The organism is Actinokineospora spheciospongiae, from assembly GCF_003182415.1.
Lineage (GTDB): Bacteria > Actinomycetota > Actinomycetes > Mycobacteriales > Pseudonocardiaceae > Actinokineospora > Actinokineospora spheciospongiae.
Map to the genome: position 1 here is coordinate 1 of NZ_QHCP01000011.1, position 55,377 is coordinate 55,377.

General features: G+C 73.1%; 63 protein-coding genes, 1 pseudogene and 1 riboswitch (1 of these 65 only partly in view). Of the genes and pseudogenes, 29 read left to right on the top strand and 35 right to left on the bottom strand.

Features of this window, described 5'->3' with window-relative positions; translation table 11 throughout:
- The 18 genes and pseudogenes from DFQ13_RS35280 to hrcA all read right to left on the bottom strand — a co-directional run.
- Positions 1-387 (bottom strand): annotated as a pseudogene (locus DFQ13_RS35280) (DUF1980 domain-containing protein); the annotation flags it as partial.
- The gene (locus DFQ13_RS24990; protein ID WP_035288864.1) at positions 384-1,394 is read right to left on the bottom strand and encodes a permease; all 1,011 of its coding nucleotides are present in this window, start codon (positions 1,392-1,394) and stop codon (positions 384-386) included. The gene DFQ13_RS24990 and the pseudogene DFQ13_RS35280, both read right to left, overlap by 4 nt.
- A gap of 684 nt (positions 1,395-2,078) precedes the next feature.
- Positions 2,079-2,498, bottom strand: coding sequence for a hypothetical protein (locus DFQ13_RS24995; protein WP_035288814.1), 420 nt, complete (start codon positions 2,496-2,498; stop codon positions 2,079-2,081).
- Positions 2,495-3,340, bottom strand: a complete 846-nt coding sequence (locus DFQ13_RS25000) for an isoprenyl transferase (RefSeq protein WP_035288866.1) — start codon at positions 3,338-3,340, stop codon at positions 2,495-2,497. Before DFQ13_RS25000 ends, DFQ13_RS24995 begins: the two co-directional genes overlap by 4 nt.
- Positions 3,341-3,446: 106 nt before the next feature.
- Positions 3,447-4,184, bottom strand: a complete 738-nt coding sequence (recO, locus tag DFQ13_RS25005) for a DNA repair protein RecO (RefSeq protein ID WP_035288816.1) — start codon at positions 4,182-4,184, stop codon at positions 3,447-3,449.
- 94 nt (positions 4,185-4,278) lie between these two features.
- Positions 4,279-4,749, bottom strand: a complete 471-nt coding sequence (locus DFQ13_RS25010) for a CD225/dispanin family protein (protein WP_035288818.1) — start codon at positions 4,747-4,749, stop codon at positions 4,279-4,281.
- A gap of 104 nt (positions 4,750-4,853) precedes the next feature.
- On the bottom strand, positions 4,854-5,294 hold the full coding sequence (locus tag DFQ13_RS25015; RefSeq protein WP_110081583.1) for a DUF2752 domain-containing protein: 441 nt from the start codon (positions 5,292-5,294) through the stop codon (positions 4,854-4,856).
- 1 nt (position 5,295) lies between these two features.
- Positions 5,296-6,204, bottom strand: a complete 909-nt coding sequence (gene era, locus DFQ13_RS25020) for a GTPase Era (RefSeq protein WP_035288820.1) — start codon at positions 6,202-6,204, stop codon at positions 5,296-5,298.
- Positions 6,205-6,208: 4 nt separating this feature from the next.
- Complete coding sequence (locus DFQ13_RS25025; RefSeq protein ID WP_035288822.1) at positions 6,209-6,562, bottom strand: hypothetical protein; 354 nt, start codon at positions 6,560-6,562, stop codon at positions 6,209-6,211.
- Entirely contained in the window at positions 6,559-6,900 is a 342-nt protein-coding gene (locus DFQ13_RS25030; protein ID WP_035288824.1) for a hypothetical protein, read from the bottom strand. Before DFQ13_RS25030 ends, DFQ13_RS25025 begins: the two co-directional genes overlap by 4 nt.
- Complete coding sequence (locus DFQ13_RS25035) at positions 6,893-8,230, bottom strand: hemolysin family protein (RefSeq protein ID WP_035288826.1); 1,338 nt, start codon at positions 8,228-8,230, stop codon at positions 6,893-6,895. Before DFQ13_RS25035 ends, DFQ13_RS25030 begins: the two co-directional genes overlap by 8 nt.
- Before the next feature lie 13 nt (positions 8,231-8,243).
- Positions 8,244-8,798: an rRNA maturation RNase YbeY gene (gene ybeY, locus DFQ13_RS25040; RefSeq protein ID WP_110081584.1), complete on the bottom strand. Its 555-nt coding sequence runs from the start codon at positions 8,796-8,798 to the stop codon at positions 8,244-8,246.
- A gap of 209 nt (positions 8,799-9,007) precedes the next feature.
- The gene (locus DFQ13_RS25045) at positions 9,008-10,081 is read right to left on the bottom strand and encodes a PhoH family protein (RefSeq protein WP_110081585.1); all 1,074 of its coding nucleotides are present in this window, start codon (positions 10,079-10,081) and stop codon (positions 9,008-9,010) included.
- A 106-nt stretch (positions 10,082-10,187) separates the two neighbouring features.
- Positions 10,188-10,535: a histidine triad nucleotide-binding protein gene (locus DFQ13_RS25050; protein WP_110081586.1), complete on the bottom strand. Its 348-nt coding sequence runs from the start codon at positions 10,533-10,535 to the stop codon at positions 10,188-10,190.
- 17 nt (positions 10,536-10,552) lie between these two features.
- On the bottom strand, positions 10,553-11,521 hold the full coding sequence (locus DFQ13_RS25055) for a hypothetical protein (protein WP_110081587.1): 969 nt from the start codon (positions 11,519-11,521) through the stop codon (positions 10,553-10,555).
- 99 nt (positions 11,522-11,620) lie between these two features.
- Positions 11,621-12,355: a 16S rRNA (uracil(1498)-N(3))-methyltransferase gene (locus DFQ13_RS25060; protein ID WP_110081588.1), complete on the bottom strand. Its 735-nt coding sequence runs from the start codon at positions 12,353-12,355 to the stop codon at positions 11,621-11,623.
- The gene (gene dnaJ, locus DFQ13_RS25065; protein WP_110081589.1) at positions 12,352-13,509 is read right to left on the bottom strand and encodes a molecular chaperone DnaJ; all 1,158 of its coding nucleotides are present in this window, start codon (positions 13,507-13,509) and stop codon (positions 12,352-12,354) included. The genes DFQ13_RS25060 and dnaJ overlap by 4 nt, the downstream gene beginning before the upstream one ends.
- 83 nt (positions 13,510-13,592) lie before the next feature.
- Entirely contained in the window at positions 13,593-14,615 is a 1,023-nt protein-coding gene (gene hrcA / locus DFQ13_RS25070; RefSeq protein ID WP_035285974.1) for a heat-inducible transcriptional repressor HrcA, read from the bottom strand.
- Positions 14,616-14,764: 149 nt separating this feature from the next.
- Here hrcA and DFQ13_RS25075 point away from each other — a divergent pair, with 149 nt between their 5' ends.
- Positions 14,765-15,661: a bile acid:sodium symporter family protein gene (locus tag DFQ13_RS25075; RefSeq protein WP_110081590.1), complete on the top strand. Its 897-nt coding sequence runs from the start codon at positions 14,765-14,767 to the stop codon at positions 15,659-15,661.
- An 83-nt stretch (positions 15,662-15,744) separates the two neighbouring features.
- On the opposite strand, the gene DFQ13_RS25080 is transcribed toward DFQ13_RS25075, so the two are convergent.
- Positions 15,745-16,470 carry an SDR family oxidoreductase gene (locus DFQ13_RS25080; RefSeq protein ID WP_110081709.1) on the bottom strand — a complete coding sequence of 242 codons (726 nt, stop codon included), beginning with the start codon at positions 16,468-16,470 and terminating at the stop codon, positions 15,745-15,747.
- Positions 16,471-16,552: 82 nt separating this feature from the next.
- Between DFQ13_RS25080 and DFQ13_RS25085 the strand changes: the two genes are divergently transcribed.
- Positions 16,553-17,443, top strand: a complete 891-nt coding sequence (locus DFQ13_RS25085) for a LysR family transcriptional regulator (RefSeq protein ID WP_035286056.1) — start codon at positions 16,553-16,555, stop codon at positions 17,441-17,443.
- 40 nt (positions 17,444-17,483) lie between these two features.
- On the opposite strand, the gene DFQ13_RS25090 is transcribed toward DFQ13_RS25085, so the two are convergent.
- Positions 17,484-18,689, bottom strand: a complete 1,206-nt coding sequence (locus DFQ13_RS25090; RefSeq protein ID WP_233438573.1) for a cytochrome P450 — start codon at positions 18,687-18,689, stop codon at positions 17,484-17,486.
- Positions 18,690-18,747: 58 nt separating this feature from the next.
- Here DFQ13_RS25090 and DFQ13_RS25095 point away from each other — a divergent pair, with 58 nt between their 5' ends.
- Both DFQ13_RS25095 and DFQ13_RS25100 read left to right on the top strand, forming a co-directional pair.
- Positions 18,748-19,365, top strand: coding sequence for a TetR/AcrR family transcriptional regulator (locus DFQ13_RS25095; RefSeq protein ID WP_110081591.1), 618 nt, complete (start codon positions 18,748-18,750; stop codon positions 19,363-19,365).
- An 82-nt stretch (positions 19,366-19,447) separates the two neighbouring features.
- Entirely contained in the window at positions 19,448-19,849 is a 402-nt protein-coding gene (locus tag DFQ13_RS25100) for a DUF3052 domain-containing protein (protein ID WP_035285982.1), read from the top strand.
- A gap of 27 nt (positions 19,850-19,876) precedes the next feature.
- On the opposite strand, the gene hemW is transcribed toward DFQ13_RS25100, so the two are convergent.
- Positions 19,877-21,091: a radical SAM family heme chaperone HemW gene (hemW, locus tag DFQ13_RS25105; protein WP_233427797.1), complete on the bottom strand. Its 1,215-nt coding sequence runs from the start codon at positions 21,089-21,091 to the stop codon at positions 19,877-19,879.
- A gap of 73 nt (positions 21,092-21,164) precedes the next feature.
- Here hemW and DFQ13_RS35685 point away from each other — a divergent pair, with 73 nt between their 5' ends.
- The 12 genes from DFQ13_RS35685 (at position 21,165) to DFQ13_RS25165 (ending at position 31,129) form a co-directional block, all read left to right on the top strand.
- Positions 21,165-21,296, top strand: coding sequence for a putative leader peptide (locus DFQ13_RS35685; protein WP_267897667.1), 132 nt, complete (start codon positions 21,165-21,167; stop codon positions 21,294-21,296).
- A gap of 116 nt (positions 21,297-21,412) precedes the next feature.
- Entirely contained in the window at positions 21,413-23,107 is a 1,695-nt protein-coding gene (locus DFQ13_RS25115; protein WP_035285986.1) for a nitrite/sulfite reductase, read from the top strand.
- Positions 23,104-23,262: an Insertion element protein gene (locus tag DFQ13_RS25120; RefSeq protein ID WP_110081593.1), complete on the top strand. Its 159-nt coding sequence runs from the start codon at positions 23,104-23,106 to the stop codon at positions 23,260-23,262. The genes DFQ13_RS25115 and DFQ13_RS25120 overlap by 4 nt, the downstream gene beginning before the upstream one ends.
- A complete protein-coding gene (locus tag DFQ13_RS25125) occupies positions 23,259-23,957 on the top strand; it encodes a phosphoadenylyl-sulfate reductase (protein WP_035285990.1) in 699 nt (232 codons plus the stop codon). The genes DFQ13_RS25120 and DFQ13_RS25125 overlap by 4 nt, the downstream gene beginning before the upstream one ends.
- 7 nt (positions 23,958-23,964) lie before the next feature.
- Complete coding sequence (gene cysD, locus DFQ13_RS25130) at positions 23,965-24,873, top strand: sulfate adenylyltransferase subunit CysD (RefSeq protein ID WP_035285992.1); 909 nt, start codon at positions 23,965-23,967, stop codon at positions 24,871-24,873.
- Positions 24,870-26,210: a sulfate adenylyltransferase subunit 1 gene (locus tag DFQ13_RS25135; RefSeq protein ID WP_110081711.1), complete on the top strand. Its 1,341-nt coding sequence runs from the start codon at positions 24,870-24,872 to the stop codon at positions 26,208-26,210. The genes cysD and DFQ13_RS25135 overlap by 4 nt, the downstream gene beginning before the upstream one ends.
- A 32-nt stretch (positions 26,211-26,242) precedes the next feature.
- On the top strand, positions 26,243-27,313 hold the full coding sequence (locus DFQ13_RS25140) for an ABC transporter substrate-binding protein (protein WP_219994656.1): 1,071 nt from the start codon (positions 26,243-26,245) through the stop codon (positions 27,311-27,313).
- Between the two features lie 62 nt (positions 27,314-27,375).
- On the top strand, positions 27,376-28,158 hold the full coding sequence (locus DFQ13_RS25145; RefSeq protein WP_035285994.1) for an ABC transporter ATP-binding protein: 783 nt from the start codon (positions 27,376-27,378) through the stop codon (positions 28,156-28,158).
- A complete protein-coding gene (locus tag DFQ13_RS25150; RefSeq protein ID WP_110081594.1) occupies positions 28,148-29,020 on the top strand; it encodes an ABC transporter permease in 873 nt (290 codons plus the stop codon). The genes DFQ13_RS25145 and DFQ13_RS25150 overlap by 11 nt, the downstream gene beginning before the upstream one ends.
- A gap of 10 nt (positions 29,021-29,030) precedes the next feature.
- Positions 29,031-29,762, top strand: a complete 732-nt coding sequence (locus DFQ13_RS25155) for a sirohydrochlorin chelatase (protein WP_035285996.1) — start codon at positions 29,031-29,033, stop codon at positions 29,760-29,762.
- A gap of 129 nt (positions 29,763-29,891) precedes the next feature.
- On the top strand, positions 29,892-30,341 hold the full coding sequence (locus DFQ13_RS25160; RefSeq protein WP_110081595.1) for a DUF4396 domain-containing protein: 450 nt from the start codon (positions 29,892-29,894) through the stop codon (positions 30,339-30,341).
- 20 nt (positions 30,342-30,361) lie between these two features.
- On the top strand, positions 30,362-31,129 hold the full coding sequence (locus DFQ13_RS25165) for an enoyl-CoA hydratase-related protein (protein ID WP_110081596.1): 768 nt from the start codon (positions 30,362-30,364) through the stop codon (positions 31,127-31,129).
- A 281-nt stretch (positions 31,130-31,410) separates the two neighbouring features.
- Here the strand turns inward: DFQ13_RS25165 and DFQ13_RS25170 are convergent, their stop codons facing one another.
- Both DFQ13_RS25170 and DFQ13_RS25175 read right to left on the bottom strand, forming a co-directional pair.
- The gene (locus DFQ13_RS25170; protein WP_110081597.1) at positions 31,411-32,466 is read right to left on the bottom strand and encodes a nitronate monooxygenase; all 1,056 of its coding nucleotides are present in this window, start codon (positions 32,464-32,466) and stop codon (positions 31,411-31,413) included.
- A 37-nt stretch (positions 32,467-32,503) separates the two neighbouring features.
- A complete protein-coding gene (locus DFQ13_RS25175; RefSeq protein WP_035286004.1) occupies positions 32,504-33,469 on the bottom strand; it encodes a zinc-binding dehydrogenase in 966 nt (321 codons plus the stop codon).
- 67 nt (positions 33,470-33,536) lie between these two features.
- Between DFQ13_RS25175 and DFQ13_RS25180 the strand changes: the two genes are divergently transcribed.
- From DFQ13_RS25180 to DFQ13_RS25190, 3 genes are read left to right on the top strand one after another with little or no spacing between them, the layout of a single operon-like run.
- Positions 33,537-33,755 (top strand): hypothetical protein, encoded by a 219-nt coding sequence (locus DFQ13_RS25180; RefSeq protein ID WP_035286006.1) that lies wholly within the window; start codon positions 33,537-33,539, stop codon positions 33,753-33,755.
- A 9-nt stretch (positions 33,756-33,764) separates the two neighbouring features.
- Complete coding sequence (locus DFQ13_RS25185; protein WP_110081598.1) at positions 33,765-34,274, top strand: ribonuclease domain-containing protein; 510 nt, start codon at positions 33,765-33,767, stop codon at positions 34,272-34,274.
- Positions 34,271-34,582, top strand: a complete 312-nt coding sequence (locus tag DFQ13_RS25190) for a barstar family protein (protein ID WP_035286010.1) — start codon at positions 34,271-34,273, stop codon at positions 34,580-34,582. Before DFQ13_RS25185 ends, DFQ13_RS25190 begins: the two co-directional genes overlap by 4 nt.
- A gap of 156 nt (positions 34,583-34,738) precedes the next feature.
- Here the strand turns inward: DFQ13_RS25190 and DFQ13_RS25195 are convergent, their stop codons facing one another.
- Both DFQ13_RS25195 and DFQ13_RS25200 read right to left on the bottom strand, forming a co-directional pair.
- On the bottom strand, positions 34,739-35,674 hold the full coding sequence (locus DFQ13_RS25195; RefSeq protein WP_110081599.1) for a TIGR04222 domain-containing membrane protein: 936 nt from the start codon (positions 35,672-35,674) through the stop codon (positions 34,739-34,741).
- Between the two features lie 78 nt (positions 35,675-35,752).
- Positions 35,753-36,571, bottom strand: a complete 819-nt coding sequence (locus tag DFQ13_RS25200; RefSeq protein WP_181400145.1) for a TIGR04222 domain-containing membrane protein — start codon at positions 36,569-36,571, stop codon at positions 35,753-35,755.
- Between the two features lie 64 nt (positions 36,572-36,635).
- On the opposite strand from DFQ13_RS25200, the gene DFQ13_RS25205 reads away from it, so the two are divergent.
- Positions 36,636-37,067: an HD domain-containing protein gene (locus DFQ13_RS25205; RefSeq protein WP_110081601.1), complete on the top strand. Its 432-nt coding sequence runs from the start codon at positions 36,636-36,638 to the stop codon at positions 37,065-37,067.
- Here the strand turns inward: DFQ13_RS25205 and DFQ13_RS25210 are convergent.
- Entirely contained in the window at positions 37,064-37,432 is a 369-nt protein-coding gene (locus DFQ13_RS25210; protein WP_110081602.1) for an MmcQ/YjbR family DNA-binding protein, read from the bottom strand. The two genes, DFQ13_RS25205 and DFQ13_RS25210, sit on opposite strands and share 4 nt — an antisense overlap.
- Positions 37,433-37,581: 149 nt before the next feature.
- Between DFQ13_RS25210 and DFQ13_RS25215 the strand changes: the two genes are divergently transcribed.
- A complete protein-coding gene (locus DFQ13_RS25215; RefSeq protein WP_110081603.1) occupies positions 37,582-37,977 on the top strand; it encodes a DUF3224 domain-containing protein in 396 nt (131 codons plus the stop codon).
- A gap of 39 nt (positions 37,978-38,016) precedes the next feature.
- Here DFQ13_RS25215 and lepA read toward each other — a convergent pair whose 3' ends face one another.
- The 4 genes from lepA to DFQ13_RS25235 form a co-directional block, all read right to left on the bottom strand.
- Positions 38,017-39,858, bottom strand: coding sequence for a translation elongation factor 4 (lepA, locus tag DFQ13_RS25220; protein WP_035286021.1), 1,842 nt, complete (start codon positions 39,856-39,858; stop codon positions 38,017-38,019).
- Positions 39,859-39,918: 60 nt separating this feature from the next.
- On the bottom strand, positions 39,919-40,818 hold the full coding sequence (locus DFQ13_RS25225; RefSeq protein WP_181400146.1) for a transglutaminase family protein: 900 nt from the start codon (positions 40,816-40,818) through the stop codon (positions 39,919-39,921).
- Positions 40,815-41,762 carry an alpha-E domain-containing protein gene (locus DFQ13_RS25230; RefSeq protein ID WP_035286023.1) on the bottom strand — a complete coding sequence of 316 codons (948 nt, stop codon included), beginning with the start codon at positions 41,760-41,762 and terminating at the stop codon, positions 40,815-40,817. The genes DFQ13_RS25225 and DFQ13_RS25230 overlap by 4 nt, the downstream gene beginning before the upstream one ends.
- Before the next feature lie 72 nt (positions 41,763-41,834).
- Positions 41,835-43,460, bottom strand: a complete 1,626-nt coding sequence (locus DFQ13_RS25235) for a circularly permuted type 2 ATP-grasp protein (protein WP_110081604.1) — start codon at positions 43,458-43,460, stop codon at positions 41,835-41,837.
- 99 nt (positions 43,461-43,559) lie between these two features.
- Between DFQ13_RS25235 and DFQ13_RS25240 the strand changes: the two genes are divergently transcribed.
- Both DFQ13_RS25240 and DFQ13_RS25245 read left to right on the top strand, forming a co-directional pair.
- Positions 43,560-44,054 (top strand): SigE family RNA polymerase sigma factor, encoded by a 495-nt coding sequence (locus DFQ13_RS25240; protein ID WP_110081605.1) that lies wholly within the window; start codon positions 43,560-43,562, stop codon positions 44,052-44,054.
- Positions 44,051-45,004, top strand: a complete 954-nt coding sequence (locus tag DFQ13_RS25245; protein WP_110081606.1) for a hypothetical protein — start codon at positions 44,051-44,053, stop codon at positions 45,002-45,004. Before DFQ13_RS25240 ends, DFQ13_RS25245 begins: the two co-directional genes overlap by 4 nt.
- On the opposite strand, the gene DFQ13_RS25250 is transcribed toward DFQ13_RS25245, so the two are convergent.
- Positions 45,001-45,372 (bottom strand): VOC family protein, encoded by a 372-nt coding sequence (locus tag DFQ13_RS25250; protein WP_035286064.1) that lies wholly within the window; start codon positions 45,370-45,372, stop codon positions 45,001-45,003. The genes DFQ13_RS25245 and DFQ13_RS25250 overlap by 4 nt on opposite strands.
- A 51-nt stretch (positions 45,373-45,423) precedes the next feature.
- Here DFQ13_RS25250 and DFQ13_RS25255 point away from each other — a divergent pair, with 51 nt between their 5' ends.
- The 5 genes from DFQ13_RS25255 (at position 45,424) to DFQ13_RS25275 (ending at position 48,195) form a co-directional block, all read left to right on the top strand.
- Positions 45,424-45,855 carry a type II toxin-antitoxin system PemK/MazF family toxin gene (locus tag DFQ13_RS25255; protein WP_035286029.1) on the top strand — a complete coding sequence of 144 codons (432 nt, stop codon included), beginning with the start codon at positions 45,424-45,426 and terminating at the stop codon, positions 45,853-45,855.
- A 209-nt stretch (positions 45,856-46,064) separates the two neighbouring features.
- Positions 46,065-47,000: an SPFH domain-containing protein gene (locus DFQ13_RS25260; protein ID WP_035286031.1), complete on the top strand. Its 936-nt coding sequence runs from the start codon at positions 46,065-46,067 to the stop codon at positions 46,998-47,000.
- A 6-nt stretch (positions 47,001-47,006) separates the two neighbouring features.
- Complete coding sequence (locus tag DFQ13_RS25265; protein WP_035286033.1) at positions 47,007-47,231, top strand: hypothetical protein; 225 nt, start codon at positions 47,007-47,009, stop codon at positions 47,229-47,231.
- A gap of 124 nt (positions 47,232-47,355) precedes the next feature.
- Positions 47,356-47,619 (top strand): 30S ribosomal protein S20, encoded by a 264-nt coding sequence (gene rpsT, locus DFQ13_RS25270; RefSeq protein WP_035286034.1) that lies wholly within the window; start codon positions 47,356-47,358, stop codon positions 47,617-47,619.
- Positions 47,620-47,694: 75 nt separating this feature from the next.
- Complete coding sequence (locus tag DFQ13_RS25275; RefSeq protein WP_110081607.1) at positions 47,695-48,195, top strand: acyl-CoA thioesterase; 501 nt, start codon at positions 47,695-47,697, stop codon at positions 48,193-48,195.
- A 459-nt stretch (positions 48,196-48,654) separates the two neighbouring features.
- Here DFQ13_RS25275 and holA read toward each other — a convergent pair whose 3' ends face one another.
- On the bottom strand, positions 48,655-49,635 hold the full coding sequence (gene holA, locus DFQ13_RS25280) for a DNA polymerase III subunit delta (RefSeq protein WP_035286038.1): 981 nt from the start codon (positions 49,633-49,635) through the stop codon (positions 48,655-48,657).
- Positions 49,636-49,798: 163 nt separating this feature from the next.
- A riboswitch (SAM riboswitch) is annotated at positions 49,799-49,940 on the top strand.
- 9 nt (positions 49,941-49,949) lie between these two features.
- On the opposite strand from holA, the gene thrC reads away from it, so the two are divergent.
- Positions 49,950-51,221 (top strand): threonine synthase, encoded by a 1,272-nt coding sequence (thrC, locus tag DFQ13_RS25285; RefSeq protein ID WP_110081714.1) that lies wholly within the window; start codon positions 49,950-49,952, stop codon positions 51,219-51,221.
- 108 nt (positions 51,222-51,329) lie between these two features.
- Here thrC and DFQ13_RS25290 read toward each other — a convergent pair whose 3' ends face one another.
- The 3 genes from DFQ13_RS25290 to DFQ13_RS25300 form a co-directional block, all read right to left on the bottom strand.
- A complete protein-coding gene (locus DFQ13_RS25290; RefSeq protein WP_233438574.1) occupies positions 51,330-53,657 on the bottom strand; it encodes a ComEC/Rec2 family competence protein in 2,328 nt (775 codons plus the stop codon).
- Positions 53,658-53,976: 319 nt separating this feature from the next.
- On the bottom strand, positions 53,977-54,966 hold the full coding sequence (locus DFQ13_RS25295) for a ComEA family DNA-binding protein (RefSeq protein ID WP_233438575.1): 990 nt from the start codon (positions 54,964-54,966) through the stop codon (positions 53,977-53,979).
- A 144-nt stretch (positions 54,967-55,110) separates the two neighbouring features.
- Positions 55,111-55,377, bottom strand: partial view of a DegV family protein gene (locus DFQ13_RS25300; protein ID WP_110081608.1) — the 3' end only. The gene runs 582 nt beyond the window's last position; the window shows 267 of its 849 coding nt (coding positions 583-849); its start codon lies off the right edge, out of view; the stop codon is at positions 55,111-55,113.

The window sequence follows — 55,377 nt, forward strand, 5'->3', positions numbered from 1 at the left end:
CCCGGCGGTCGCGCCAGCGCGGTCGTCGCGGGCGGCGTCGTGCCGCGCGGCGTGGGCGTGGTCGGCGTGGGCGTGGTCGGCGTGGGCGTGGTCGGCGTGGGCGTGGTCGGCGTGGGCGTGGTCGGCGTGGGTGTGCCCAGGTTGGCCGTGCTCGGTGTGGTCTTGCCCGGTGTGGGTGGGGAGGGGCTGGTCTCGGGGGGTGCGGGCGGCGGAGACCAGGTCGCGGGTGATGGAGACGGCGGCGAGGAGCAGCATCACGATGCCGCCCGCGATCAGCCAGTACTGGTGCGACGGCTTGACGTAGAGCAGGTAGGTGCCGGTCAGGGCGATCTTGAGCAGGGCACCGCCCACCAGCACCAGCAGGACGTTCTGCGTCTCGCGCCTCATCCGGCACCTCCCAGGAAGACCACACCGGACACGACCGCGCAGGCGGTGGCCACCACCAGGGTCGCCGGGGCGAAGCGCAGGGCGAACGCGCGGCCGAACGTTCCCGCCTGCAGGGCGAACAGCTTCACGTCGATGGCCGGGCCGACCACCAGGAACACCAGCTTCGGCAGCAACGGCATGCCCGCGATCGACGCCGCGACGAACGCGTCGGCCTCGCTGCACAGAGCGAGGAGGACGGCCAGGGCGGCCATGACCACGATGCCCAGCACCAGCTGCGAGCCCAGCGAGTCGACCCAGGCCCGGGGGATGACGACGTTGAGCACCGCCGCGGTGAGGCCGCCGATGACCAGGAACCCACCCGCGTCGACCAGGTCGGCGCGGGAGGTCTCGAAGAACATCCGCCAGCGGGTGCGGCCGTCGGGCTCCGGGATGCGGCGCAGGGCGCGTTCGACGATCCAGGCCGCCTTGCCGAAGCGGGCCCACAACCAGCCCATCACCACCGCGGTCGCCAGCGACCCGGTGAGCCGGGCGAGGACCATCGCCGGGGCGTTGGGGAACGCCACGCTAGTCGCGACCAGCACGATCGGGTTGACCGCGGGCGCGGCGAGCAGGAACGCCAGCGCCACCGAGGTCGGCACCCCCTGCTGCATCAGCCGCCGCGCCACCGGCACCGCCGCGCACTCGCACGTCGGCAGCGCCACCCCGGCGATGCCCGCCACCGGCACCGCCACCGCCTCGCGCTTGGGCAGCAGCCGGTCCAGCAGCGACGCGGGGACGAACGCGGCGATGGCCCCGCTGATCAGCACCCCGAGCACCAGGAAGGGCAGCGCCTGCACGCACACGGCCACGAAGATCGTCGCCCCGGTGCGTACCGCGGGCGCGTCCAACCACGAAGCGATCCACTGCTGCCCGAGCAGCGCCAGGACCAGCAGCGCGCACAGGATTTCCAGCGAGGTCACCCGCCGCGACCGGGTGGGGCCCGCCGCGGGGGGTGGCTGCGGGTCCAGGGTCGCGGTCCGGCCCGGGGCGCCTTCCCGCTCTCCGGCGGGCGCAGCGGCCCCGGGAACCGGGGACCCTGCGCCCGACGGGGCGGACGCGGTGGACTCGGCGGAGGCCGCGATGGACCCGCCGAAGACCAGGGCGGACTCACCGGAGACCAGGGCGGACCCGCCGAAGGCCGGAGCAGGCCCGCCGAAGGCCGGAGCAGGCCCGCCGAAGGCCGGAGCAGGCCCGCCGGAGACCGGAGCAGGCCCGGTAGAGACCGGGGCGGACCCGCCAAAGGCCGCGGTGGGTCCGCCCGAGGTCGGGGTGGGGTCGGCGGAAGCCGGAGCGGAGTCGACAGAGGTCGGGGTGGACCCACCCGAGACCCGGCCGGACCCGCCCGAGGCCGGGGTGGACCCACCGGAAACCGGGCCGGACCCGCCCGAGGCCGGGGTGCGCCCGCCCGAGGTCGGGGTGGGCCCAGCCGAGAGCGGGGTGGGCCCGGCGGCGGCCGGGGTGGGCCCGCCGGATGCCGCGGTGGACCCAGCGGGGACCGGGGCGGACCCGCCCGAGGTCGGCGTCGGGTCGGCGGAGGTCGGGGTGGGGTCGGGTGTGCTCATGGGTGCCTCGTGGGGTCCGGTGGGGTGGGGCCGGGGTGCTGTTCGATACCCAGAGGGCTGTACTCGTCGGTAAGGGACGCTTTTCCTCGATCAGGTGGTGGATTCACCCAGGAGATCGATGCGGAGCTGACTGGCGGTGGACACGACCAGCATCAGGAGCGTGCCCAGGGCGGTGACCTCCAGGCCGTCGGCCGGGAAGGCGTAGCGGAGGGTGACGTCCATGCCGCGGTCGGAGTGCACGACGCCCAGGGTGCCGAAGAGGCCCTGGCCCGCCCGTTCGGCCGCGGAGACCGCCAGGTTCTGGTCCTCGGGGAGGTCCCAGGCGACGACGCAGGTCAGGCTGAGGACCGTGAGGCCCTCCGCGAGCTGCATGGCCTGCACGGCGCAGGGGACCTCGCCGTGGCGGAAGGTGAGGGCGCCGTCGTCGTCGACGTGGACGTCGTGGAAGGTTTCCAGGGATTGGCGGGCCTTGGTGAGCAGCGTCGCCTCGGTGGTGGCCTCGGTGGTCATTGCTGTCCTTCCAGGAGGAGCTTGCGCGCCACTTCCTCGGAGTCCGCGGCGGCGCCGAAGCGGCGGTCGCGGCGGGCGTAGTTCTCCACGGCGGCCCACAGGTGCAGGCGGTCGAAGTCGGGCCAGAGGATGTCCTGGAAGACCAGTTCCGCGTAGGCGGACTGCCAGAGCATGAAGTTCGAGGTGCGCTGCTCGCCGGAGGGGCGGATGAACAGGTCCACGTCGGGCATCTCGGGCTGGTAGAGGTGGCGGGCGATGGTGCGCTCGTCGACCTTCTCCGGGTTGATCTTGCCCGCGGCGGCGAGGCGGGCGATCTCGCGGGCGGCGTCGCCGATCTCGGCGCGGCCGCCGTAGTTGATGCACATCGCCAGGTTGAGCACGTCGTTGCCGCGGGTGCGCTCCTCGGCGACCTCCAGCTCCTTGATGACGCTGCGCCACAGCCGGGGGCGGCGGCCCGCCCAGCGCACCCGCACGCCCATGTCGTCGAGCTCGTCGGTGCGGTCGCGGATGACGTCGCGGGAGAAGCCCATCAGGAAGCGGACCTCCTCGGGGCTGCGCCGCCAGTTCTCGGTGGAGAACGCGTACAGCGACAGCCACCGCACCCCGAGGTCGATGCAGCCGCGGGCCACCTCGACGACCTGCGCCTCGCCGCGCTTGTGGCCCTCGACCCTGGTCAGGCCGCGCTGGTTGGCCCAGCGGCCGTTGCCGTCCATGACGATCGCCACGTGCCGGGGCACGAACTCCAGCGGGATGGCGGGCGGTCGCGCGCCCGAGGCGTGCGGTTCCGGCGGGCGCACCGGGCGCCCCTCCTCGATTCTGCTGACCCGCCGCCGACGCAGCACGACCACTCCTTCACGACACCAGGGGACTCGGCGGTCAACAGTACGAGCCCCGGGAAACCGGGGGGCACGCGGAGGTCGGTTGTCCACATGCGCACGGGAGCACGGGTCAGGGCCTGCGCCGCTCCACCAGCGGCAGCGAGCGCAACTGCCGCTCCAGGTGCCACTGCAGCAGCGCGGCGACCAGGCCGCTGGCCTCGCGGCGGGCGGCGTCGGTGGCGCGCTCGGCGACGGCCCAGGTGCCGTCGGCGAGGGCGGCCATCAGGGTCAGCACCTCGTGGGTGGGGCTGGCGGAGCCGGGGGGCTTGCACCTCGGGCACACCGAGCCGCCCGCCTGGATGCTGAACGCCCGGTGCGGGCCGGGGTCGCCGCAGCGGGCGCACTCCGACAGGGCGGGTGACCAGCCCGCGAACGCCAGCGCGCGCAGCAGGAACGCGTCGAGCACCAGCGACGGGTCGCGGGTGCCGTCGGCCAGGGCGCGCAGGGCGCCGCCGACGAGCAGGTACAGCCGCAGGACCGGTTCGCCCTCCTCGGCGGACATCCGGTCGGCGGTCTCCAGCACGGCGCAGGCGGAGGTGTAGCGCTGGTAGTCGCCGACGATGCCCGCGCCGAAGGCGTCGATGGTCTGCACCTGGGTGATCACGTCGAGGGTGCGCCCGGTGTAGAACTGCACGTCGACGTGGGCGAAGGGTTCGACCCGGGCGCCGAGCCGGGAGGTGGTGCGGCGCACGCCCTTGGCCACGGCGCGGACCTTGCCGTGGTTGCGGGTGATGAGCGTGATGATCCGGTCGGCCTCGCCGAGCTTCTGCACGCGCAGCACCACGCCGGTGTCGCGGTACAGGCTCACCCCGGCATTCTCCCACCTCGGACGGAAAGAGCCCGCACGAGTCGTGCGGGCTCTTTCGGAACGGTTCCCCCGTGGGCGGCGAAGCCCGTGGACCTCAGTACGCGGAGAGGCCGACGATGAGGAAGATGATCGCCGCGACGCAGCCGATGCCGCCGAGGATGTTGCCGATGAGGCAGATGGTGCGCGTGGTGTTCGACGCGGACTCGGCCATCTGGTAGTTGCCCTGCATCTTGTACTGGCCGACCTCGTTCGACTTCATGATCGCGAGGATGCCGAAGAGGAGGCCGCCGATGAAGATGGTGGCGATGGCCCAGCCCTTGTAGTCCGGGATGGCGTTGATGTCGCCGGGCATGCCGTAGCCGTAGGGCTGCTGGCCGTAGCCGGGCTGGCCGTAGGGACCGGGCTGCTGTCCATAGGGGCCGGGCTGCTGACCGTACGGACCGGGCTGCTGGCCGTACGGCGCGGGCGAGCCGTAGGGCGGCGACGGCTGGCCGTAAGGCGGCTGCTGCCCGTACTGCTGGGGCTGCTGGCCGTAGGGCGGCTGCGGGCCGTAAGGACTGCTCAACGGAGGTTCCCCCTAGAACTTTCGACTGGGTGCCGGTGAGGGTATCTGCTACCGCCGACAGGCGTAGTGGGACTGCGCTGATATGACTTTGGGCACCTGGACCGCTACACGTAGAGACCGAGCGCCGGGATGTTCCGGACGACGAACCACCCGCCGATGACCACCCCGGCCAGCAGCGGCGTCCACCGCCAGTGAATCCAACTGCGCACGTGCCGGGCGCGCACCCGGCTCACCGCCCAGGCCGCCGTGCTCCACGCGAACAGCACCAGGAACACCAGCGACACCGCGTTGTAGTGCAGCGCGTCCCCCAACCTGCCGTGCAGCAGGCTGTGGACCATCCGCACGCCCCCGCACCCCGGGCAGCACACACCGGTCAGCGCCTTGGTCGGGCAGGCGGGCAGCCAACTTCCCAGTGCGGTCGGGTCCGACAGCGCGACCACGACGCAGCCCGCGATCCCGGCGCCGACGAGGGCCAGCGGCGCGGCCAGTGCCCGGCCCAGCGGGCGCGGCGGCACGTACACCGGGCGCCGCAGCGCGAGCGGCACGTCAGAAGCCCAAGCGGCGCAACTGCTTGGGGTCGCGCTGCCAGTCCTTGGCGATCTTCACGTGCAGGTCGAGGTAGACCTTCGTGCCCAGCAGCGCCTCGATCTGCTTGCGGGCGGTGGAGCCGACGTGCTTGAGCCGCTCGCCGCGGTGGCCGAGCACGATGCCCTTCTGGCTGGAGCGCTCCACGTAGAGCACCGCGTAGACGTCAAGCATGTCGTCGCGGCCCTCGCGCGGGTTCATCTCCTCGATGGTGACGGCGATGGAGTGCGGCAGCTCGTCGCGCACGCCCTCCAGGGCGGCCTCGCGGATCAGCTCGGCGACCAGGGTGGCCTCGGGCTCGTCGGTCAGCTCGCCGCCCGGGTAGAGCTGCGGGCCCTCGGGCAGGCGGGCCACCAGCAGGTCGGTCAGCGTCCGCACCTGGAAGCCGTCGACCGCCGAGACCGGGATCAGCTCGGCGAACTCCATCACTTCCTGCAACGCGAGCAACTGCTCGCCCACCTGGTCCGGGGTCACCAGGTCGGTCTTGGTGACCACGCCGATGACCGGGGTGCGCTTGGCGACCTTGGCCAGCTCGGCGGCGATGAACCGGTCGCCGGGGCCGACCTTCTGGTCGGCGGGCACGCACAGCCCCACGACGTCCACTTCGGACCAGGTCTCGCGGACGATGTCGTTGAGCCGCTGCCCGAGCAGGGTGCGCGGGCGGTGCAGGCCGGGGGTGTCGACGAGGACGAGCTGCGCGTCGTCGCGGTGCACGATGCCGCGGATGGCGTGCCGGGTGGTCTGCGGCTTGCTGGAGGTGATGGCGACCTTGCTGCCGACCAGCGCGTTGGTCAGGGTGGACTTGCCCGCGTTGGGCCTGCCCACGAAGCAGGCGAATCCGGAACGGTGTGCTGCGGCGGTGCTGGTCACCGGGTCATTCTGCCCTGTCGTCCCTGGACCGCAGACCCGGCGGGGTGATGCGGTGCAGTTCGAGGGTGTCCGACAGGGGCGCGGCCCCGGGTCCGCCCGCCAGCAACCAGCGCTCCAGGTCGGCGATGGCGTCCTCGCCGAGGACCCAGCCCAGCCACACCGGCTTGACGCCCTTGGCCTGCACGACCACCACGTTCGAGGTCTCGCAGGTGTCCAGGCAGGCGGCCACGCGCACGGTCGCGCCGATGGTGGCCGCGGCCTCGCGGATGCGGCGCAGGTGCGCGCCGTGGTCGGTGGTCGGGTGCTTCTTCACGGTGCCGCAGCAGCAGTCGCGGCAGACCGAGACCAGGGTGCTCACGCGAGCGTCTCGACGACCGCGCCGGACGGGTCGGCGCGCAGCACGGGCACCCCGGCGGTGAGGTCGCGGGCGGCTGCGACGGAGTCGGCGTCGACGGCGTCGGCGGCGGTGACGACAGCCGCGGCCTCCAGCCCCTGCGCGCCGCTGGACACCGCGGCGGCCACAGCGGCCTGCAACGCGGTGAGCGCCAGCGAGGGCAGGGCGACGGTGGCGGCGGCGTAGGTGCGGCCGTCGGTGTCGCGCACCGCGGCCCCCTCGGCGGCACCGGTCCTGGCCCGGCTCGACCTCGCCAGGGTCACGATCTTGGCGTCCTCCGGGTCCAGCTCGCCGTCAGCCACGCTCGCCGCTCCTCTCCCACTCCTGGTCGTCGGCCCCGGCGCGGTCGTCGCGGGCCTCGACGGTCTCGGTCGGGCGGACCACCACCGAGGTGATGCGCATCCGCCCCCGGTTGTCCTTGCCGCCCTCGGCCCGGAACCGTAGCCCGGCGATCTCGGCCTCCGCCCCGGGAAGTGGCACACGTCCCAGCCGCTGGGCGAGCAGGCCGCCGACGGTCTCCACGTCCTGGTCGTCGAGCTCCAGGCCGAACAGCGCGCCGAGGTCCTCCACCGGCAGCCGGGAGCTGACCCGCACGGCGCCGTCGTCGAGGTGCTCGACCGGGGGGCGCTCGTCGGCGTCGGACTCGTCGGTGATCTCGCCGACGATCTCCTCCAGGATGTCCTCGATGGTCAGCAGGCCCGCGGTGCCGCCGTACTCGTCCACGGCGATGGCCATGTGGTACTTCGACAGCTGCATCTCCCGCAGCAGGTCGTCGAGGCGCTTGGTGTCGGGCACGAAGACCGCCGCGGACATCACCCGCGCCACCTGCTGCGACTCCGCGGCGGACTCCATCGCGGTGCGCACGAGTTCCTTGAGGTTGACCAGGCCGACGATGTCGTCGACGCTCTCGCCGATCACCGGGATGCGGGTGTAGCCGGTGCGCAGCGACAGCGCCAGCGCCTGCCGCACCGACTTGCCCTGCTCGATCCACACCATCTCGGTGCGCGGCACCATGACCTCGCGGGCGATCGTGCCGCGCAGCTCGAACACCGAGTGGATCATCTCGCGCTCGTCGGCGTCGACCACCCCGCGCTCCTGGGCCAGGTCGACCAGCTCGCGCAGCTCCACCTCGGAGGAGAACGGCCCCTCGCGGAAGCCGCGACCGGGGGTGATCGCGTTGCCGACCAGGATCAGCAGCCGCGACAGCGGGCCGAGCACCGAACCGAGCACCCGCACCGGGCCCGCGGCGATCAGGCCGACGCCGTAGGGGTGCTGGCGGCCGATGGTGCGCGGGCCGACGCCGACGAGCACGTAGGACACCACGACCATGGCGACGCCCGCGACGAGCACCGCCACCCAGCCGGGGCCGATCGAGCGCAGGCACACCACGGTGACCAGCACGGTGGCGGTCAGCTCGCAGCCCAGCCGCAGCAACAGCAGCAGGTTGATGTGCCGGGGCCGTTCGGAGACGACGGCGAGGAGCTGGCGGGCGCCGGTGCGGCCCGCCCGCAGCAGCCCCTCGACCCTGGCCTTGGACACCGCCGAGAGCGAGGCGTCCGCCGCGGCGAAGCACCCGGCCGCGAGGACCAGCAGGACGGCGAGGACGAGCAGGCCCGCCGAGTCCGATGACAACGAGGCCTCCGGGTCAGGGGGTCTGGGGGGGTTGTTCGGCCTCGCCGAGGCCGACGGCGCCGAGCAGCTTGTCGTCCTCGACCCGCTGCGCGGCGCGGCGCTTGGCCTCGGCCGCGGCCGAGCGGAAGTCGGCGAGGATGCGCTTCTGCAGGGTGAACATCTCCCGTTCCTCGGCCGGTTCGGCGTGGTCGTAGCCGAGCAGGTGCAGCACGCCGTGCACGGTCAGCAGGTGCAGCTCGTCGAGCAGGGAGTGCCCCGCGGTGCGGGCCTGGTCCTTGGCGAACGCCGGGCACAGCACGATGTCACCGAGCAGGGCGGGCCCGGCGTCGGAGGCGTCCGGGCGGCGCGCCGAGTCCAGCTCGTCCATCGGGAAGGCCATCACGTCGGTGGGCCCGGGCAGGTCCATCCAGCGCTCGTGCAGGTCGGACATGACGTCCAGCTCGACCAGCAGCACCGACAGCTCGGCCAGGGCGCTGACGTTCATCCGGTCCAGGGCGAACCGGGCCGCGGCGACGATGGATGCCTCGTCGACCGCCACACCGGACTCGTTGGCGATCTCGATACTCACCGCGCCAGTGTCCCTGGTCGCCCCGCCGACCGCTCTCCCGGCCCTAGGTCGTGTTTCGAAAGCCCATGTTCGCGATAGCCGCGCCGAGGCGGCCCCTGGCGGCACGGGCCAAGGACACCGATACAACCCCGGTATCGGCGCCCTCGTCCCGCACCACCAGGAACCACCTCGATCACGACTCTCATCGAACGAGACTTCCGAAACACGACCTAGTGGCCGTTCTCCCGGGCCTGCGGGGACCGCCCGCCCGCGCGCACCGGGCCGCGGCGCTGGGTGGCCGTGTCCTCGGCGCCCTGCCAGCGCTCGTAGGCGTCGACGATGTCGCCGACCAGGCTGTGCCGGACCACGTCGCTGCTGGTCAGCTCGGCGAAGTGCACGTCGTCGACGTCGGTGAGGATGTCGCGCACCACCCGCAGGCCGCTGCGGTGCCCACCGGGCAGGTCGACCTGGGTGATGTCGCCGGTGACGACCATCTTGGAGCCGAAGCCGAGCCGGGTGAGGAACATCTTCATCTGCTCCGGCGTGGTGTTCTGCGCCTCGTCGAGCACCACGAAGGCGTCGTTGAGGGTGCGGCCGCGCATGTAGGCCAGCGGGGCGACCTCGATCGTGCCCGCCTGCATCAGCCGCGGGATCGACTCCGGGTCCAGCATGTCGTGCAGCGCGTCGTAGAGCGGGCGCAGGTACGGGTCGATCTTGTCGAACAGGGTGCCGGGCAGGAACCCGAGCCGCTCCCCCGCCTCGACCGCGGGCCGGGTCAGGATGATCCGGCTGACCTGCTTGGCCTGCAGCGCCTGCACGGCCTTGGCCATGGCCAGGTAGGTCTTGCCGGTGCCCGCCGGGCCGATGCCGAAGACGATGGTGTTCTCGTCGATGGAGTCGACGTAGAGCTTCTGGTTCAGCGTCTTCGGGCGGATCGTGCGACCGCGCCGGGACAGGATATCGAAGCTGAGCACCTCGGCCGGGCTCTCGGCGGTGCCCGCCGAGAGCATCGCGACCGTGCGCTTGACCGTGTCCACGCCCACCTGCTGGCCGCGGGCCGCCAGGGTCCCCAGCTCGGAGAAGACCCGCTCGGCGAACGCCACGTCGGACGGGACACCGGTGAGGGTGACCTCGTTGCCGCGCACGTGCACGTCCGCGTCCAGCAGGTCCTCCAGGAGCCGGAGGTTCTCGTCGCGCCGCCCGAGCAGGGCCAGGGTGGCGCCCTCGGGGATCGGGAAGCGGGACTGGGCGTCGTGCCCGGCGGTGGGCGTGTCGCTGGGGCGCTGCTCGGGAGTACCCGTCACGTGGTCTCGGTCCTGCCTCTGCTCGTCTCCGGCCTGCTGGTCAGCGGGCTGCCTGTGCTGTGAATGCTAGACCTCGGGGCCGACACTCCGCACCGGAGAAACGGGTCTAGCGCCCGAACCCGGCGAGTTGTTCACCGCCGAGGACGTGCAGGTGGGCGTGGAAGACGGTGCGGCAGGCGTCGTCGCCGGTGTTGAAGACGAACCGGAAACCCGACCGGTCGATCCCCTCCACCCTGGCGACCTCGGCACCGGCCCGCAGCACCTCCGAGAGCAGCACCGGGTCGGCGGTGGCCAGTTCCTCGGCGTCCTCGTGGTGGGCCCGGGGCACGACCAGCACGTGCACCCGGGCCTGCGGGTTGATGTCGCGGAAGGCGTAGACGCTGTCGTCGGAGTAGACCTCGGTCGAGGGCACCTCACCGGCGATGATCTTGCAGAACAGGCAGTCGGCACTCATGCGCGGCAGACTATCGGTCACCCCAGGAGGGCCTTCCTGGTCGCCAGGGCCACCCGCGCGGCGTCCGCGCAGGTGCTCGCCGACCCGGCCGCGCCCGGGTCCAGGAACGCCTCGACGACCTCGGCCTCGTCCGCGGCCCCCGGCACCGGCCGCACCACCGCGATCGCCGTGCAGAAGCCCTCCTCGGCGTCCTCGACGAGGAACACCTCCTGCCCCTCGACCTGCTCCCGGCGCACCTCGGGGTCGTCGCCCAGGCCGAACTCCAGGTCGAGGGAGACGATCAGCAGCGGTCCCTGGGTGCGCCCGGTGTCCTCCCACACGCACAGGTGGGCCAGCGGGACCGACGCCGCCTCCACCCGGGCGAGGCCGGGCACCCCGGTGGCGGTCTCCTCCGGGGTGGCGGTCTCCTCCGGGGTGGCGGCGCAGGCGTCGGCGGTGCGCAGGGTCGCGGTGGGGACCCGGTGGTGCCGGGCCACCTGCCCGGAGGTGCCGCGCTCGGCGAGCCCGGCCAGGACGGCGTCCACCGGGTCGCAGATGTCGGTGGCCGGGTCGCCCACCAGTGCCGCGGCCATGACCTGCACCCGCACCCCGTCGCTGAGCCGCAGCAGCTTGCGGCAGAAGTCGTCCTCGTCGAGCACGGTGGTCACCTGGAGTCCGCTGGGCAGCTTCCGGACGTCGAAGGTCCCGTCCTCGGGGTAGACGTCGTCCGGGGCGCCGACCGACAGGCCGAACCCGTGCTCGGCGTCGGTGGTGACGTAGACGTAGCAGTTGTCGAAGCCCTCGTTCGACGGCCGTTCGGGCACCCCGTACTTCTTGATCGGGTCGAGGGAGACCAGCGAGCACCAGTCGACCGTCCTCTGGTCGCCGAAGAATGTGCTGCCCGCGAGCGGGTCGCGGTCGACGGGGACGGCGGTGCCCGCGACGGTCGTGGAACACCCCGCGGCCGGGGCGGCCGCGAAGGCGATCAGGGCATGGCGGAACCGCATGACTACCCCCAGGTATCTACGTCACCCCGCGCATCGCCGGTCACCGCCTCCGCGTAACAGAGATCTCCGGGCAGACCGCCGCGTTGTGGATTTCCGCCGTCAACCCCAGCGGCCGGTGCGCACGCCCAGGGCGCCGAGGGTGACCGCGGCGGCGGTGGAGGTGCGCAGGACCGACGGGCCCAGGCGGACCGGTCGGGCACCCACCGCCGACAGCGCGTCCAACTCGTCCGGGGTGATGCCGCCCTCGGGGCCGACGACCAGCACCACGTCACCCGAGTCCGGCAGGTCCACGTCGGCCAGGCGGGTGGACAGGCCCGCCTCCAGCACCAGGGTCAGCGCGCTGGAGCCGACCAGGGTCAGGAGCCCGCGCAGCGCGACCGGCTCGCGCACCGGCGGGACCCACGGGCGGCGGGCCTGCTTGGCGGCCTCGCGGGCGGTCTTGCGCCAGCGCTCCAGGGCCTTCGCCCCGCGCGGGCCGTCCTCCCACTTGGTGACGCAGCGGGTGGCCCGCCAGGGGACGATGGCGTCGGCGCCGGCCTCGGTGGCCAGCTCGACCGCGAGTTCGCCGCGGTCGCCCTTGGGCAGGGCCTGCACGACGACCACGCGCGGGCTGGGTTCCGGTTCGGTCCAGCGCTCCTGCACGGCCAGGTCCAGGGTGTCGCGGCCCGCCGCCACCACGGTGCAGCGGGCCACGGCGCCCGCGCCGTCGGTGAGCAGCAGCGACTCCCCCGCCCGCAGCCTGCGGACGGCGGCGGCGTGCCTGCCCTCGGGGCCGTCGAGGGTGTGCGCGTCCGCCGCGGGCAGCGCGTCGACCAGGAACAGCGCGAGGGTCACCGGCGGCCGCGGAACTTGGAGAACAGACCGCCGCCCCGCCCGTTCGCCGAGGCCAGGGTGTGCTCCTCCTCGCCGCGCAGGGTCGCCAGCTCGCGCAGCAGCTCGGTCTGCCGGGCGTCGAGGCGGGTGGGGACCTCGACCTCGATGTGGACGTGCAGGTCGCCGCGGCCGTCGACGCGGCCGGTGGAGCGCAGCCGGGGCAGGCCGCGGCCGGGCATGACCAGTTCGGTGTCGGACTGGGTGCCCGGGTCCAGGTCGAGGTCGACGACCCCGTCGAGGGTCTCCAGCGGCAGCGACGCGCCCAGGGCCGCGGTGGTCATCGGGACGCGCAGCGTGCAGTGCAGGTGGGCGCCGTCGCGCTCGAAGGTGTTGTGCGCCAGCTCCTCGACCTCGACGTAGAGGTCACCGGCCGGGCCGCCGCCGGGGCCGACCTCGCCCTGCCCGGACAGCCGCACCCGCATCCCGTCGGCGACCCCGGCCGGGATCTTGACGGTGATGGTGCGCCGCGAGCGGACCCGGCCCTCACCGGCGCACTGGGTGCACGGCTCGGGGATGGTCTCGCCGAGGCCGCGGCAGGTGGGGCAGGCGCGCGCGGTGACGACCTGGCCGAGGAACGACCGCTGCACCGACTGCACCTCGCCGCGCCCGCCGCAGGTGTCGCAGGTGACCGGGGAGGTGCCCGCGACGCAGCCGGAGCCGCGGCACAGGTCGCACAGTATCGCGGTGTCCACGGTGATCTCGCGGCTGATGCCGGAGAAGCACTCCTCCAGCGTCATCTGGATGCGCAGCAGCGCGTCCGAGCCCGGCTGCACCCGGCTGCGCGGGCCGCGCCCACCGCCACCGGGGCCGCCCGCCGCGCCGAAGAAGGCGTCCATGATGTCGCCCAGCCCGAAGCCGCCGCCGCCGAACGGGTCGCGCCCGCCGCCCCCGCCGCCGTTGCCCAGCGGGTCGCCGCCCATGTCGACGATCTTGCGCTTCTGCGGGTCGGACAGGACCTCGTAGGCCGCGGTGACCTCGCGGAACCGCGTCTGCGCCGCCTCGTCCGGGTTGACGTCCGGGTGCAGCTCGCGCGCGAGCTTGCGGTAGGCGCGCTTGATCTCGTCGGCGCCCGCGTCCTGGCGCACCCCGAGCGTGCCGTAGTAGTCCCTCGCCACCGTGTCCAGTCCTCCTGCCCCGGCCGATCCGGGGTCACCGTCGCAGTAATCAGTCGATAATCAGTCGAATGCCCGCGGTCCTCTTACTGGCCGAGGATCTCGCCGACGTAGTTGGCCACGGCGCGCACCGCGGCGATGTTCGAGGGGTAGTCCATCCTCGTCGGCCCCACCACGCCCATGCCGCCGAGCAGGGTGGCCCTGGTGCCGTAGCCGATGGACACCACCGAGGTGCTGCGCATCTCCGCGGCCTCGTTCTCCTCGCCGATGCGCACCGTGATGGTGCCGGGGTCGGCGGTCGCGGCCAGCAGCTTGAGCACGACCACCTGTTCCTCCAGGGCCTCCAGCACCTGGCGCAGCGAGTTGGGGAAGTCCGCGGCGTTGCGGGTCAGGTTGGCCGTCCCGCCGAGCACGAGCCGTTCCTCCGGGTGCTCGACGAGCGATTCGACGAGCACGGTGGCGATCCGCACGACCGCGTCGCGCAGCTCCTTCGGCGCCCCCTCGGGCAGCTCGGCGACCTTGGCCGCGGCGTCGGTGAGCTTGCGCCCGGCCAGCGCGGAGTTGACCAGGGCGCGCAGCCGGGCCACCGACTCGTCGGTGACCACGTCGCCCAGGTCGACCATGCGCTGGTCGACCCGGCCGCTGTCGGTGATCAGCACCAGCATCAGCCGGGCCGGGGTGATCGTCACCAGTTCGACGTGGCGCACCGTGGAGGTGGTCAGCGTCGGGTACTGGATCACCGCGACCTGGCGGGTGAGCTGGGCCAGCAGCCGCACGCTGCGCCGCATCACGTCGTCGAGGTCGATCGCGCCCTCGAGGAAGCTCTGGATGGCCTTGCGCTCGGCCGACGTCAGCGGCTTGACCTCGCTGAGCCGGTCGACGAAGAGCCGGTAGCCCTTGTCGGTGGGGATGCGGCCCGCACTGGTGTGCGGCTGGGTGATGTAGCCGTCCTCCTCCAGGGAGGCCATGTCGTTGCGCACCGTCGCGCTGGACACGCCCAGGTTGTGCCGGTCGACGATGGCCTTGGAGGCCACCGGTTCCTGGTGCTGCACGTAGTCGGCGACGATGGCCCGCAGCACCTCGAAGCGCCGCTCGTCCGAGCTGACCACCCGCCACCTCCCTCGTGCGTCCGGTGCGTGTCGGTTCGAGTTTACGGAGGCGGGCGGGGTCGTGGTGGAGTCGGTTGGCCCAAGCGCGATCAGGACCACCGCGCCGGGCACCTTGCGCGGCCGCCCGTTGTGTCTGGATCATCCCCGCCATGGCCTCGTCGACGCTGACCACGGTGTTCCTCCCGATCGCCCTGGCGGTGGTGATGCTGGGCCTGGGGCTGTCGCTGTCGGTGGCCGACTTCGCCAGGGTGGCGCGGGTGCCCAGGGCCGCGCTGCTGGCGCTGGCGGTGCAGGTCCTGCTGCTCCCGGCGCTGGCCCTGGGGCTGGCGGTGGCCTTCGACCTGGCACCGGAACTCGCGGTGGGGCTGATGCTGCTGGCGGCGTCACCGGGCGGGACGACGGCGAACATCTTCAGCCACCTGGCGGGCGGCGACGTGGCGCTCAACGTCACGCTGACGGCGGTGAACTCGGTGCTGGCCGTGGTGACGCTGCCGCTGGTGGTGAACCTGTCGATCGCGGGGTTCCTCGGCGCCGACAGCGCGATCGGCCTGCAACCGGCGAAGACGTTGCAGGTGTTCGCGCTGGTCCTGGTGCCGGTGGCGATCGGGATGGTGGTGAACCGGCGCTTCCCGGGGTTCGCGGCGCGGGCGCGCGGGCCGGTGAAGGTGGCGTCGGTGGTGGTGCTGGTCGGGGTGATCCTCGCCGCGGTGTTCGCCGACCGGGGCAACGTGGGCGGCTACCTGCGCTCGGTCGGGGTGGTCGTGGTGCTGCTGTGCCTGGTGAGCCTGGCCATCGGGTACGCGGTGCCGCTGCTGGCGGGGGTGGCGCGTCCGCAGGCGATCGCGTCGGCGTTCGAGATCGGGCTGCACAACAGCACGCTGGCGATCACCGTGGCGTTGAGCCCGGCGCTGCTGGACAACGCGGCGATGGCGGTGCCCGCGGCGGTGTACGGGGTGGCGATGTTCTTCCCGGCCGGGGCGTTGGCGTGGTGGTTCGCCCGGCGGGGGCGGGCGGTGGCCGCCCGGTCGGAGGAGCGGGGGAGGTGACGCCCCCGCGTTCGGGGTTGTCCCCTCCCCTGCTGCCGCCGGGTGGTCGACGCCGCCGGATCAGGGGCGGGCACCCGGGGTCGTCACCACGGGATCGGGCCGTTCTCGTCGACGTAGGTCCCGGTCGGGCCGTCGTCGGGGATGGTGGCCATCTCCACGGCGATGGCCGCGCCCTGCCGCGGCGTGCGGTGACCCGCGTGGCCGTTGAGGTCGGTGGCCACGTAGCCGGGGCAGACGTTGTTGATCAGGATGCCGGTGCCCGCCAGCTCCCGCACGTACTGCAGGGTGATGGCGTTGAGGTAGGTCTTGGTGGGTGAGTAGGCGGTGTCCGCCGGGCCGGTGCCGTCCTCGCGGCCCGTGGCCTGGAAGGTCAGCGAGCCGACGCTGCTCGACAGGTTGACGACGCGCGGTGACGGGGAGCGGCGCAGCAGCGGCAGCACGGCGTTGGTGACCCGGACGACCCCGTAGACGTTGGTCTCGACGCCGGAGCGCAGCACGTCGATGTCGGCCGCGGTGGCGGGCATGGGCCACGCCCCGGCGGTGGCGGCGTTGTTGACCAGCACGTCGAGGCCGCCCCGCTCGGCGAGCAGCGCCGCGGCGGCGGTGACCGACGCGTCGTCGGTGACGTCCAGCGGCACGCCGAACGCGTCCACCCCGGCCGCGCGCAGCCGCGCCACCGCTTCCTCGCGCCGCCCGGTGTCCCGCGCGCCGACACCGACGGTGAACCCGCGCGCGCCGAGCCCGGCCGCGATCTCGTACCCGATCCCCTTGTTGGCGCCGGTGACCAGCGCGATCTTCTGTTCTTCCACGCCATCCATGGTGCTCACCGATCGTCATCGGACCAACACCGCCGGAGTGGGCCTTCGATACCCCAGGGGTATCGTCGTGGACGTGGACACGCGCGAGCTGCGCTACTTCGTCGCCGTCGCCGAGGAGTTGCACTTCGGCCGGGCCGCCGACCGGTTGGGCATCGCCCAGCCACCGCTGTCGCGGGCGATCTCCCGGCTCGAGCAGCGGCTCGGCGTCGCGCTGCTGGAGCGCACCAGCCGCCGGGTCGCGCTGACCGGCGCGGGCGCGGCGCTGCTGGCCGAGAGCAGGCCGATCCTCGGCGCGCTGGCCGCCGCCGAGCGCCGCACCCGCCAGGCCGCCGCCGAGCAACCGCGGATCACGCTCTCGGTCAAGGCCGGGACCACCGGCGAACTGCTGGCCAAGCTGCTCGACGCCTACGCGGGCGAGCCCGGCTCCGTGCCGGTCGACCTCCTCCTCGGCGACGCCCACCAGCAGGAGGCCCGGCTGCGCGGCGGCGAGGCCGACGTCGCCCTGCTGCACCTGCCCTTCGACGCCACGGCGGGCTTCGAGGTCGAGCCGTTGCTGACCGAGGGCCAGGTGCTCGTCCTGCCCACCTCCCACCCCCTGGCCCGGCGCACCCGGCTGCACATGTCCGAGATCGACGCCCGGACCGACCTGCCGCTGGCCCGCTGGCCCCGGGTCGACGGGACCTACCCCGACGGCCCCGGCGTGGAGATCCGGAACCTGACCCAGCTCTACCAGTTGATCGCGCTGGGCCGGGGCGCGGTGGTGCTCCCGGAGTCCTGCCGCAGCGACTTCACCCACGACCTGGCCACCGTCCCGGTCGTCGACGGCCAACCCGTGACCACGGTGATCGCGTGGCCGTCGATGAGCCGCTCCCGCCCGGTCGCCGACCTGGTGCGGTTGGCGACCGGGCTCTGGCCGCAGTCCGACCAGGACGCGGTCAGGAGCCGGGGGGTGCCGGGTCGGTGATCCGACCCACCGGCGAACGCCCCGGACCGGGGACAGGTGCTCAGAGGGAAACCGGCACCGAGGTGGCGCCGCGCAGGTTGATCCGGCCGTTCCAGGTGACATCCCCGGCCAGGGCGAGGTCGGGGAAGCGGCGGACGAGGCGGTCGAAGGCCACCCGGCCCTCCAGGCGGGCCAGGGCCGCGCCCAGGCAGTGGTGGGGGCCCGCGCCGAAGGACACGTGGTGGCGGGCGTTGGGGCGGTCCACGCGGAACTCGTCGGCGTCGGGGCCCCAGAAGCGCTCGTCGCGGTTGGCGGAGGCGAGGCTGGCGATGGCGAAGGTGCCCGCGGGGATCTCCCGGCCGCCCACCTCGGCCGGGCGGAGGGTGACCCGCCTGCTGGACTGGACCGGGCTGTCGTAGCGCAGCATCTCCTCCACCGCGTTGCCGACCAGCCCGGGGTCGGCCTTGAGCGCGGCGTGCTGGGCGGGGTGGCGCAGGAGGGCGACGGCGCCGTTGGAGATCAGGTTGACGGTGGTCTCGTGGCCCGCGACGTAGAGCAGGACCACCTGGGCCACCAGCTCGTCCGGGCTGAGGACCCAGCCGCCGTGCTCGGCCCGGATCAGCGCGGTGAGCAGGTCGTCGCCGGGGTGGGCGCGCTTGTGCTCGATGGCCTCGGCGGTCAGCTCGCACAGCTCGCGGTCGGCCTCGCCGACGCGCTTGGCCAGCTCGGGGTCGGCCATCGGTTCCAGTGAGCGCACCAGCAGGCCGGTCAGCTCGCGCAACCGGGGGGCGTCGGTGAGCGGCATCCCGAGCATGTCGTTGATCACGGTGAACGGCAGCGGGAAGGCCAGCGCCTCGACCAGGTCGCCCCCGCCGTCGGCGGCGAGCCCGTCCAGGGCGGTGTCGACCAGTTCGGTGATGCGGGGTTCCAGGGCGCCGATCGCCCGGGGGGTGAAGACCTTCTGCACCAGGCCGCGCAGCCGGGTGTGGTCGGGCGGGTCGCGGTCGAGCATGGACATGCCGCCCGCGCGGAAGTCGACCCCGCCCGCGGCCTCGCGCATGGCGTCGCGCACCGGGTGCGGCACGACGTTGCGCTGCTCGACGGACAGGTCGGCCCGCAGCAGGGCGGTGACGTCGCTGTGCCGCGACACCAGCCAGAACCCCATCGGGTGATCCTGGACCGGGTCCTGGTCGCGCAGCTCGCGGTAGTGCGGGTACGGGTCCTCCGCGAAACCGGGGGCGAACGGGTTGAACAGTGCGGTGGTCACCAATTCACCTACTTTGTGTTGGTCACATACACCGTGTATGTCAGTAGGGTCTCAGCGTATGTCGGATGTCAAGAGTCGGCGGGAGCAGTACTCCGACGCGACGCGCGCGGCGCTCATCGCCGCCGCCACCACCAGGTTCGCCACCGAGGGCTACTCCGCGACGGCCCTGGAAGACGTCGCCGCCGACATCCGGGCCACCCGGGGCGCGGTCTACCACCACTTCGGCAACAAGAGGGCCCTGTTCGAGGCGGTGATGGAGGAACTGGCCGCCGCGGCGTTCGAGCAGATCGTGCGCGCCCGCGCGGGCGCCGACTCGCCCTGGGCGGGGGCGGTGGCCGCGCTGGAGGCGTTCCTCGACCGGTGCATGGACCCGGTCTACAGCCGGGTCGTCTGGCAGGAGGGGCCGGTCGCCCTGGGCTGGCGGGCCTGGCAGGCCACCGAGCAGAAGTACGCCTACGGTCAGATCGAGGAGATCCTGCGCGACCTGGTCGGCGACGGGGAGATCGACCCGTTGCCGCTGGGGCCCGCCACCCGGGTCGTCTTCTGGGCGCTGGGCGCGGCCGGGCTGGGCTTGGCCGAGGCGGACCCGGCGGAGCGCTCCGCGCTGCGCGCGGACTACGCCGAGGTCGCCCGCAGGCTGCTCGTCGGCCTGCGCTCCGCCGCCGACCCGGTGTGATCGGCCCGTCGTGGTCACCCGGGCCGCGCCCGGTGGCTACCCTCGACTCGGACGCGAACGGCGCGTCCAGGAGAAAGGACCCATGAGCGACGAACGCGCCCTGGCCGAACGCCTGGGCTTCACCCGGGACCAGCAGGCCCTGGAGATCGGCTTCGACGACGACACCGACGCCGCCCTGCGCGACTCCGTGGAGGAGGTGACCGGGCAGGAATTGCTCGACGAGGACTCCGACGAGGAGGCCGACGTGGTCCTGCTCTGGTTCCGCGAGGACGACGGCGACCTGACCGACACCCTGGTCGACGCGGGCTCCCGGCTGGTCGAGGGCGGCACCGTGTGGCTGTTGACGCCCAAGGTGGGCCGGGACGGCTACGTCGAGCCCGGCGACATCACCGAGGCCGCGGACACCGCCGGGTTCAACGCGATGAAGTCCGTCGCCGCCGGGCCCGACTGGTCCGGCACCAAGCTGGCCGCGGGCAGGCACTGAGGACCCCCGCACCCGGCCCCGGCCGGATCAGGTCAGCCTGCGCACCACCGCGTCGGCGAGCAGCCTGCCCCGGTCGGTGAGCACGCAGCGGCCCCCGGCGAGGGCGGTGGGGTCGAGGAGGCCGTCGACGGCGGCCACCCTCGCCTCCTCGGTCGCGGCCGCGTCCAGCGCGGCGACCGGCAGCCCGTCGGCGAGCCTCAGCTCCAGCAGCACGCGCTCGACGCGGCGGTCGTCGGCGGTGAGGACTTCGCGGCCCAGCGCCGGGGACAGCCCGCCCGCCAGCAGCTCCGCGTACCTGGCCGGGTGCTTGGCGTTCCACCAGCGCACCCCGCCGACGTGGCTGTGCGCGCCGGGGCCCGCGCCCCACCAGTCGCCGCCGCGCCAGTAGAGCATGTTGTGCGCGCAGCGGGCCTCCGCGTCGGCGGCCCAGTTGGAGACCTCGTACCAGCGCAGGCCCGCGGCCCCCAGGGCCGCGTCGACCTGCTCGTAGCGGTCGGCCAGCACGTCGTCGTCCGGGGCGGGCAGCTCGCCGCGGCGGATGCGGCGGGCCAGCGCGGTGCCCTCCTCGACGATCAGCGCGTAGGCCGACACGTGGTCGACACCGGACTCCAGCACCGCCTCCAACGACGCCGCGAGGTCCTCCGGGCGTTCGCCGGGGGTGCCGTAGATCAGGTCGAGGTTGACGTGGGCGATGCCCTCCGCGCGCGCCTCGCGGGCGGCGGCGACGGCGCGGCCGGGGGTGTGCGTGCGGTCGAGCACGGTCAGCACGTGCCGGGCGGCGGACTGCATCCCCAGCGACACCCGGGTGTATCCCGCGTCACGCAGCCCGGCGAAGAAGGCGGGCGAGGTGGACTCCGGATTGGACTCGGTGGTGACCTCCGCGCCGTCGGCGAGCCCGAAAGTGGCGCGGATCGCGTCCAGGACCTGAGACAACCCTGCGGCACCGAGCAGTGACGGTGTGCCACCGCCGACGAAGACGGTCTCCGCACGCGGCGGGCTGCCCAAGATCGTCGCGGCCAGCTCCAGCTCGCGCCGCAGACCCTCCATCCAGGAGGCGGGCGAGGCGGAAGTCCCCAGCTCACCGGGGGTGTAGGTGTTGAAGTCGCAGTAGCCGCAGCGGGTCGCGCAGAACGGCACGTGGACGTAGACGCCGAAGGGCCGGGCGCCCAGTCCGGCGAGGGCGGCGGGCGGGAGCGCGCCGTCGGGCGGGGCGGGGTCGCCGTCGGGGGGAGCGGAGGGCACGACACCCATCATCGCAGGGCGCGACGTGCGGTTTCGGCCGCCTCGGCGCAAGCACATCGTGCGCCGTCCCAGCATGCGGATGACTGTGGACCACACCGTGGACGCGTGGCACGCTGAGGACATGTCAGCGACTGAGGTCTTCCTGGTGGTCCGCCGCCACGTGGACCTGCGTCGCGTGTCCAGCGCGCTGTGCCGGGCCACCTGACCTGTCGTCGCCCCAGTTCGCGTTCAGCAGGCGTCGGCGCGCAGGCTGCGTGATCCCAGGCACACACCGGGATTCGTCAGCGGGCGCGCGCGCCCCGACCCCGGAGGACAAGCCCGGTGTCTCCCACCACACCGCCGGCCAGTGCCGGCAAGCGAGCACAAACCCGTCGCGGTGAGGGCCAATGGGCCCTCGGCTACCGCGAGCCGCTGAACCCGAACGAACGGTCCAAGAGGGACGACAACCCGCTGAACGTGCGCGAGCGGATCGAGAACATCTACGCGCACAACGGGTTCGACAGCATCGACCCGGGCGACCTGCGCGGCCGGTTCCGCTGGTACGGCCTCTACACCCAGCGCAAGCCCGGGATCGACGGCGGCCGCACGGCCACCCTCGAACCCGAGGAGCTCGACGACGAGTACTTCATGCTGCGCGTGCGCACCGACGGCGGCGCGGTCACCACCGACCAACTGCGCGTCCTCGGTGAGCTGTCCAAGGACTACGCGCGCGACACCGCCGACATCACCGACCGGCAGAACATCCAGTACCACTGGATTCGCGTCGAGGACATGCCGACCATCTGGGCCAGGCTCGAGGGCGCGGGCATGACCACCATGGAGGCCTGCGGCGACAGCCCCCGGGTGATCCTGGGCTCACCGGTCGCCGGGATCGCCGAGGCCGAGGTGCTCGACGGCAGCCCGGCCGTCGACGAGATCAAGCGCCGGTTCATCGGCAACCCGGAGTTCGCCAACCTGCCGCGCAAGTTCAAGTCGGCGGTGTCCGGGCTGCCGGACGTGGCGCACGAGATCCACGACGTCGCCTTCGTCGGCGTGGTCCACCCCGAGCACGGCCCCGGCTTCGACGTCTGGGTCGGCGGCGGCCTCTCGACCAACCCGATGATCGGTCAGCGCCTGGGCGCGTGGGTGCCGCTGGACGAGGTCGCCGACGTCTACGGCGCCGTCATCGGCGTCTTCCGCGACTACGGCTACCGGCGGCTGCGCCACCGCGCGCGCATCAAGTTCCTGGTCAAGGACTGGGGCGTGGAGAAGTTCCGCGAGGTCATGGAGGAGAAGTACCTGGGGCGCAAGCTGATCGACGGCCCCGCCCCGGAGGTCCCCGCCACCCCGTACGACCACGTGGGCGTGCACCGGCAGAAGGACGGCCTGTTCTACGTCGGCGCCGCGCCGGTCGCGGGCCGGGTGTCCGGGACGACGCTGCTGGAGGTCGCGGCGGCGGCCGAGCGGGCCGGGTCGCGGCGGGTGCGGTTCACCCCGCTGCAGAAGCTGGTGGTGCTGGACGTGCCCGAGGCCGAGGTGCCCGCGCTCCAGGCCGCGCTCGCCGACCTCGGCCTGCACACGGACCCCTCGCCGTGGCGGCGCGGGGTGATGGCCTGCACCGGCATCGAGTTCTGCAAGCTGGCGATCGTGGAGACCAAGGGCCGCGCGCTGGACCTGGTGACCAAGCTGGAGACCCGGCTCAAGGACGTCACCGACACCCAGTCGCTGGCGCCGCTCGCGGTGCACATCAACGGCTGCCCCAACTCCTGCGCCCGCATCCAGACCGCCGACATCGGCCTCAAGGGCCAGATCGTCACCGACGACGCGGGCAACCAGGTCGAGGGCTTCCAGGTGCACCTCGGCGGCGGCCTCGGCCTCGACACCGGGTTCGGCCGCAAGCTGCGCGGGCACAAGGTGACCGGCGACGAGCTGCCCGACTACGTCGAGCGGGTCGTGCGCAACTTCGTCGCCGGGCGCGAGCCGGACGAGCGGTTCGCCCAGTGGGTCGCCCGCGCCGACGACGGCGCCCTGAGGTGAGCGGGCGGGCAACCCCGTTCCACTGCCCGTACTGCGGCGAAGAAGACCTTCGGCCGCAGGAGGAACCGCGCTCGGCCTGGCTGTGCGCCGGGTGCCGCCGGGTGTTCACGGTGGAGTTCCTCGGACTGAACCTGAGCAAGGAGGCCGGTCAGTGACCACCACCGACACGAAGGACCTGCGCGCGCTGGCCGAACGGGCCGAGCACGAGCTGGCCGGGGCGAGCGCCGCGGAAGCGCTTGCGTGGACCACGCAGACGTTCGGCGACCGGTTCATCGTCGCCTCCAACATGCAGGACGCGGTGCTGGTCCACCTGGCCTACCAGCACAAGCGCGACATCGACGTGCTGTTCCTGCAGACGGGCTACCACTTCGCCGAGACCATCGGCACCCGCGACGCGGTGGAGGCGGTCTACCCGGAGCTGCGGATCGTGAACGCCGAGGCCGCGCAGTCCGTGGCCGAGCAGGAGGCGGAGTTCGGGCCGCTGAACAAGACCGACCCCGGCCAGTGCTGCTTCCTGCGCAAGGTGGTGCCGCTGCGGGAGACGCTGTCGCGCTACGACGCGTGGGTGACCGGGGTGCGCCGGGTGGACGCGCCCACCCGGGCGAACACGCCGATCGTGCAGTGGGACGACCGCAACGGGTTGGTGAAGGTCAACCCGATCGCGGCCTGGTCCGACGACGAGTTCAACGGCTTCATCGCCGAGAACGCGATCCTGGAGAACCCGTTGGTGAGCACGGGTTACCTGTCCATCGGCTGCGCGCCGTGCACGGCGAAGCCGCTGCCGGGGCAGGACGCGCGCAGCGGCCGGTGGGCCGGGCAGAGCAAGACCGAGTGCGGATTGCACGGGTGAGGCGGGAATGACCAGCACACAGACACGGCTCGATTCCCTGGACCGGTTGGAGTCCGAGGCGATCCACATCTTCCGCGAGGTCGCGGGCGAGTTCGACCGGCCGGTGATCCTGTTCTCCGGCGGCAAGGACTCCACGGTGCTGCTGCACCTGGCGATCAAGGCGTTCTGGCCCGCGCCGGTGCCGTTCCCGCTGCTGCACGTGGACACCGGGCACAACCTCGCCGAGGTCATCGAGTTCCGCGACCGCACCGTCGAGCGCCACGGCCTGCGCCTGGTGGTGGCGAGCGTGCAGGACTACATCGACGACGGGCGGCTGGAGGAGCGCGCGGACGGCACCCGCAACCCGTTGCAGACCACGCCGCTGCTCGACTCGATCACCGGCAACAGGTTCGACGCGGTGTTCGGCGGCGGGCGCCGCGACGAGGAGCGCGCCCGGGCGAAGGAAAGAATTTTCAGCCTACGCAATTCCTTCGGCCAGTGGGACCCGCGGCGCCAGCGTCCCGAACTGTGGAACCTCTATAACGGCAGGCACCGCCCCGGCGAACATGTCCGCGTGTTCCCGCTGTCGAACTGGACCGAACTCGACGTCTGGCGCTACATCAAGCGCGAGGCGATCGAGCTGCCGTCCATCTACTACGCACACCGCCGCGAGGTGTTCCAGCGCGACGGCATGTGGTTGACCGCGGGCCCGTGGTTCGGTCCCCGGGCCGACGAACCGGTCCGGGAGCTGACCGTGCGCTACCGCACGGTCGGCGACGGGTCCTGCACCGGCGCCGTCGTGTCCGACGCCGCCGACATCGACACCGTCATCGCCGAGGTGTCGGCCAGCAGGCTCACCGAGCGCGGCGCGACCCGCGCCGACGACCGGATGTCGGAGGCGGCCATGGAAGACCGCAAGCGGGAGGGCTACTTCTGATGGACCTGTTGCGCCTGGCGACCGCCGGAAGCGTCGACGACGGCAAGTCCACCCTGGTGGGCCGCCTGCTCTACGACACCAAGTCCGTGCTCGCCGACACCCTCGACGCGGTGCACCGCGCCAGCGTCGACAAGGGACTGAGCACCCCCGACCTGTCGCTGCTGGTGGACGGCCTGCGCTCGGAGCGCGAGCAGGGCATCACCATCGATGTCGCCTACCGCTACTTCGCCACCCCGAACCGCTCGTTCGTCCTGGCCGACACCCCCGGGCACGTGCAGTACACCCGCAACACCGTCACCGGCGCCTCCACCGCGCAGCTTGCGGTGCTGCTGGTCGACGCGCGCAAGGGCGTGCTGGAGCAGACCCGCCGCCACGCCGCGGTGCTGGCGCTGCTGGGCGTGCCGCGGCTGGTGCTGGCGGTGAACAAGGTGGACCTGGTCGGCTACGACGAGGCGGTGTTCGAGGCCATCGCCGCCGAGTTCGCCGAGCACGCCACCGCCCTGGGCTACCCGCTGGGCTCGGTGCTGTCGATCCCGGTGTCGGCGCTGGTCGGCGACAACGTGGTGGACCGCTCCGCGCACACCCCCTGGTACGCCGGGCCGACGCTGCTGGAGCACCTGGAGACCGTCCCGGTGGAGCCGGACCCGCACGACGTGCCGTTCCGCTTCCCGGTGCAGTACGTCATCCGCACCAACACCCCCGAGTTCCCCGACTACCGCGGCTACGCGGGCCAGGTGGCGGCGGGCACGGTCCGCGTCGGCGACGAGGTCGTGGCGCTGCCCGCGGGCCTGCGCACCACCGTGGCGCGCATCGACACCCCGGGCGGTCCGCTGCCCGAGGCCGAGGCGGGCCGGTCGGTGACCCTGGTGCTGGCCGACGAGATCGACATCAGCCGCGGCGACCTGATCGCCCCCTCGGCCGACGCCCCGATCAGCGCCGACGAGTTCGGCGCGACCGTGGCGTGGCTGTCGGACAAGCCGCTGCGCCCCGGCGCCCGCGTGCTGGTCAAGCACGGCGCGCGGACGGTGCCCGCGCTCGTCGGCGGGCTCAGCGCCCGCTTCGACGAGCAGCGGCTGCTGAGCGTGCCGGACCCGGAGTCGTTGGCGCTCAACGAGATCGGCCGCGTCACCATCCGCACCGCCGAGCCCCTGCCGGTCGACGACTACGCCCTCAACCGGCGCACCGGCGCCTTCCTGGTGATCGACCCCGCCGACGGGTCGACCCTGGCGGCGGGCCTGGTCGGGGCACCGCTCCCCGAACTGGAGACCGGGAGCGGCTGTACCGGCGGCGGAGAGGCCGCCACCACAGCCGCAGACCTCGTCTCCCCCGGTCCCTGAACCCCCCGCAGATCCCCGAAAGGCCCACCACCGTGAGAAGCACCCGCCGCGCCTTCGCAGCCGGCATCGCCGCCCTGTCCTTAGCGTCCCTGGTCGCCGGGTGCTCCCGCGCCGACCGCGGTGACACCTCGGCCTCGGACACCGCGACCGACCAGGGCCCGGCGGCCGAGCTGCGGCTGGGCTACTTCCCCAACGTCACGCACGCCTCCGCGCTGATCGGCCTGGAGAAGGGCTTCTTCGCAAAGGAACTGGGCGGCACCAAGCTGGTCCCGACGAAGTTCAACGACGGTCCCACCGAGGTGGCGGCGTTCCTCGGTGGTTCGCTCGACGCGGGCTTCATCGGCTCCGGCCCGGCCATCAACGCCTTCGCCAAGTCCGACGGCGAGGCCGTGCGGCTGGTGGCGGGCGGCACGTCGGCGGGCGCGCAGCTCGTCACCTCGGCCGACATCACCAAGCCCGAGGACCTCGTCGGCAAGACCGTGGTGACCCCGGCCCTGGGCAACACCCAGGACGTGGCGCTGAAGAAGTGGCTCGTCGACAAGGGCCTCAAGGACAGGGTGCAGGTCACCAACCGGGAGAACGCCCAGACCCTCGACGCGTTCAAGAAGGGCGAGGTGCAGGCCGCGTGGCTGCCCGAGCCGTGGTCGTCGCGGCTGGTGCTCGACGCGGGCGCGAAGGTCCTGCTCGATGAGAAGGAGCTGTGGGCCGACGGCAAGTTCCCGACCACGACCCTGCTGGTGCGCACCCAGTACCTCAAGGAGCACCCGCAGACGGTGCAGGCGCTGCTGCGCGGGCTGCTGACCGCCAACGCCTACGCGGGCAGTGACAGCGCGGACGCCAAGCTCGCGGTGAACAAGCAACTGGAGGCGTTGACCGGCAAGGGCCTCAACGCCGCCGTCATCGACCGCGCGTTCACCTCGATCAGCCTGGACACCGACCCGCTCGCCGCGACCTACCCGCGGCTGGCGAAGGACGCCGTCACCGCGGGCGTCGCCACCGAGGAGACCGGGCTGGGCGGCTTCTTCGACCTCGGCGCGCTCAACACCGTCCTCAAGGCCGCGGGCAAACCGGAGGCGGACGCCGCCGGTCTGGACAAGAAGTAAGCCGAAGCCCCGTTGACGCTGAAGCCCGTGACACAGGACGACCGAGGAAGGCAGGCGACACGATGACCGCCACGCTCCCCACGCACCGCGGGACCGACACCGCCGTGCGGCTCACCGGGGTCCGCAAGACCTTCGGGCAGGGCACCCGCGCGGTGACCGCGCTCGACGGGATCGACCTGCGGGTCGCGCCCGGCGAGTTCGTCTGCCTCCTCGGCGCCTCCGGCTGCGGCAAGACCACCGTGCTCAACCTGATCGCGGGCCTGGACCAGCCCAGCGCGGGCACGATCGAGCTGTCCACCTCCCGGCCCGCGGTGATGTTCCAGGAGGCCGCGCTGATGCCGTGGCTGACCGCCGCGCGCAACGTGGAGCTGCCGCTGCGGCTGGCCGGGGTGAAGAAGGCCGAGCGGGAGACCCGCGCGGCCGAACTGCTGGACCTGGTCCGCCTCTCCGGGGCGGGCGACAAGCGCCCGCACGAGCTGTCCGGCGGGATGCGCCAGCGGGTCGCGCTGGCCAGGGCGCTGGCCTCGGCGCTCAACCGCGAGGGCGACGGCGCCGCGCTGCTGCTGATGGACGAGCCGTTCTCCGCCCTCGACGCCATCACCCGCGACTTCCTGCAGAGCGAGCTGCTGCGGGTGTGGCAGGCCACCGGCACCGCGGTCGTGTTCGTCACCCACGACGTGCGCGAGGCGGTGCGGCTGGGGCAGCGGGTGGTGCTGCTGTCGTCGAAGCCGGGCCGGGTGGTGCAGGAGTGGGCCGTGGCCGACCTCGACGCCCCGGAGGGCGCCCTGGTCACCGAGGAGATCAACGGGCGCCTGCGCGAGGTGATCAGCAGCCATGCCGCCTGAGGCGACGGCCCCGGTGGCCGACCACGCCGTCGAGGGCCTCGACGCGCTCGACGCCCCGCCCGAGCAGCCGCGCAGGCGCACCGGGCTGGTCCGGTCGGTGCTCGCCCCCGTCGGCGCGCTGGTGCTGTTCGTCGCGGTGTGGCAGGCGCTGTGGGCGGCGGCGATCTGGCCGGAGTACCAGTTGCCCGCCCCGATCGCCGTGTGGGACCAGGTCTGGAAGGTCACCCAGACCGGCCAGGTGTGGGAATTCCTCTGGGTCTCGGTGCACCGGGCGATCATCGGCTTCCTGATCTCGCTGGCCGTGGCGACGCCGCTGGGCCTGCTGCTGGCCAAGGTGGCGATCGTGCGGGCGGCGATCGGCCCGGTCATCTCCGGCCTGCAGAGCCTGCCGTCGGTGGCCTGGGTGCCCGCCGCCGTGCTGTGGTTCGGCACCACCGACGCGGCCATCTACACGGTGGTCCTGCTGGGCGCGGTGCCCTCCATCGCGAACGGGCTGGTGGCGGGCATCGACCAGATCCCGCCGATCCTGCCCCGGGTGGGCAAGGTGCTCGGCGCGGGCCGGGTCGACGCGGCCCGCTACATCCTGCTGCCCGCCGCCCTGCCCGGGTACCTGGCGGGGCTCAAGCAGGGGTGGGCGTTCTCCTGGCGGTCGCTGATGGCCGCCGAGCTGATCGCGACCTCCCCGCAGCTCGGCTTCGGCCTGGGGCAGTACCTGCACAACGGCATGTCGCTGTCGGACATGTCGATGGTGATGGCGGGCATCCTGCTGATCTTCCTGGTGGGCGTGGGCATCGAACTGCTGCTGTTCCGGCCGCTGGAGCGGGCCGTGCTGCGCGCCCGCGGCCTGTCCGGGTCGCTGTGAGGGACCGGCGGTGAACACCCCCCTGGTCGCCGTGGCGCACGGCAGCCGCGACCCCCGCTCCGCCGCCGCGGTGGCCGAGCTGGTGGCGGTCGTGCGCGCGCGACGGCCCGGGCTGGACGTGCGGACCGCGTTCCTGGACCTGTCCGCCCCGCTGCTCTCCGACGTCCTGGCGACGCTGCACGGGCCCGTCGTGGTGGCCCCCCTGCTGCTGGGGCGGGCGTTCCACGCGCGGGTCGACCTGCCGGGCCTGGTCGCCGAGGCCGAGCGCGACCGGCCGCGGCTGTCGGTGACCGTGACCGACGTGCTGGGCCCGGACGACCGGCTGGAGGCGGCGGTGCTGCGCAGGCTCGCCGAGGCCGGGGTGCGGCCGGGGGACCCGTCGCTGGGGGTGGTGCTGGCGGCCACCGGGTCCTCGCACGCGCCCGCGAACGCGCGGGTGCACGAGATCGCCCGCCGCTGGTCGGCGCGGCTCGGGTGGGCGGGGGTGCGGGTGGCGTTCGCCACGGCCGAACCGGGGGTCGCCGCGGCCGCGGCGGCGCTGCGGGCCCGCGGCGCGCGGCGGATCGCGGTGGCGTCGTACTTCCTGGCGCCCGGCCTGCTGCCGGACCGGGTGGCGGCCCGGGCGGCGGAGGTCGAGGGGGTCGTGGCGGTGGCCGAACCGCTCGGCGCGGCCGTCGAGGTGGCCGACCTGGTGCTGGCCCGCTACGACGAGAGCCTGCTCGTCCGCGTCCGCTCGGCCTGACCGGGCAACACCCGGCTGTTGTGCTCCCGGTGCCCGGCGTCGGAACACGCGACCCCTCTGGTCGGCGAATGCCCGCCGAACCGATCCCCCGGACGGAATAGATACCCCCAGGGGGTAGTTGAGCGGGGAATGGAGCATTCCACCTCGACTTGGCGCACCGCTGTCTCGGCCACGCTGCACTGCCTCACCGGCTGCGCCGTCGGCGAGGTCCTCGGCATGGTGCTGGGCACCGCCCTGGGCTGGTCGACGGCCACCACGGTCGCCGTGTCGGTCGCGCTGGCGTTCCTGTTCGGCTACGCGCTGACCGCCCGCTCGGTCCTGGCGGCCGGGGTGGCCCTGAGCACGGCGTTCGGCGTGGCCCTGGCCGCCGACACGGTGTCCATCGCCACCATGGAGGTCGTCGACAACCTGGTCATGGTCGCCGTCCCCGGCGCGATGACCGCGGGCCTGGCCGACTGGCTGTTCTGGGCGTCGCTGGCGGGCTCCCTGGCCGTTGCGTTCGCCGTCGCGGTCCCGGTCAACCGGTGGCTGATCAGCCGCGGCAGGGGTCACGCGGTCGTGCACCGGTACCACCACTGATCCCCGGCTAGGGTGACCCCATGGTCGAAGAGCTGGTGCACTACGACGTGTCCGCGGGCATCGCCCGGATCACCCTGGACTCCCCGCACAACCGCAACGCGCTCTCCGCGCGCCTGCGGGCGGACCTGCGGACCCACCTGAGCACGGCGATCGCCGACGACGCGGTCCGGGTCATCGTCCTGGACCACACCGGCCCCGTCTTCTGCTCCGGCATGGACCTCAAGGAAGCGGGCGGCGCCTCGTCGTCGGCGCAGGGCGTGCAGGAGTTCCCGGCCATCCTCGAGCAGATCTGGACCAGCCCCAAGCCGGTCGTGGCCCGCCTGGCGGGCCCGGCCCGCGCGGGCGGCGTCGGCATCGTGGCCGCCGCCGACATCGCCATCGCCTCCGACTCGGCGACGTTCGCCTTCACCGAGGTCCGCATCGGCGTCGTCCCCGCGGTCATCTCGGTCACGGTCCTCCCCCGCCTCCTGCCCCGCGCGGCCCACGAACTCTTCCTCACCGGCGAAACCTTCGACGCCCCCCGAGCGGTCCGCATCGGCCTCCTCAACTCCGCGGTCCCCCTCACCACCCTGGACGACGAGGTCGACCGCTACACCACCATGCTCAGCCTCGGCGGCCCGAAGGCCCTGGCCGCCACCAAGGACCTCCTCCGCCGCACCCCCGCCGACACGATGTCGGCGGACTTCGCCGAGATGCTGTCGCTGTCGGCGGGCTTCTTCGCGGGCGAGGAAGGCCAAGAGGGCATCACCGCCTTCACCCAGAAGCGCAAGGCCAACTGGGTCCCCTGACCTGTGGACAACCCCACGCGCACACCACTTCCCGTCACCCCCACCGGTAAAGTTGACACCGGGGGCCCCGGGTCGCTTCTGCGTCCCCTGTGGACAACCACCTGCGGCACACCTTTTCTGTCGGTCCCCCCGAATAGAATGGAAATCGGGGGGACCCCGCGTCGCCTGTGGGCGAAGTCGCGATCTCGTGGACGGAGTCGCGATCCTGTGGACGTCGCGATGTTGTGGACAGAGGCGCGCTGACGAACCGGGCGAACCGGCACTCCGAGCAGAACAGGGAGTCAGGCCGGGAAGCGGGCGGTGAGGGCGGCGACGGCTTCCCGCGCCTGGGCCATGAGGGTCGCCAGGATCTCGGCGGTGGGTGCTTCCCTGGCCAGGGGGTAGGACTGGCCCGCCCACAGCGACATCGACTCCGGGTCGTCGGCGGCGGTGGAGGCGGCGCGGAGGGGCTTGGTGAGGTTGTTGACGTTGGGGTAGGCGGCGGGGGCCGCTGCGCCGTGGTCGGTGATGAACTGGTTGACCAGGCCCCGGGCGGGGCGACCGGAGAAGGCCCTGGTGACCGTCGTCTCGCGGTCGGCGGCGGCGAGGGCGGTGCGGTGTGCCCGGGAGGTTCCCGCCTCGGGGCTGCGGAGGAAAGCCGTGCCCAGTTGGGCGGCGACGGCCCCGGCGGCGAGGACGGCGGCGATGTCGGCGCCGTGGACGAGGCCGCCCGCGGCGATCAGGGGCAGGTCGGTCTCGGCGGCGACCAGGCGGAGCAGGGGCAGCAGGTCGTAGGCGGGGGCGCCGCTGGGGTGGGCCGGGTCGTCGGTGAAGACGCTGCGGTGGCCGCCCGCGGCCGGGCCCTGCACGCAGAGGACGTCGGCGCCCGCTGCCGCCGCAGCCCGGGCTTCCGCAGGTGTCGTCACGGTGATGACGACCTGGGTGCCCGCCGCCCTGAGGCGTTCCACGTCGGTCGGGCGGGGGAGGCCGAAGGTGAACGACACCACCGGCACCCGCTCCTCGACGACCACGTCGACCTTGGCGGCGTAGTGGTCGTCGTCCCAGTCCGGGTCGCCGAGGAGGACCCCGTAGCGCTCGGCGTCGGCGAGGACGCGGTCGCGGTAGGAGTCGACGTCGGCGGCGGACTCGCGGCTGGGGGTGAAGATATTGACCCCGAAGGGGCCGGTGGTGCCCCGGCGGGTCTCGGCGATCAGCGCGCGGAGCCGGTCCGGGGTGACCAGGGCCGCGGCGAGGAAGCCGAACGCCCCCGCCTCCGCCGCCGCCACCACCAGTTCCGGGGTGGTGGGCCCACCCGCCATCGGAGCCACCACGACCGGGATGCGCGTCTCGGCGATCATGCCTCCGACGCTAGTGCACCCGGGCGCCGGGCGCGGGTCAGCGGGTGAAGACGATCTTCCCCGCGGTCTCGCCCGCCAGCATGTCCTCGATGCCCGCCTTGGCCTGCTCCATCGGCAGCTCGGCGCCGATGGTCGGCCTGATGCCCGCGATGTCGCAGAACCGGATCAGGTCGCCCAGTTCCTCGCGGGTGCCCATGGTGGAACCGATGACACGCAGTTGCAGGAAGAACAGCCGCTGCAGGTCGGCGCTGGGGTCCGGGCCGCTGGTGGAGCCGGAGACGACGATGACGCCGCCGGGCTTGAGGGCGCGCATCGAGTGCGACCAGGTGGCCTTGCCGACGGTCTCGAACACGCCGTCGACCTTCTCCGGCAGCCGGGCGCCGGACTCGAAGACCTGATGGGCGCCGAGTGAGGTGGCCAGCGCGCGCTTGTCCTCGGTGCGGCCGGTGACCCACACCCGCAGGCCCGCCGCCCTGCCGAGCACGATCAGCGCGGTGGACACCCCGCCGGAGGCGCCCTGCACCAGCATGGTCTGGCCGGGCAGCAGCCCCGACTTCACGAAGATCATCCGGTAGGCGGTGAGCCAGGCGGTGCCCAGGCAGGCGGCCTCGGCGAAGCTCAGGCCCGGGGGCTTGGGCAGTGCGTTGCGGGCGGGCACGACCACGGTGTCGGCGAAGGTGCCCTGGTGCTTCTCGGTGAGCAGGGTCCTGGTCGGGTCGAGGGTCTCGTCGCCGCTCCAGGCCGGGTCGCCGATGACCGAGTGCAGCACGACCTCGGTGCCGTCGGGCAGCACACCGGCGCCGTCGCAGCCCAGGATCATCGGGAAGCGCTCGGGCTTGATGCCGACGCCGCGCAGCGTCCACAGGTCGTGCATGTTGAGGCTCGCGGCCTTGACCGTGACCCGCACCCACCCGTCGGGCGCCTCCGGCTCGGGCCGCTCACCGATGGTGAGCGAGGCCAGCGGGTCGTCCGGGTTGGGCTCGGCGGCGTAGACAGCGAACATGCCTGAAACATAGCGACGCGCGGCGCCCGCCGCCCCACGGAAGTGGCCCAGGTCTAGTCTCGGTGGTGTGCAGGGGCTCTCCGACTGGTGGGACGACGTCGAGCTGTGGCTCAGCAGCGCGCCGTTCCTGGTCCAGTTCGCCCTGGTCATGGCCGTGCTGCTGCCGCTGTGCGTGGTCGTGGCGTGGCTCATCGACCGGGTGGTGGACTACGCGTCGGCCCGGTTCGGGCACGCCCCGGAGGAGACACCGCTGGGGTCGCGGTCGAGCACCGACGCCGATTCGTAGGCTGGCCGAGTGGGTTCCCGCAAACGCATCACCGGCGCACTCGTCGGCCTGGTCCTGATCGTCCTGCTGGGCTGGTTGACCCAGGTGGCGGACGACTCCGGCAGCACGTCCGCCCCACCGACCGGCTCGACGACGACCGGGGTGCACAACGGGTCAGGCAGCGGGTCGGACAGTGGGTCGGGCAGTGGGTCGGGCTCGGCGGGGGTGCCGAGCAGGGGCCGCGCGGTCGAGGGCATGGTCGTGCGGGCGCTGTCGGAGCTGCCACCGCAGGCGGGGCAGACCTGGGCGCTGATCGAGAAGGGCGGCCCGTTCCCGTACCCGCGCAACGACGGCGTCACCTTCCAGAACCGGGAGGGCAGGCTGCCCAAGCAGGCCTCCGGCTACTACAAGGAGTACACCGTGCCCACTCCGGGCAGCCCAGACCGCGGTGCGCGGCGCCTGATCACCGGCTCCGGCAGCGAGGTCTTCTACACCGAGGACCACTACGACTCGTTCGTCTCCGTGGACACCGGCCGATGACCACCACCGAGCACCGCCTCGACGGTGCCGCGGTGCGCAGCAAGCGCGGCATGATGACCGCGCTGGCCCGGCTGCTGCGCTTCCCCGACTGGTTCGGCCACAACCTGGACGCGCTCTACGATTGCCTCACCGACCTGTCGTGGCTGCCCGCGGGCGAGCACGTGCTGGTGTGGACGCACCCGGAGGTGCTGGCCACCGCCGACCCGGCGGGCTACCGCGGCATCCGCGAGGTCCTGGCCGACGCCGTCGAGGGCGCCGCCGACAGCGACCGGCCGCTCAAGGTCGTCCTCGTCGCACCGGAGAACTGACCCTCCCACCCGGAAGGGTCAACCAGCCAGGCTCCAACCAGGCAGGTCCCGCCAAGCTGGCCCCGCTCGGCGGGTCCGGCCAGGCAGGTCCCACCGGGCATGATCAGCGCACATCCAGCCGGGCACAGCCAGCCAGGCACAGCCCGCCGAGCGGGGTCAGCCCCCGCACCCGCCACCACCACCGCAGCTACTGCCGCCCCCGCACGAGCTGCTGCTGGAGCTGCAACTGCTGCTCGAACTCGAGCAGCCGTACGAGCTGCCACCGCCGTCGCCGCCGCCTGCCCCGGTGGGCCGGGCGTTCATCGCGAACACCTGGCTCAGTTCCTCGTCCGGGTACGCGGTGAGCCCGTAGAGCGCGACCGGGGCCAGCACCGCCGCACCGACCAGGGCACCCGCGCCCAGCGGCGAGGGCTCCGGGATCGAACCCCGGCGGGTGGTGGTGTGCCCCCGGGCCTGGTTGAGCGCGGCGCGGCCCTTGGCGGCGGGGCGCTGGCGGATGTTGAGCAGGGCGAAGCGGACGAGCAGCCAGAGGGCGACCGTGCCGACCAGCGAGAACACCAGGTTGCCGACCGGGCGGTCCAGGCTGATCCCGTTGACCAGTCGCACCACCCCGACAGCCATGATCAACACGAACAGCCAGTGCACCCGCTTGGCCGCCCGCGCCCGCCCGACGGAGGTCAGGTAGCCGCGCGCGACCAGGTCGCGGGCCATGTCCTGCCCGATCCGGGTCTGCGCCAGCCCCAGGGGCTTGGCCTTGGACAGCCGGTGGGAGCTGCCGAGGAGCCGCCGCACCTGGGCCTGCACCGGGTCGTCGGCCCGCGTCGCGCCGCGGCTGGGGGTGAGCACGCCGGAGCGGCTGACCCGCACGACGTCCCTGGCGACCAGGCCCGCGATCGCGGTCTGCTCGACCCGCACCGGCCCACCCGCCAGCCAGGCGAGCTGGTACTCGTCCAGCCGCCCGGTGTCGGGCCTGCCTCCCCCTGAGCCGGACCGGCCGACGACCGCGGCCACCACCGAGATCACGAAGGCGGCCAGCACCGCCACCCAGTACGCGGAGAGGAACTCCGGTCCGGTCATGCCCCACGGTTCCATCGGACCTCCTGCCGGTTCGCGCGACCGCCGTCCCCTCCGGGGCCGACCGGCGGCGCTTTCCACATCAGACGATCCGCATCACCTCCCGGTTGCGTTCAGCGGCCAAGTCAGGGGTCCCGGTCGGGTGTGCGCGGCGACCAGCTCCGCGACCGCCGGGTCCGGGTGGGCCGCGATGCCCTCGACCGCCACCGCGGCGGGCAGCCAGTCGGGCTGGGCCCGCAGGTCCTCGACCTGGGCCACCCGCACCGACACCGCGGCGAGCGCGGCCCGACCCCGGTCCGACGGCCGGTCCTCCCCCGCCCGCAGGGCGAACGCGACCGCGAGCCAGACGGCCCCGCTGAGCACCAGGCTGATCGACAGCACGCCGACCTGCCACTCCCAGTCCAGTTCGGCGAACAGCCGCGCCACCCCGACACCCAGGACCACGCCGAGCAGCCAGTGCCCCTGGTGGCCGGGGGACTCGGCGCCACCGCGGCGCAGGTGGCCGCGCCGGGTGAGGTCGCCGACCAGCTCCCGGCCCACCTGGCTGTCCCCGAACCGCAGCGAGCCCGCGCCGCGCAGCGTCCGACCCGTGCCGATCGACCGGAACAGCCAGCGCTCCACCGGGTCGGACGGCTCGGCGCCCGGTAGGGGCGCCAGCACGCCGCGGTCATCGATGCGGGCCCGGCCCGACGCCAGCAGCACCGCGATCACGACCTCCTCGACCCGCGGCGCGCCACCGGCGAGCCAGGCGAGGTGGTAGTGGCCCAACGGCCGGGTGTCGGCGTCGCCCACCGCCGCCTCCCGCCGGAGGTAGGCCGCGACGGCCAGGACCACGACCAGTGCCAGCGCGAACGCGATCCAGTACAGCCAGAGGAACTGCCCGGCGCCGATCCCCCAGGGTGCTCCGTCCTCCACACGTCCCCCAATCCCAGGGCGGAGACCGTACCGATCTCCACCTGTCGGTTCTAGAGTCCTCACCATGTTCACCGTGGACGACGCGATCCGGATCGCCAGGGACGCCCACGCCGGTCAGGTCGACAAGTCCGGCCTGCCCTATATCGCTCACCCGCTGCGCGTGCTGGCCGCGGTCGAGGGCGAGCACGAGAAGATGACCGCCGCGCTGCACGACGTCGTCGAGGACACCCCGGTCACCCCGGACGACCTGCTGGCCGCGGGCTGCCCGCCGGAGGTGGTCGCCGCCGTCGAGGCCGTCAGCAAGCGGCCGGGCGAGTCCCAGCCCGACTACCTCGACCGGGTCGCCGCCGACCCGCTCGCCCTCGCCGTGAAGCGCGCCGACATCGCCGACAACTCCTCCCCGGCGCGGTTGGCCCGATTGGACGAACCGACCCGCGAACGCCTGCGCGCCAAGTACTCCGCCGCCCTCGCCCACCTCGACGGCCGCGCGGACTAGGGCCGGGCCGCCAGTTCGGCGATGAGCTTCTTCGGCGCCACCACCCGGTACGCCTCTTCCAGGACCTCCGATAACTCGTCCCAGTCCACCGGGCCGTCGAGGTACACCCCGAGCCAGCCGCGGTGGCCGACGTACGGCGGGCGGTAGAAGCGGTCCGGCTCCTGGCCGATCATCTCCTCCTGCGCCCCCGGCGGGGCCGCGCACCACAGCGACTCCCGCCCGTCACCGTGGTGCCGGTCGTCGGTGAAGGTGTGCGAGGCGAACATCTTCTTCACGAACCACGACGGGGAGCCGTGGCTCAGCTTCTCGGTGGCGCCGGGCAGTGCCAGGCAGACGGCGCGGAGGCGGTCGAGCGTTGCGGACATCGGATTCCCCTTTCCGCGACCAAGAATCCCGGGCCGGGGCGGTGCTGTCCAACGGTTGTCCACAGGCCGCGCGGAATGCGCAATAGTGGCTTCCCCGGCCCGCCCCGGCGGTCCAGAATCCGCACCAGCAGCCGCGGAGAGGACCCCACATGAGCGAGCAGGCGACCGGAACCTTCGACATCGACGAGTGGCGCCCGGAGGAGAGCGACGAGCAGCACGGCACGGTCATCGGCCGCAACACCGCCCGCAAGAGCTACACCGGCGACCTGACCGGCACCAGCGTCGTCACCATGTTCACCGTGCAGACCCCGGTCGCGGGCTCGCAGTCCTACGTCGCCGTGGAGCGGATCACCGGCACCCTGCACGGGCGGACCGGCACGTTCGTGCTCCAGCACAGCGCCACGGCGAGCCCGGAGCGCCAGGCCATAGACATCACCGTGGTGGCCGACTCGGCGACCGGTGAGCTGGCGGGCCTGACCGGCGAGATGGTGATCACCATGGTGGGCGACACCCACCACTTCACCATCGACTACAAGTTCGACTGAGCCGGGTGGGGAGGCCCGCGACCGGGCCTCCCCGCGGGCTCACTTCTTGCCCTTGCCGGTGGGCTCGTCGGTGGACAGCGCGGCGACGAACGCCTCCTGGGGGACCTCGACGCGGCCGACCATCTTCATCCGCTTCTTGCCCTCCTTCTGCTTCTCCAGCAGCTTGCGCTTGCGGCTGATGTCACCGCCGTAGCACTTGGCGAGCACGTCCTTGCGGATGGCGCGGATGGTCTCGCGGGCGATCACCCTGGCGCCGATCGCGGCCTGGATCGGCACCTCGAACTGCTGGCGCGGGATCAGCTCGCGCAGCTTGGTGGTCATCCGGGTGCCGTAGCCGTAGGCGGAGTCGCGGTGCACGATCGCGCTGAACGCGTCCACCGCCTCGCCCTGCAGCAGGATGTCGACCTTGACCAGCTCGGAGGCCTGCTCGCCGGACTCCTCGTAGTCCAGCGAGGCGTAGCCGCGGGTGCGCGACTTGAGCGAGTCGAAGAAGTCGAAGATGATCTCGCCGAGCGGGATGGTGTAGCGCAGCTCGACGCGGTCCTCGGACAGGTAGTCCATGCCGCCGAGCTGGCCGCGCTTGCCCTGGCACAGCTCCATGATCGTGCCGACGAAGTCGCTCGGGGCGATGACCGTGCACTTGGCGACCGGCTCGAAGACCTCGCCGATCTTGCCGACCGGCCAGTCCGACGGGTTGGTGACGACCAACTCCTTGCCGTCGTCGAGCACCACCCGGTACACCACGTTGGGCGCGGTGGAGATCAGGTCGAGGCCGAACTCGCGCTCCAGCCGGTCGCGGGTGATCTCCAGGTGCAGCAGGCCGAGGAAGCCGCAGCGGAAGCCGAAGCCCAGCGCCGCGGAGGTCTCCGGCTCGTAGGTGAGCGCGGCGTCGTTGAGCTGGAGCTTGTCGAGCGCCTCGCGCAGGTCCGGGTAGTCCGAGCCGTCCACCGGGTAGAGCCCGGAGTAGACCATCGGCTGCGGTTCGCGGTAGCCGGCGAGGGCATCGGTGGCGCCCTTGCGCTCGGAGGTCACCGTGTCGCCGACCCGGGACTGGCGGACGTCCTTCACCCCGGTGATCAGGTACCCCACCTCGCCGACGCCGAGGCCGCTGCTGGCCTTGGGCTCCGGGGAGATGATGCCCACCTCCAGCAGCTCGTGCGTGGCGTTGGTGGACATCATCCGAATCCGCTCGCGCGGGGTGATCCTGCCGTCGACCACGCGGATGTAGGTGACCACGCCGCGGTAGGTGTCGTAGACCGAGTCGAAGATCATCGCCCGGGCGGGGGCGTCGGCGTCGCCGACCGGGGCGGGCACCTGCTCGACCACCTTGTCGAGCAGCTCGGAGACCCCCACGCCGGTCTTGGCCGACACGCGCAGCACGTCGTCGGGCTCGCAGCCGATGATGTGCGCGATCTCGGCGGCGTACTTGTCCGGGTCGGCCGCGGGCAGGTCGATCTTGTTGAGCACCGGGATGATGGTCAGGTCGCGGTCGAGGGCCATGTACAGGTTGGCCAGCGTCTGCGCCTCGATCCCCTGCGCGGCGTCGACCAGCAGGATCGCACCCTCGCAGGCGTCCAGCGCCCGGGACACCTCGTAGGTGAAGTCGACGTGCCCGGGGGTGTCGATCATGTGCAGGACGTGCTCGTCGCCGTCGACCACCCAGGGCAGGCGGACGTTCTGCGCCTTGATGGTGATGCCGCGCTCGCGCTCGATGTCCATCCGGTCGAGGTACTGCGCGCGCATGGCCCGCGCCTCGACGACACCGGTGATCTGCAGCATCCGGTCGGCCAGGGTCGACTTGCCGTGGTCGATGTGGGCGATGATGCAGAAGTTCCGGATGCGCTCCGGCGCGGTGAAGGTCGTGTCAGCGAACGTAGCCACTCAAGGTCCTCGCATGGTCTCCGGGTACACCCCATCGTCCCATGCCGGGCGGTGGGGCTCTCACGCCAGCCGGGTCACCTCCACCGAGACCTCGATCGCCGCCGCCGGACCGCCGCTGTAGGTGCCCTTCACCGGGGACACGTCGGCGTAGTCGCGGCCGGTGGCGACCCAGATGTGGCGGGGGCTGATCTCGATGTCGTTGGTGGGGTCGAACCCCCACCATCCCCCGGTCCAGGCCTCCACCCAGGCGTGCGACTCCCCCACGACCGTCTCCCCCACCACGCCGTCGGGCTTGGTGTGCAGGTAGCCGGAGACGTACCGCGACGGGATGCCCACCGCGCGCAGCATGGCCAGGGTGAGGTGCGCGTAGTCCTGGCAGACGCCCTCGCGGGCCTCCCAGGCGTCGACGGCGGAGCTGTGCACCCCGGTGGTGCCGCGCTTGTAGGTGAGCCGGTCGTACACCAGTTCGGCGATGGCCAGCACGGTCTCGTGCGGCTTGCGGCCCTTGCGCAGCTCGCGGGCCAACTGGCCCAGCTCCTTGTGCCTGGGCACGTACCGGGTCCACTCCAGGTACTCGCCGTAGCGGTCGACCAGCCGGTCCGCGCGCAGGTCGGCCCAGGTGGCGCCGTCGAGCGGCAGCACCGTCTCGCCGGTCTCCACCACCGAGGACGCGACGATCTTGAGTTCGGTGTGCGGGGCGTGCAGGTCGAAGGCGGTGACCTCGGTGCCCCAGTAGTCGGTGTAGCGGAACGACCGGGTGGGCGGGGTGGTCTCGATCCGGGTCACCACCAGGTTCTGCCACCGGTCGCTGCGCGGGGTGAGCCGGGCCTCGTTGAACGACTGCACCACCGGGGCCTGGTAGCGGTAGCCGGTGGTGTGCACCACCCGCAACCGCCAGGTCCCGGTGCCGTTGGACCCCGTCGTGCCCGTCGTCGACGGGGTCGTGCTCGCCGCGGTCACAGGCTCACCTCCGCGTTCGTCCAGGCCACCCACGGTACGGAGTGGAAGTACTGCTGCGACACGGCCTCGCCGACCTCGCGGACGGTCTCCTGGAGCTGGGCCAGCCGGTCGGTCAGGTTCTCCAGCAGCTCGTCCGGGCGCAGGAACTCCAGGTCGCTGCGCGCCTTGCCGAGCAGCCGGATGGCTTCGGCCTTGGAACCGACCCGGTTGGTGGGGCGGTTGTCGAGGTGCTCCAGGCAGCGCTCGGCCTGGCTCAGCGCGTGGAACACCGAGCGCGGGAACAGCCGGTCGAGCAGCAGGAACTGCACCACCCGGCGGGCGTCGAGGGCACCGCGGTAGGTGCGCAGGTAGGTGTCGTGGGCGCCCGCCGAGCGCAGCACGGTGACCCACCCCGGGGACGACGGCTTGTCGCCCACCCGCGACATCAGCAGCCGGACGATCATGTCCACGCGTTCCACCGAACGGCCCAGGACGAGGAACCGCCAGCCGTCGTCGCGCGACATCGTGGAGTCGGCCAGCCCGGCGAACATCGCCGCCCGCTCCTCGACGAAGGCGAAGAACGAGTGCGGGCCGGTGCGCCGGGACGCCCTCTGCCGCTCGGGCAGGGCGTTCCACATCGCGTTGATGCACTCCCACAGCTCCGTGGAGACCACCTCGCGGGCGACGCGGGTGTTCTCCCTGGCGCTGGAGACCGAGGACACGATCGACCCGGCGTGCTCCCGGGAGAACGCGACCAGGTCGGTCAGCGAGCGCATCTCCAGCTCGGTGCCCTCCGGCGGGGTCATGCCCAGCACGGCCAGCAGCTGGCGGCTGGTGGCGTCGGCGTCGACGGTCGCGTCCTCCAGCAGGTGGTGGACGGACACGTCGAGGATGCGGGCGGTGTCGTCGGCGCGCTCGACGTACCTGCCGATCCAGTAGAGCGACTCAGCGTTGCGTGCGAGCATCCCTGCCTCCTCGCCGTGGCGTGCGCGGTCCGCACCTGTCTAGCCGCTGGTCGTGACGACCACGTTAAGCGATCACTGCTGCTGTTGCTGCGCGGAGGTCAGCTCCGGGCCCTGCTCCGGGGCGAACTCGTCGAGCGCGGCGGCCCCGACGAGCCCCTGACCGCTGAGTTCGGCGTCCGCGGTGGACGAACGGGCGGCCAGCACCCAGGTGTCCTTGGAACCGCCGCCCTGCGAGGAGTTCACGACCAGCGAACCCTCCGGCAGGGCCACCCTGGTCAGGCCGCCGGGGAGCACGAAGACGGACTTGCCGTCGTTGACCGCGAACGGGCGCAGGTCCACGTGGCGCGGCTTGAGCCGCTGACCGACCTTCGTGGGCACGGTCGACAACTGCACCACGGGTTGGGCGATCCACCCGCGCGGGTGCGCCCGGATCTTCTTGCGCAGCGCGTTCAACTCCTTGGGGTCGGAGTCGGGCCCGAAGACGATGCCGTAGCCACCGGAACCCTCCACCGGCTTGACCACCAACTGGTCGATGCGGTCGAGCACCTGCTCCTGCTCCTGCGGCAGCCAGCAGCGGAACGTGTCCACATTGGGCAGCAGCGGGGACTCGCCCAGGTAGTACTCGAGGATCTCGGGCAGGTAGGTGTAGACCAGCTTGTCGTCGCCCACCCCGTTGCCCACGGCGTTGGCGATGACGACGTTGCCCGCGCGGGCGGCGTTGAGGATGCCCGCCACGCCCAGCACCGAGTCCGGCCGGAACTGCACCGGGTCCAGGTAGTCGTCGTCGATGCGCCGGTAGATGACGTCGACCTGCCGCTCGCCCTCGGTGGTGCGCAGGTAGATGACGTTGTCGCGGCAGAACAGGTCGCGCCCCTCCACCAGCTCGACCCCCATCTGCCTGGCCAGCAGGGAGTGCTCGAAGTAGGCGGAGTTGTGCACCCCCGGGGTCAGCACGACGACGTTCGGGTCCGCCACGTTCGCCGCCGCCGCCGCGCGCAGCGACCGCAGCAGGTGCACGGCGTAGTCGCCCACCGCGCGCACCCGGTGCTTGGCGAACAGGTCGGGGAACACCCGGGCCATGGTGCGCCGGTTCTCCATCACGTAGGACACGCCGGAGGGGTTGCGCAGGTTGTCCTCCAGGACGCGGAACGTGCCCTCCTCGTCGCGGACCACGTCGATGCCGGACACGTGGATGCGCACGCCGTTGGGCGGCAGCACCCCGGCGGCGGAGCGGTGGAAGTGGTCGCAGGAGGTGATCAGCCTGCGCGGGAGCACACCGTCGCGGACGATCTGCTGGTCGCCGTAGATGTCGGCGAGGAACATCTCCAGCGCCCTGACCCGCTGCACGATGCCCTTCTCCAGCCGCGCCCACTCCTGCGCGGTGATGACCCTGGGCACCAGGTCGAGCGGGAACGGCCGCTCCTGCCCGGACAGCGAGAACGTGATGCCCTGGTCGACCAGCGCCCGGTCGAGGGCCTCGGAGCGGGCGGTCAGGTCACCGGGCTGGGAGGCGGCCAATTGCTCGTGCAACCGCCGGTAGGCCTGGCGCACGGCGGCGTCGTCCTGGGCGAACATCTCGTCGTAGGCCCCGGCGTGCGGGCGCCGCGGGTCGAGGTAGCCCTCGAACAACCCGCCGAGGTCGGGCCCGGTGTCCCGGGCCCCGCGCTTGGGCCGGGCTGCTGTCGCTGAACGCTCCATCCTGGCATCTTCACCCAACCGGAGGTCGTTGCGCACTACCCGCTCAACACATCAGGGGCTCCACCGCGTGTGAGGTGCACTGGAGACGGGGGACGCGCCGTGACGATCGAGGAGTTCGTGGACAGCCGGGGGCGGGCGCTGCTGCGCTTCGCCACCGCGCTCACCTGCGATCCGCACCTCGCGGAGGACATCGTGCAAGAGGTTCTGCTGCGCGCACAACGCCGCTGGTCGCGCATCGTGTCGGTGGGTTCGCCGGACGGGTACCTGCGCAAGATGGTGGTCAACGAGTACCTGAGCCTGCGCAGGCGGAAGTCGTTCGGCGACCTCCCGGCGGGCCCGGAGGTGCTGGCGGGGCTCTCCCCCGCTGTGGAGGACCCGGACTACGGCGAACGCGAAGAGATGCTGAGCCGGATCAGGGCGCTGCCGCCGAAGCAGCGGGCGGTTCTGGCCCTGAGGTACTACAGCGGGCTCACCGACGCGGAGATCGCCGAGGTCCTGGGGTCCCGCCCCGGGACCGTCCGCAGCCACGCGTCCCGGGCGCTGGCGGCGCTGCGCGTGGACGAGTTCGCCTGGACACCGGGAGGTGCGCGATGACAGACCTGATCAGGGCCGTGTTCGAGGAGCAGGCCGACCGCGCGCCGGACGTGGCGGGCCTGCGGGCGGCGCTCGCCCCCGGGCGGCGGACCCCGCGGCGGTGGGCGGTCCCGGCGGTGGCGGCGGCCGTGGTGGCCGTCGTGCTGGGCTTTGCCGTGTGGACCCGGCCGGAGGCGGTGCCACCTGCCGGGTACGCCCCACCGGACGCACCCGACCTGACGGTGGCCATGGAGTACCGACCGACCGACCTGCCCCACGGGTTCACCGAGCGGCACCGGCTGATCGAGCTCGCCGACGGGCACTGGTCGCGCACCTGGCTGAACGGCACGGGGCGGATCACACTGGGTGGCCGGACAGTCGAGCCGTCCGCGACCGCCCCCACCGATCCTGCGACCGCGCCGGTGGAAGACCCGCAGGGCAGCCCCTGGATAACCTGGCGACCCAGGCCCGACCTCGAGTTGGGGGTCAGGGTCACTGACGTGCCGGACGCGCTCCTGGTGGCCAGGGCCGCCGCGGTGTCGGTGGTGGCTGCCCCGGGGACCGGGCTGACGGTCCCGGCCCAGTTCGGGTGGCTTCCGGACAACCTCATGCGCGGCACGGTGCAGGCGGGCCCCGGCCCGCTGGGGAGCGGGCAAGGCCCGTTCAGCGGCGAGACGGTCTACGTCACCTCGACCAGCGTGGGCACCCAGGACCCCGGTGACCACCCGATCACCGCCGAGATCACCCGGCTCTCCCCCACCCTGCACGGCGAGCGGACGGAGGTCACTGTGCGCGGCCTGCCCGGCGTGCTCACCCCCGGGGTTCCCCAGGGTGCTCGAACCCTGACCGCGCGGCTCGCCGACGGCCGGTGGTTGCGGATCAGGGGCGGCACGGCGGACACCGACCTGATCCGGATCGCCGACGGGATGCGGATCGGACCGGACCGGCCGTGGGACTGGTTCGGGCGCTAGCGGGTGTCGAGGCGCATGGGGTGGTCGGCGGGGACCTCCACCAGGTGGATGCGGGTGCCGTCGGGGTCGGAGGTCCAAGCCTCGCGCAGGCCCCACGGTTCGAGCCGGGGCTCGCGGTCGACCGGGGCGCCGCGGCCGCGCAGCTCCTCGACGGTCGCGGCGAGGTCGCGCACCTGCAACCACAGGGCGACCCCGGCCGACCCGCCCGGCCCCTCCCCGGACACCTCCAGGAAGCCGCCGCCCAGGAAGAACACCGTGCCGCCGGGGAACTCGCGGAAGGTGGCGAGGCCGAGGACGTCGCGGTAGAAGGCCAGGGACCGCTCGCGGTCGGCGGGACGGATGAGGACTCGACTGCTGAGAAACTCCACGCTGACCGTCTTACCGGTCCGCGCGGCCATCCGCGACTAAGGTCACCCTCCGTGACTTCCACTGATGACCCCCGCCCCGCCCGCGGCGCGGTGTGGCAGGCGCCCGCGCACGACCGCCCCGAGTCGTTCGCCTACTCCCCCGACGCCGACGGCAACGCCGATCCCGGGGAGATCGTCTGGGCGTGGGTGCCCTACGAGGACGACCCCGAGCGCGGCAAGGACCGCCCGCTGCTGGTGATCGGCCGGGGTGGCGGCACCCTGCGCGCGCTGATGCTCTCCAGCAAGGCCCCGCACGACAACGAGCGCGACGACTGGCTGGAGCTGGGCAGCGGCCGCTGGGACCGCGACGGCAGGGTGTCCTACGTGCGCTTGGACCGCCTCTTCGAACTGGGCGAGGGTGACATCCGCCGCGAGGGCGCCGTCCTGGAGGAAGACCGCTTCGACCTGGTGGCCGCCACGCTGCGCGCCCGCTGCGGCTGGTGAGCTGACGCGGGCGCCGCAGTTCGATCGGCACCCAGCGCCGCCGCCGAACCGACCCCCTGGCCGTCCACTTCGCACCGGACGGCCAGGGGTCGCCTGTTTCCCGGCAGTGCCCGCAGCCGGGTTCGGCACCCACTGGACGCCCCTCCTGGCACCCGCGCCGAAAAAGTGATATCACTTTGCTAGGAAAAAGCCTCAGTCGAGGGGGAGTCATGAGCGTGGACATCGATCGACCGGCACTGCCCGCCCCGCACGTGCGGGAGCGGGTCGCGTTCGGCGTCGCCGGGCTGCCGTTGCTGGCGGTGGCGGTCGTCGGCGGCCTGGCGGGGGTGGCACTGGTCGTCGTCGGCGTGATCGGCCTGGCGGAACTGGTCGGCCTGGGGCGTGGTTCGGCGATCGCCTCCCTCGCCGTCGGCGTGCTGGCCGTGGTCGGCGCGGGCCTGGTCGGCGGCGGGCTGACGATGGTCGCGCCCGGGGAGGCGCGCGTCCTGCAGTTCCTGGGCCGCTACACCGGGACCGTGCGGCTCGACGGGCTGCGGTGGGTGAACCCGTTCACCACCCGGCAGAAGGTCTCCACCCGCATCCGCAACCACGAGACGGCCGTCATGAAGGTCAACGACGCCGACGGCAACCCGATCGAGATCGCCGCGGTGGTCGTCTGGCAGGTGCAGGACACCGCGCGGGCGGTGTTCGAAGTGGACGACTTCCTCGCCTTCGTCATCACCCAGACCGAGACCGCCGTGCGGCACATCGCCACCACCTACCCGTACGACTCCCACGAGAACGGCCTGTCGCTGCGCGAGAACGCCGACGAGATCACCCAGCGGCTCTGCGCGGAGATCGCCGCCAGGGTGGAGGCGGCCGGGGTCGGGGTCATCGAGTCCCGGATCACCCACCTCGCCTACGCCGCCGAGATCGCCGGGGCGATGCTGCGCCGCCAGCAGGCGGGCGCGGTGGTCGCCGCGCGGCAGCGGATCGTCGAGGGCGCGGTGGGCATGGTGGAATCCGCTCTCGACCGGCTCGCGGCCCGCGAGGTGGTGGACCTGGACGAGGAGCGCAAGGCGGCGATGGTGAGCAACCTGCTGGTGGTGCTGTGCAGCGATCGGGAGGCCAGCCCCGTGGTGAACGCCGGGTCCCTCTACCACTGACGCGCCGTGGCCGAACGCAAGAAGGTCCTCCTCCGCCTCGACCCCGCCGTCCACGACGCGGTGGCCCGCTGGGCGGGCGACGAGCTGCGCAGCACCAACGCGCAGATCGAGTTCCTGCTGCGCCGGGCCCTGGCCGAGGCGGGCAGGCTCCCCGGCGGCGCGGGCGGCCCACCCCGGCGCGGGCGACCGCCGAAGCAGCCCCCGGCGGAGCCGCCGCCGGACAGCCCGTGACCGGCTGTTACCCTTCTCGTTCGACGCGCCCGTGCGGCACTCCGCCCAGGAGGAGACCCGCTCAGCGGGGCCACCGTTCCACAGCACGGCGCGCCACCCGGACACGACACTGAGGAGAGCCGCCATGGCCAACATCAAGTCCCAGATGAAGCGCATCAAGACCAACGAGAAGGCCCGGCTGCGCAACAAGTCCGTCAAGTCCTCGGTGAAGACCGCGATCCGCAAGTTCCGCGAGGCCGCCGACGCCGGGGACGCCGCCAAGGCGCAGGAGCTGCTCAAGTCCGCCAGCCGCGCGCTGGACAAGGCCGCGGGCAAGGGCGTCATCCACGCCAACCAGGCCGCGAACAAGAAGTCGGCCATGGCGCAGCGCGCCAACAAGATCGGCTGACCGAAGCCCGTTCCGCGGCGGCGCCGTCCACCCCCGGGTGGGCGGCGCCGCTGTCGTTCTTGCACACTCGGGCGCATGGACCCCAAGCCGCCGTCCGCCGCCCGCACGTCGCTGTCGCACATCATGACCGCGGTCGACACCAACCTGCTGGGCACGGTGCACGGCGGCGTGGTCATGAAGCTGGTCGACGACGCGGCGGGCGCGGTCGCGCAGCGGCACTCCGGCGGCCCGGCGGTCACCGCGGCCATGGACGGCATGACCTTCCTGCACCCGGTCCGGGTGGGCGACCTGGTCCACGCGCACGCCCAGGTGAACTGGGCGGGCCGCTCCTCCATGGAGGTCGGCGTCCGGGTCGTCGCCGAACCCTGGGACCGCGCCGGGGTCGCCCCCACCCGGGTCGCCACGGCCTACCTGGTCTTCGTCGCCGTGGACGCCCACGGCAACCCCCGCGAGGTCCCGCCCCTGCTCCCGGAGACCCCGGAGGACGAACGCCGCCTCCGCGAAGCCGAGATCCGCCGCCGCCACCGCCTCACCCGCCGCGACGAAATCCTCGCCAGCCGCGACCCGAAGCCCTGACCCACCAACGGTAGTCGCTTCCCGGACTCTCCGCCCCCGTCCATCCACAGCCCAGGGGGACCCCCGAATTTCACGTTACCGAAGGGGTCCGACAGTTTTCGGAGGGTGACGGAGGTTGTCCACAGTCCCGGCGCGGCGGTGACCACCCGCACGGCAGGACCGGGGAGCTGGCCCCGAACAGGGCAAGTGCGCCACCTGCTGCCGCACCGGGTGGCCTGCGGTCCGCGCGGACTCGGGCGAGTGGCAGGCGGTCGGAGCGCCGGACACGGACCGATGGCCGATCGTTCCAGGTGCTGAGCGCACAAATCAGAACACTGGGAGCGGGCCGGTGATCGGCGAGTCCAACGCGGGCGAGGCCGGTGATCGGCAAGCCAAACGCGGGCGCGGGTCGGTGATCAGCAACCCGAACGCGGGTACGGGCCGGTGATCAGCAACCCGAACGCGGGCGCGGGCCGGTGGTCAGTGGTCGGAGCGCTGGGCGCGGGCGATCCCGAGGACGGCGCGCTCCAGGGCGTAGTCGGCGTCGGCGGCCATGCCCTTGACGTCGGCGTTGACCTGGGCGGTGATGCGGATGGCCTCGCCGAGGGCGCGCGGCTTCCAGCCGCGGGCCTGGGCCAGCGCCTTCTTGACCTTCCAGGCGGGCATGCCGAGTTCGCCCGCCAACCGGAACGGGTCGGCGCGGCCCGCGCCCGCGACCCTGGCGACCGTGCGGACCGCGTCGGCGAGGGCGTCGGCCACCAGGACGTGCGGGACGCCGGTCTGCATGGCCCAGCGCAGGGCCTCCAGGGCGCCCGCGGTGTCGCCGGTGACGGCCTTCTCGGCGACGGCGAAGCCGGTGACGTCGGCGCGGCCGCGGTGGTAGCGGCGGACGGCCTCCTCGGTGACCGCCCCGGCGGTGTCGGCGACCAGTTGCTGGGCGGCGGCGGCGAGTTCGCGCAGGTCGGAGCCGACCGAGTCGATCAGCGCGGCGACCGCGGCCGGATCGGTCCTGCCGCCCGCCTGGCGGATCTCGTTGCGGACGAAGCCCTCCCGCTCGGCGGCCTTGGTGATCTTGGCGCACTCGGTGACCACCGCGCCCGCCTTGCGCATCGCCGCGACGACGTCCTTGCCCGGCTTGCGGCCGCCGCCGTTGTGCACGACGGCCAGCACGATGCCCTCGGCGGGCTGCTTGGCGTAGGAGATGACCAGGGCGGCGATGTCCTGGGTGGCCTCGTGCGCGGCGTCGAGGACGATCACCCTGCCCTCGGCGAACAGCGAGGGGCTGACCAGTTCGGCCAGCTCAGGAGCTGTGAGTTCGGACACCCGGATGCGGGTGAGGTCGGCCGAGGCGTCGGCGAGCCGGGCGGTCTCCAGCGCCGCGCGCACGGCGCGCTCGACCAGCAACTCCTCCTCGCCGAGCACGAGTTGCAGCGGCGCGGGTGTGACCGAGGGTGAGCTCACCCCGGCAATCCTGCCACGGCGGCGGTGCGCAGGATTGCGCAGACGCGGCGGGCGCGCTCTCGGATTCTGGAAACGGGATTGGCCGACGGCGCGTTCGTTGCCGTAGCGTTGCGGGCGTGCCGAGGGCAGCCTCGGTCCTTGTGTGCGCCAGACAACTGAATACCGCTCATCCAGAGGGGCAGAGGGAACGGCCCGACGAAGCCCCGGCAACCGGCACCCACCACTTTCCACCGCGACGAATCCGCGGCCGGGAGGTCGGCGGGCCACGGTGCCAATTCCGACCCGCCACGCGGGAGAGATGAGGAGTGTCCTCGATGACATCGACCGTCGACATCCAGCAGGCCGTCACCACCGACGCCTTCGACCTCGGCCCCGCCCGCGCCCTGTCGTGCCGGGAGTGCGGCCACCGCATCCCGCTCGCCGCCGAGTTCGCCTGCGCCGAGTGCTTCGGCCCCCTCGAGGTCTCCTACGACTTCGGCGACATCACCCGCGAGAGCATCGAGGCCGGGCCCCGGTCGATCTGGCGCTACCGCGGCCTGCTCCCCGTGCCGTCGAACGTGCGGGAGCACCCCAACACCGAGCCCGGCATGACCCGCTTGGTCAAGGCCGACCGGCTCGCCGCCGCCCTGGGCCTCAAGTCGCTCTGGGTCAAGGACGACACCGGCAACCCCACGCACTCGTTCAAGGACCGGGTCGTCGCCGTGGCGCTCGCCGCCGCCCGCGAACTCGGCTTCCGGGTGCTGGCCTGTCCGTCGACCGGCAACCTGGCCAACGCCGTCGCCGCCGCGGCGGCGCGGGCGGGCTGGGAGTCGGTCGTGCTGATCCCCTCCAACCTGGAGCGGGCCAAGATCCTCACCACCGCGGTCTACGACGGCGCCCTGATCGCCGTCAACGGCAACTACGACGACGTGAACCGACTCGCCACCGAGCTGGCCGCGGAGCACGAGGACTGGGCGTTCGTGAACGTCAACGTCCGCCCGTACTACGCCGAGGGCTCCAAGACCCTGGGCTACGAGGTGGCCGAGCAGCTCGGCTGGCGGCTGCCCGAGCAGATCGTGATCCCGGTCGCCTCCGGCTCCCAACTGACCAAGGTCGACAAGGCGTTCCGCGAGTTCGGCGAGCTGGGCCTGGTCGAGGCCACCCCGTACAAGGTGTTCGGCGCCCAGGCCACCGGCTGCTCGCCGGTGTCGACGGCGTTCAAGGGCGGCCACGACGTGGTGCGCCCGGTCAAGCCGGACACCATCGCCCGCTCCCTGGCCATCGGCGCCCCCGCCGACGGGCCGTACGTGCTCGACGCCGTCCGCCGCACCGGTGGTGCGGTCGAGGACGTCACCGACGCCGAGGTCGTCGAGGGCATCCGCCTGCTGGCCCGCACCGAGGGCATCTTCGCCGAGACCGCGGGTGGGGTCACCGTCGCCACGGCCAGGAAGCTCATCGCGGCGGGCAAGATCGACCCCGACGCCGAGACCGTCCTGCTCATCACCGGCGACGGCCTCAAGACCCTGGACGCGGTCCAGGACCAGATCGGCCCCAAGGCCACGATCCCGCCGTCGGCCGCCGCCGTCCGCGAGGTCCTCGGCCACTGAGCCACCCGGCTCGCGGCCACCGCGAGCCACGCCCCGCCCGACCGGTGCCGCCGTGATCCCACGGCGGCACCGGTTTTCGTGCGCCACCTGCCTGTCGCGGTTCGCCGCTCAAGACTTCGGCGGTGAACGGGCGCCGCCGCGACCGATCAGGGCGGGCACCCCCGCGTCGACGACCACCGCGCTGTCGCCGTCGCGGTCGGTGCGCCCGACCAGGGTGTGCCCGCGGGTGAGGACGTCGAGCGTGCGCGGGCTCGGGTGGCCGTAGCGGTTGTCCGCGCCGACGCTGAGCAGGGCGATGCGGGCCCCGACAGCGGTGAGGAACTCCGGGGCGGTGTAGCCGGAGCCGTGGTGGGGCACCTTGATCACCTCCGCGCGCAGGTCCGCTCCCGAGGTCAGCAGTTCCGCCTGGGCGCCCAGTTCCACATCACCCGCCAGCAGCACCCGCCCGGCGCGGGTCGACGCGCGCAGCACGACCGAGCGGTTGTTGATCTCCGTGCCGTCCGGTGCCCTGCCTTCCTCCTTCCGCCGTGGTGCCAGTACGTCCAGGGTCAGACCCGGCCAGCCCAGCCGCTGCCCGGGCAGCAACCCCACGACCGGCACCCCGGCGCCGGCCGCCTCGTCGCGGACCTGGTCCCACGCCCACGCGGGCGAACGACCCGCACCGACCGCGATCCCGCCGACGGCGCGTCCGGCGAGGACCCCGGCGAGGCCGCCGACGTGGTCGGCGTGCAGGTGGCTGAGCACCACCAGCGGCACCCTGTCCACTCCCAGCCGGTCGAGGCAGCCGTCGACCGGACTCGCCTCCGGTCCGGCGTCCACCACCACCGCCCGCCCCGGCTCGTCGGTGGCCAGCACCAGCGCGTCCCCCTGCCCGACGTCGCAGGCGACCACCGCCCACCCGGCGGGCGGCCACCCGGGGGCGAGCACCCGGACCGGCACGACCACCAGCAGCATGGCGACCAACCCGACCGCGACGGCGCTCCCCCGGCCGCGCAGGGCCACCACGAGCACCAGCAGGACGACCACCGCCACCAGCCCGCCCCACCACCCCGAGGGCCAGTCGATCGCCGCTCCCGGCACGTCCGCCGCCCACCGGGCCACGGCGACGAGCCAGTCGACCTCGGGCCCGGCCAGGCGCACGCACCACACCGCGGCCCAGGTCCACAGCGGCGCGAGCACGGCGGCCAGCACGCCGAACACGGTCGCGGGCGCGACCACCGGCGCCGCCACCAGGTTGGCCACCACGGCGACGACGCTGACCTGCCCGTTCAGCCCGGCCACCACCGGTGCCGTGGCGAGGTGGGCGGCGGCGGGGACGGCCAACGCCTCCGCCAGCACCCTGGGCACGCGGCGCCGGGTCATCCGGTCCACCCACCTCGGCGCCAGCAGCACCAGCGCCCCGGTGGCCAGCACCGACAGCACGAACCCCGGTGCCACGGCCAACCCCGGGTCGACCGCGACCAGCAGCAGGACCGTCCCGGCCAGCGCCGGGATCGCCGACCGCTCCCGGCCCAGCGCCAACGCCAGCAGGCCGACCGCGCCCATCACCCCGGCCCGCAACACGCTCGGCTCCGGTCCGACCAGGACGACGAAGCCGACCAGCGCCGCCAACGCCCCGACCGCCGACCCGCGCGGTCCGAACCCCAGCAACCGCAGGAGGAACAGCACGGCCACGCAGATGATCGCCAGGTTCGAGCCGCTGACCGCCAGCAGGTGGGACATGCCCGCCACCCGGAACTCGCCCTCGACCACGTCGGGCAGGCCGTCCGTGTCGCCGACGACCAGCGCGGGCAGCAGTCCCGCCGAATCCGGGTCGAGCACCCCGGCCGCGTCCCGCAGGCCGACCCGCAGGTCCCGGGCGAGCCGCTGCAGGCCCGGCGCCTCCCCCGCCGACAGCGGCGGACCGCGCACGCGCAGCAGGGCCACGGTCAGGGTGCCGGGGTCGGCGGGGGCGAGTGCGCCGCGTGCCCGCACCGGTTGCCCGGGCAGGACGTCCGCCCACGCCTGGACCGGGGCGAGGAGCGCGACCCGGGCACCGTCGGGGGTGTCGGCGGGGACGACCACGGACCGCGGGCCGGTCGGGGTGGCGCCGAACCCGGCCGACCGCACCGGTCGAGGCCGCTCGGCGACGACCAGGTCCAGCTCGCGGGAGACCTGGCGGGCGGCTGCTTCGCGCAGGGGGTGGGTCACCGCGTCGTGCACGGCCACCGAGACGGGCCAGGCCGCGACGAGCCCGGAGACCAGCAGGGGCCAGGCGCGCCGCCCGGTGCGGAGGAGGAGGCAGGCGACCACGACGGCCACCGCACCGGTGACCAGGGCGGACGACCAGTGCACGAGCAGCGCGAGGAGGGCGGCGGCCCACACCGCGAGCGCACCGGGGACCAGGCGCCAGTCGTGTCGGACCGGGGCATCGGTCAGGTGGCCCGCGCCGATCACGACGGACTCACCGGGTGGTCACCCATTCCCCGTTGGACGCAGCGCACGGGACGCGCTCGCTGCGACCGACCAAGACGGGAGGCGCAAGACACCGGCCGGCGCGTCCGGGCTGGCAGACGAGCCGCTCGCACACCAACCGCCGAAACGGTGAGCCCGTGTGGGTCCCATGCGGGGAGCGGTGCCCCGCATGGGACCCGGGACCGGGACCGAGCGCCCGCTGGGGCGGCTGGAGTGGCGACCACACCGCGGAAGCGGCAGGAATCAGGCTTCGAACCGACTCGAGGAGGGCGGTGGGCGGGTGGAGGTGGTGTCGATGCGCTCATCGGGCGGTCACCAGTTCGCGCAGTTTGGCGAAGCGGGACGGGCCGATGCCGTCGACCTCTTGGAGTTGGGTGACGTCGGAGTAGCGGCCGTGGCGGGTGCGCCAGTCGAGGATTCGTTGGGCGGTCACGGTTCCGACGCCGGGCAGGGAGTCGAGTTGTTGCACGGTGGCGGTGTTGAGGTCGACGGGTGCGGTGGTGGGCGGGTTCTGGGGGTCGGCGGCGGAGGGGATGGCAGCGGGGAGGCCGACGCGGACCTGTTCGCCGTCCACCAGGGGGCGGGCGAGGTTGAGGGTGGTCAGGTCGGCGTCGGGGGTGGGGCCGCCCGCGGCGGTGAGGGCGTCGCGGACCCGGGAGCCGCTGGGCAGGGTGCGCACACCCGGGGCGTTGACCTTGCCCACGACGTCGATGACGACCTGGGATGGGGCGGTCGATGACGGGCGGGGGTGGTCGACGGTGGCGGCGGCGAGGTCGGGGGCCGGTTCCGGGGTCGGGTTGGTGGAGAGCGCGCAGTAGGTGACGACGGCCAGCAGGGCCAGGGCACCGACGATGAGGGCGATGGGGGTGCGGCGGGGCGGTGTGACGCGGCGGAGCAGGCCCGCGGCGGGGTGGTCGTGCCACCACCGGGGTGTTCGTTCGCGGTCGGGCCGCGTCTGGGAGTCGACGACGAAGGGCTCCTCCTGAGCGGGGTCGGCGGCGCGCGGGTCGGGTGGGGAGGCGGGGTCGGGTTGATCTGCCTCGGCAGTCGTGGGCGAACCGTTGTCGGTGGTGCGGCGCGGGGGATCGTCGGGGGTCGGAGGGGGATCGATGCCGGGTGGCGTGCGGGGTGTGCCTGCGCCGGGTGGCGGGTCGGCGTGGGACCGGCTCGTGCTGCGCCGCCGTTGTCCGCGGGACTCGGGTGCGGGGACGTCCCAGGGGCGGCCCGCCACGGTGGCCAGGCGGGTGAGGACGGTGTCCATCTGCGCGGTGCGCGCGGTGCGATCGGTCATGAGATCGACGCTAGGGGCGGCGCGGGGCGGGATCGAGGGGAGTTCGTCGCCTGTGGATGGATTCGACCCATGTGGACAACCCAGGCGGGATGTCCCTGTGGACAAGCAAGAACGTCGGGGTCAGGTGGGACGCTGAGGGGTTGGTCAGAGGCGACCGGGGCAGACCACGACGCCGATGACGCCGGGGCCGGTGTGGGCGCCGATCACCGACCCCAGTTCCGAGACGACGCAACCGGAGGAGTTCGGGACGCGCTCGTCCAGGCGGGCGGCGACCTCGGCGGCGCGGTCGGGGGCGGCGAGGTGGTGCACGGCCAACTCGACCCGACCGTCCCCCGCAGCCTCGACCGCCAGGTCGACCAGCCTGCCCAGCGCCCTGCTGGTCGTGCGCACCTTCTCCAGGGGCACGATCCG

Excerpts from the sequence above, each read along its gene's own strand:
- DFQ13_RS25095 (WP_110081591.1), top strand. The coding sequence starts at position 18,748 with ATGTCGGATGTCAAGAGTCGGCGGGAGCAGTACTCCGACGCGACGCGC.
- DFQ13_RS25295 (WP_233438575.1), bottom strand. The coding sequence starts at position 54,966 with ATGACCGATCGCACCGCGCGCACCGCGCAGATGGACACCGTCCTCACC.
- DFQ13_RS25230 (WP_035286023.1), bottom strand. The coding sequence starts at position 41,762 with ATGCTCGCACGCAACGCTGAGTCGCTCTACTGGATCGGCAGGTACGTC.
- DFQ13_RS25175 (WP_035286004.1), bottom strand. The coding sequence starts at position 33,469 with ATGTTCGCTGTCTACGCCGCCGAGCCCAACCCGGACGACCCGCTGGCC.
- DFQ13_RS25215 (WP_110081603.1), top strand. The coding sequence starts at position 37,582 with ATGAGCGAGCAGGCGACCGGAACCTTCGACATCGACGAGTGGCGCCCG.
- DFQ13_RS25160 (WP_110081595.1), top strand. The coding sequence starts at position 29,892 with ATGGAGCATTCCACCTCGACTTGGCGCACCGCTGTCTCGGCCACGCTG.
- DFQ13_RS25245 (WP_110081606.1), top strand. The coding sequence starts at position 44,051 with ATGACAGACCTGATCAGGGCCGTGTTCGAGGAGCAGGCCGACCGCGCG.
- cysD (WP_035285992.1), top strand. The coding sequence starts at position 23,965 with ATGACCAGCACACAGACACGGCTCGATTCCCTGGACCGGTTGGAGTCC.
- DFQ13_RS25055 (WP_110081587.1), bottom strand. The coding sequence starts at position 11,521 with ATGCGGTTCCGCCATGCCCTGATCGCCTTCGCGGCCGCCCCGGCCGCG.
- DFQ13_RS25205 (WP_110081601.1), top strand. The coding sequence starts at position 36,636 with ATGTTCACCGTGGACGACGCGATCCGGATCGCCAGGGACGCCCACGCC.
- DFQ13_RS25050 (WP_110081586.1), bottom strand. The coding sequence starts at position 10,535 with ATGAGTGCCGACTGCCTGTTCTGCAAGATCATCGCCGGTGAGGTGCCC.
- rpsT (WP_035286034.1), top strand. The coding sequence starts at position 47,356 with ATGGCCAACATCAAGTCCCAGATGAAGCGCATCAAGACCAACGAGAAG.
- DFQ13_RS25210 (WP_110081602.1), bottom strand. The coding sequence starts at position 37,432 with ATGTCCGCAACGCTCGACCGCCTCCGCGCCGTCTGCCTGGCACTGCCC.
- DFQ13_RS25190 (WP_035286010.1), top strand. The coding sequence starts at position 34,271 with ATGACCACCACCGAGCACCGCCTCGACGGTGCCGCGGTGCGCAGCAAG.
- DFQ13_RS25170 (WP_110081597.1), bottom strand. The coding sequence starts at position 32,466 with ATGATCGCCGAGACGCGCATCCCGGTCGTGGTGGCTCCGATGGCGGGT.
- DFQ13_RS25275 (WP_110081607.1), top strand. The coding sequence starts at position 47,695 with ATGGACCCCAAGCCGCCGTCCGCCGCCCGCACGTCGCTGTCGCACATC.
- DFQ13_RS25075 (WP_110081590.1), top strand. The coding sequence starts at position 14,765 with ATGGCCTCGTCGACGCTGACCACGGTGTTCCTCCCGATCGCCCTGGCG.
- DFQ13_RS24995 (WP_035288814.1), bottom strand. The coding sequence starts at position 2,498 with ATGACCACCGAGGCCACCACCGAGGCGACGCTGCTCACCAAGGCCCGC.
- thrC (WP_110081714.1), top strand. The coding sequence starts at position 49,950 with ATGACATCGACCGTCGACATCCAGCAGGCCGTCACCACCGACGCCTTC.
- DFQ13_RS25165 (WP_110081596.1), top strand. The coding sequence starts at position 30,362 with ATGGTCGAAGAGCTGGTGCACTACGACGTGTCCGCGGGCATCGCCCGG.
- DFQ13_RS25260 (WP_035286031.1), top strand. The coding sequence starts at position 46,065 with ATGAGCGTGGACATCGATCGACCGGCACTGCCCGCCCCGCACGTGCGG.
- DFQ13_RS25195 (WP_110081599.1), bottom strand. The coding sequence starts at position 35,674 with ATGGAACCGTGGGGCATGACCGGACCGGAGTTCCTCTCCGCGTACTGG.
- DFQ13_RS35685 (WP_267897667.1), top strand. The coding sequence starts at position 21,165 with ATGCGGATGACTGTGGACCACACCGTGGACGCGTGGCACGCTGAGGAC.
- DFQ13_RS25100 (WP_035285982.1), top strand. The coding sequence starts at position 19,448 with ATGAGCGACGAACGCGCCCTGGCCGAACGCCTGGGCTTCACCCGGGAC.
- DFQ13_RS25145 (WP_035285994.1), top strand. The coding sequence starts at position 27,376 with ATGACCGCCACGCTCCCCACGCACCGCGGGACCGACACCGCCGTGCGG.
- DFQ13_RS25235 (WP_110081604.1), bottom strand. The coding sequence starts at position 43,460 with ATGGAGCGTTCAGCGACAGCAGCCCGGCCCAAGCGCGGGGCCCGGGAC.
- DFQ13_RS25150 (WP_110081594.1), top strand. The coding sequence starts at position 28,148 with ATGCCGCCTGAGGCGACGGCCCCGGTGGCCGACCACGCCGTCGAGGGC.